This window comes from Pseudomonas sp. NCIMB 10586, assembly GCF_023127895.1.
In the GTDB taxonomy this organism is placed as follows: Bacteria; Pseudomonadota; Gammaproteobacteria; order Pseudomonadales; family Pseudomonadaceae; genus Aquipseudomonas; species Aquipseudomonas synxantha_A.
The window spans coordinates 1-54,748 of record NZ_SPKQ01000003.1; the positions used below are offsets into that span (position 1 = coordinate 1).

47 protein-coding genes and 1 pseudogene are annotated in these 54,748 nt (G+C 59.5%); 17 read left to right on the top strand and 31 right to left on the bottom strand.

What is annotated here, in order from left to right:
- Positions 1-118: 118 nt before the first annotated feature.
- Entirely contained in the window at positions 119-1,225 is a 1,107-nt protein-coding gene (gene zapE / locus E4P01_RS01050; RefSeq protein WP_148853717.1) for a cell division protein ZapE, read from the top strand.
- Positions 1,226-1,390: 165 nt separating this feature from the next.
- Positions 1,391-1,885, top strand: coding sequence for a GNAT family N-acetyltransferase (locus E4P01_RS01055; protein ID WP_032875912.1), 495 nt, complete (start codon positions 1,391-1,393; stop codon positions 1,883-1,885).
- Between the two features lie 98 nt (positions 1,886-1,983).
- Here E4P01_RS01055 and E4P01_RS01060 read toward each other — a convergent pair whose 3' ends face one another.
- The 4 genes from E4P01_RS01060 to E4P01_RS01075 all read right to left on the bottom strand — a co-directional run bounded on the left by E4P01_RS01060 (position 1,984) and on the right by E4P01_RS01075 (position 6,777).
- Positions 1,984-2,196, bottom strand: a complete 213-nt coding sequence (locus E4P01_RS01060; RefSeq protein WP_032875909.1) for a hypothetical protein — start codon at positions 2,194-2,196, stop codon at positions 1,984-1,986.
- A gap of 142 nt (positions 2,197-2,338) precedes the next feature.
- Positions 2,339-4,576, bottom strand: coding sequence for a TonB-dependent siderophore receptor (locus E4P01_RS01065; protein WP_216091533.1), 2,238 nt, complete (start codon positions 4,574-4,576; stop codon positions 2,339-2,341).
- Positions 4,577-4,703: 127 nt separating this feature from the next.
- On the bottom strand, positions 4,704-6,446 hold the full coding sequence (locus E4P01_RS01070; protein ID WP_103734322.1) for a phosphoethanolamine transferase CptA: 1,743 nt from the start codon (positions 6,444-6,446) through the stop codon (positions 4,704-4,706).
- Between the two features lie 154 nt (positions 6,447-6,600).
- Positions 6,601-6,777, bottom strand: a complete 177-nt coding sequence (locus E4P01_RS01075) for a DUF6026 family protein (RefSeq protein ID WP_157243918.1) — start codon at positions 6,775-6,777, stop codon at positions 6,601-6,603.
- Positions 6,778-7,036: 259 nt separating this feature from the next.
- Here E4P01_RS01075 and gnd point away from each other — a divergent pair, with 259 nt between their 5' ends.
- Genes gnd through E4P01_RS01090 form a run of 3 tightly spaced genes read left to right on the top strand, consistent with a single transcriptional unit; the run spans position 7,037 to position 10,361 of the window.
- Positions 7,037-8,020, top strand: coding sequence for a phosphogluconate dehydrogenase (NAD(+)-dependent, decarboxylating) (gene gnd, locus E4P01_RS01080; protein WP_032875901.1), 984 nt, complete (start codon positions 7,037-7,039; stop codon positions 8,018-8,020).
- Positions 8,017-9,540: a glucose-6-phosphate dehydrogenase gene (zwf, locus tag E4P01_RS01085; RefSeq protein ID WP_005788671.1), complete on the top strand. Its 1,524-nt coding sequence runs from the start codon at positions 8,017-8,019 to the stop codon at positions 9,538-9,540. Before gnd ends, zwf begins: the two co-directional genes overlap by 4 nt.
- Positions 9,537-10,361: an HAD family hydrolase gene (locus tag E4P01_RS01090; protein ID WP_216091532.1), complete on the top strand. Its 825-nt coding sequence runs from the start codon at positions 9,537-9,539 to the stop codon at positions 10,359-10,361. Before zwf ends, E4P01_RS01090 begins: the two co-directional genes overlap by 4 nt.
- A gap of 67 nt (positions 10,362-10,428) precedes the next feature.
- Here the strand turns inward: E4P01_RS01090 and E4P01_RS01095 are convergent, their stop codons facing one another.
- Positions 10,429-10,689 carry a hypothetical protein gene (locus E4P01_RS01095; RefSeq protein WP_032875895.1) on the bottom strand — a complete coding sequence of 87 codons (261 nt, stop codon included), beginning with the start codon at positions 10,687-10,689 and terminating at the stop codon, positions 10,429-10,431.
- A gap of 344 nt (positions 10,690-11,033) precedes the next feature.
- On the opposite strand from E4P01_RS01095, the gene E4P01_RS01100 reads away from it, so the two are divergent.
- A complete protein-coding gene (locus tag E4P01_RS01100) occupies positions 11,034-12,356 on the top strand; it encodes a sigma-54 dependent transcriptional regulator (RefSeq protein WP_078821498.1) in 1,323 nt (440 codons plus the stop codon).
- Between the two features lie 543 nt (positions 12,357-12,899).
- On the opposite strand, the gene E4P01_RS01105 is transcribed toward E4P01_RS01100, so the two are convergent.
- From E4P01_RS01105 to E4P01_RS01135, 7 genes are all read right to left on the bottom strand, one after another.
- A complete protein-coding gene (locus E4P01_RS01105) occupies positions 12,900-14,216 on the bottom strand; it encodes an autotransporter outer membrane beta-barrel domain-containing protein (protein ID WP_216091531.1) in 1,317 nt (438 codons plus the stop codon).
- A 49-nt stretch (positions 14,217-14,265) separates the two neighbouring features.
- The gene (locus tag E4P01_RS01110) at positions 14,266-15,009 is read right to left on the bottom strand and encodes a hypothetical protein (protein WP_078821497.1); all 744 of its coding nucleotides are present in this window, start codon (positions 15,007-15,009) and stop codon (positions 14,266-14,268) included.
- A 37-nt stretch (positions 15,010-15,046) separates the two neighbouring features.
- The gene (locus tag E4P01_RS01115) at positions 15,047-15,727 is read right to left on the bottom strand and encodes a C39 family peptidase (RefSeq protein WP_032875883.1); all 681 of its coding nucleotides are present in this window, start codon (positions 15,725-15,727) and stop codon (positions 15,047-15,049) included.
- A gap of 60 nt (positions 15,728-15,787) precedes the next feature.
- Positions 15,788-16,525, bottom strand: a complete 738-nt coding sequence (locus E4P01_RS01120) for a hypothetical protein (RefSeq protein ID WP_005788658.1) — start codon at positions 16,523-16,525, stop codon at positions 15,788-15,790.
- Between the two features lie 69 nt (positions 16,526-16,594).
- Positions 16,595-17,143, bottom strand: a complete 549-nt coding sequence (locus E4P01_RS01125) for an adhesin (protein ID WP_078821496.1) — start codon at positions 17,141-17,143, stop codon at positions 16,595-16,597.
- Positions 17,143-17,583 (bottom strand): hypothetical protein, encoded by a 441-nt coding sequence (locus E4P01_RS01130; protein ID WP_032875874.1) that lies wholly within the window; start codon positions 17,581-17,583, stop codon positions 17,143-17,145. The genes E4P01_RS01125 and E4P01_RS01130 overlap by 1 nt, the downstream gene beginning before the upstream one ends.
- Positions 17,584-17,882: 299 nt before the next feature.
- The gene (locus tag E4P01_RS01135) at positions 17,883-18,878 is read right to left on the bottom strand and encodes a FecR family protein (protein ID WP_032875872.1); all 996 of its coding nucleotides are present in this window, start codon (positions 18,876-18,878) and stop codon (positions 17,883-17,885) included.
- A gap of 148 nt (positions 18,879-19,026) precedes the next feature.
- Here E4P01_RS01135 and E4P01_RS01140 point away from each other — a divergent pair, with 148 nt between their 5' ends.
- Positions 19,027-19,296, top strand: a complete 270-nt coding sequence (locus E4P01_RS01140) for a PepSY domain-containing protein (RefSeq protein WP_032875869.1) — start codon at positions 19,027-19,029, stop codon at positions 19,294-19,296.
- Positions 19,297-19,316: 20 nt separating this feature from the next.
- On the opposite strand, the gene E4P01_RS01145 is transcribed toward E4P01_RS01140, so the two are convergent.
- Positions 19,317-24,455, bottom strand: coding sequence for a DUF6543 domain-containing protein (locus tag E4P01_RS01145; RefSeq protein WP_216091530.1), 5,139 nt, complete (start codon positions 24,453-24,455; stop codon positions 19,317-19,319).
- Positions 24,456-24,625: 170 nt separating this feature from the next.
- Between E4P01_RS01145 and E4P01_RS01150 the strand changes: the two genes are divergently transcribed.
- Entirely contained in the window at positions 24,626-25,657 is a 1,032-nt protein-coding gene (locus E4P01_RS01150; protein WP_078821494.1) for an Ldh family oxidoreductase, read from the top strand.
- Positions 25,658-25,690: 33 nt separating this feature from the next.
- On the opposite strand, the gene E4P01_RS01155 is transcribed toward E4P01_RS01150, so the two are convergent.
- Complete coding sequence (locus E4P01_RS01155) at positions 25,691-26,011, bottom strand: DUF883 family protein (RefSeq protein ID WP_032875861.1); 321 nt, start codon at positions 26,009-26,011, stop codon at positions 25,691-25,693.
- A gap of 162 nt (positions 26,012-26,173) precedes the next feature.
- On the opposite strand from E4P01_RS01155, the gene E4P01_RS01160 reads away from it, so the two are divergent.
- A complete protein-coding gene (locus tag E4P01_RS01160) occupies positions 26,174-26,428 on the top strand; it encodes a hypothetical protein (protein WP_003190904.1) in 255 nt (84 codons plus the stop codon).
- Here E4P01_RS01160 and E4P01_RS01165 read toward each other — a convergent pair.
- Positions 26,400-27,320 (bottom strand): LysR family transcriptional regulator, encoded by a 921-nt coding sequence (locus tag E4P01_RS01165; RefSeq protein WP_216091529.1) that lies wholly within the window; start codon positions 27,318-27,320, stop codon positions 26,400-26,402. The two genes, E4P01_RS01160 and E4P01_RS01165, sit on opposite strands and share 29 nt — an antisense overlap.
- 89 nt (positions 27,321-27,409) lie before the next feature.
- Here E4P01_RS01165 and E4P01_RS01170 point away from each other — a divergent pair, with 89 nt between their 5' ends.
- On the top strand, positions 27,410-28,336 hold the full coding sequence (locus E4P01_RS01170; protein ID WP_216091528.1) for a carbon-nitrogen hydrolase family protein: 927 nt from the start codon (positions 27,410-27,412) through the stop codon (positions 28,334-28,336).
- A gap of 70 nt (positions 28,337-28,406) precedes the next feature.
- Here the strand turns inward: E4P01_RS01170 and E4P01_RS01175 are convergent, their stop codons facing one another.
- The 7 genes from E4P01_RS01175 to E4P01_RS01205 all read right to left on the bottom strand — a co-directional run bounded on the left by E4P01_RS01175 (position 28,407) and on the right by E4P01_RS01205 (position 35,708).
- A complete protein-coding gene (locus E4P01_RS01175) occupies positions 28,407-28,868 on the bottom strand; it encodes an LEA type 2 family protein (RefSeq protein WP_005788636.1) in 462 nt (153 codons plus the stop codon).
- 12 nt (positions 28,869-28,880) lie between these two features.
- Entirely contained in the window at positions 28,881-30,311 is a 1,431-nt protein-coding gene (locus tag E4P01_RS01180; protein WP_078821492.1) for a nucleobase:cation symporter-2 family protein, read from the bottom strand.
- A 220-nt stretch (positions 30,312-30,531) separates the two neighbouring features.
- Entirely contained in the window at positions 30,532-31,509 is a 978-nt protein-coding gene (locus E4P01_RS01185; protein ID WP_216091527.1) for an NAD(P)-dependent oxidoreductase, read from the bottom strand.
- Entirely contained in the window at positions 31,506-32,798 is a 1,293-nt protein-coding gene (locus E4P01_RS01190) for an MFS transporter (protein WP_216091526.1), read from the bottom strand. The genes E4P01_RS01185 and E4P01_RS01190 overlap by 4 nt, the downstream gene beginning before the upstream one ends.
- A gap of 45 nt (positions 32,799-32,843) precedes the next feature.
- A complete protein-coding gene (locus tag E4P01_RS01195; protein WP_078821488.1) occupies positions 32,844-33,785 on the bottom strand; it encodes a sugar kinase in 942 nt (313 codons plus the stop codon).
- Positions 33,778-34,560: an AP endonuclease gene (locus tag E4P01_RS01200; RefSeq protein WP_078821487.1), complete on the bottom strand. Its 783-nt coding sequence runs from the start codon at positions 34,558-34,560 to the stop codon at positions 33,778-33,780. Before E4P01_RS01200 ends, E4P01_RS01195 begins: the two co-directional genes overlap by 8 nt.
- An 86-nt stretch (positions 34,561-34,646) precedes the next feature.
- A complete protein-coding gene (locus tag E4P01_RS01205; protein ID WP_078821486.1) occupies positions 34,647-35,708 on the bottom strand; it encodes a LacI family DNA-binding transcriptional regulator in 1,062 nt (353 codons plus the stop codon).
- A gap of 261 nt (positions 35,709-35,969) precedes the next feature.
- Between E4P01_RS01205 and E4P01_RS01210 the strand changes: the two genes are divergently transcribed.
- The 3 genes from E4P01_RS01210 (at position 35,970) to E4P01_RS01220 (ending at position 41,933) form a co-directional block, all read left to right on the top strand.
- Entirely contained in the window at positions 35,970-37,214 is a 1,245-nt protein-coding gene (locus E4P01_RS01210) for a hypothetical protein (RefSeq protein ID WP_078821485.1), read from the top strand.
- 178 nt (positions 37,215-37,392) lie between these two features.
- Positions 37,393-39,393 (top strand): hypothetical protein, encoded by a 2,001-nt coding sequence (locus tag E4P01_RS01215; RefSeq protein ID WP_216091525.1) that lies wholly within the window; start codon positions 37,393-37,395, stop codon positions 39,391-39,393.
- A gap of 272 nt (positions 39,394-39,665) precedes the next feature.
- A complete protein-coding gene (locus tag E4P01_RS01220) occupies positions 39,666-41,933 on the top strand; it encodes an autotransporter outer membrane beta-barrel domain-containing protein (protein WP_216091524.1) in 2,268 nt (755 codons plus the stop codon).
- Positions 41,934-41,994: 61 nt separating this feature from the next.
- Here the strand turns inward: E4P01_RS01220 and E4P01_RS01225 are convergent, their stop codons facing one another.
- The 6 genes from E4P01_RS01225 to E4P01_RS01250 all read right to left on the bottom strand — a co-directional run bounded on the left by E4P01_RS01225 (position 41,995) and on the right by E4P01_RS01250 (position 49,318).
- Positions 41,995-42,456: a hypothetical protein gene (locus E4P01_RS01225; RefSeq protein ID WP_032875821.1), complete on the bottom strand. Its 462-nt coding sequence runs from the start codon at positions 42,454-42,456 to the stop codon at positions 41,995-41,997.
- 251 nt (positions 42,457-42,707) lie between these two features.
- Positions 42,708-43,307 carry a LysE family translocator gene (locus tag E4P01_RS01230; protein ID WP_148853729.1) on the bottom strand — a complete coding sequence of 200 codons (600 nt, stop codon included), beginning with the start codon at positions 43,305-43,307 and terminating at the stop codon, positions 42,708-42,710.
- Positions 43,308-43,361: 54 nt separating this feature from the next.
- The gene (locus E4P01_RS01235) at positions 43,362-44,201 is read right to left on the bottom strand and encodes an AraC family transcriptional regulator (RefSeq protein WP_032875816.1); all 840 of its coding nucleotides are present in this window, start codon (positions 44,199-44,201) and stop codon (positions 43,362-43,364) included.
- Positions 44,202-44,273: 72 nt separating this feature from the next.
- Complete coding sequence (locus E4P01_RS01240) at positions 44,274-44,915, bottom strand: DUF1345 domain-containing protein (protein WP_216091523.1); 642 nt, start codon at positions 44,913-44,915, stop codon at positions 44,274-44,276.
- A gap of 155 nt (positions 44,916-45,070) precedes the next feature.
- Entirely contained in the window at positions 45,071-48,169 is a 3,099-nt protein-coding gene (locus E4P01_RS01245; protein ID WP_216091522.1) for an efflux RND transporter permease subunit, read from the bottom strand.
- Positions 48,170-48,175: 6 nt separating this feature from the next.
- Positions 48,176-49,318, bottom strand: coding sequence for an efflux RND transporter periplasmic adaptor subunit (locus E4P01_RS01250; RefSeq protein ID WP_216091521.1), 1,143 nt, complete (start codon positions 49,316-49,318; stop codon positions 48,176-48,178).
- 227 nt (positions 49,319-49,545) lie between these two features.
- Here E4P01_RS01250 and E4P01_RS01255 point away from each other — a divergent pair, with 227 nt between their 5' ends.
- Both E4P01_RS01255 and E4P01_RS01260 read left to right on the top strand, forming a co-directional pair.
- Positions 49,546-50,247, top strand: coding sequence for a response regulator transcription factor (locus tag E4P01_RS01255; protein ID WP_005788610.1), 702 nt, complete (start codon positions 49,546-49,548; stop codon positions 50,245-50,247).
- Positions 50,248-50,250: 3 nt separating this feature from the next.
- Positions 50,251-51,552, top strand: a complete 1,302-nt coding sequence (locus E4P01_RS01260; protein ID WP_078821478.1) for an ATP-binding protein — start codon at positions 50,251-50,253, stop codon at positions 51,550-51,552.
- Here the strand turns inward: E4P01_RS01260 and E4P01_RS01265 are convergent, their stop codons facing one another.
- The 3 genes from E4P01_RS01265 to E4P01_RS01275 form a co-directional block, all read right to left on the bottom strand.
- Entirely contained in the window at positions 51,553-52,227 is a 675-nt protein-coding gene (locus E4P01_RS01265; RefSeq protein ID WP_078821477.1) for an anti-sigma factor, read from the bottom strand.
- Positions 52,224-52,751 carry a sigma-70 family RNA polymerase sigma factor gene (locus E4P01_RS01270; RefSeq protein WP_216091520.1) on the bottom strand — a complete coding sequence of 176 codons (528 nt, stop codon included), beginning with the start codon at positions 52,749-52,751 and terminating at the stop codon, positions 52,224-52,226. The genes E4P01_RS01265 and E4P01_RS01270 overlap by 4 nt, the downstream gene beginning before the upstream one ends.
- A 61-nt stretch (positions 52,752-52,812) precedes the next feature.
- Positions 52,813-53,334, bottom strand: coding sequence for a DUF3455 domain-containing protein (locus tag E4P01_RS01275; RefSeq protein WP_103734302.1), 522 nt, complete (start codon positions 53,332-53,334; stop codon positions 52,813-52,815).
- Positions 53,335-53,455: 121 nt separating this feature from the next.
- On the opposite strand from E4P01_RS01275, the pseudogene E4P01_RS01280 reads away from it, so the two are divergent.
- Positions 53,456-53,761: pseudogene (locus tag E4P01_RS01280) on the top strand (SAM-dependent methyltransferase); the annotation flags it as partial.
- An 82-nt stretch (positions 53,762-53,843) separates the two neighbouring features.
- The gene (locus tag E4P01_RS01285) at positions 53,844-54,629 is read left to right on the top strand and encodes a sulfite exporter TauE/SafE family protein (RefSeq protein WP_216091519.1); all 786 of its coding nucleotides are present in this window, start codon (positions 53,844-53,846) and stop codon (positions 54,627-54,629) included.
- Positions 54,630-54,748: the final 119 nt, after the last annotated feature.

Consider the following 54,748-nt stretch of genomic DNA (forward strand, 5'->3'; position numbering starts at 1 on the left):
AAAAGCAGATCAAGATCAAGAGCGGCTCGCTTCGCATCGTGGTTACGGTTGGTGACTACAAACCAGGCTCAACGGGGCGTGCCCCCTCTCATATTTAGTCCGCAGAGCAGCATCTGACATGACGTTCGACTCGCCCCTCATTGCCTACCAGCACGCTATCGCCCAGCAAGGGTTCGTCTCCGACGACGCCCAGCGTCGGGCGGTGCAGGCTTTGCAAACCTGTCACGAGGGGTTGCATCAAGGCCATTCGCCAGTTGCCGGGGTCTATCTGTGGGGGCCGGTGGGGCGTGGCAAGACCTGGCTGATGGACCAGTTCCACCAAAGCCTGCGTGTGCCCGCGCGGCGTCAGCATTTTCATCACTTCATGGGGTGGGTGCATCAGCGCTTGTTCCAGCTCACCGGAACCCAGGATCCTTTGCGGGCGCTGGCTCAGGAGCTGAGCCAGGAAGTGCGCGTGCTGTGCTTCGATGAACTGTTTGTCAATGATATCGGCGACGCGATCATCCTCGGGCGGCTGTTCCAGGTGATGTTCGAGCAAGGCGTGGTAATGGTGTGCACCTCCAACCAGCCGCCTGATCAGTTGTATGCCGATGGCTTCAATCGCGAGCGTTTTCTGCCGGGCATCGACGCGCTCCAGCAGCATATGCAAGTGGTGGCGGTGGACGGTGGCGAAGATCATCGCCTGCATCCGGGGGTGGGGCAGCAACGCTATTGGGTGAATCAACCGAATGCACTGGCTGCGGTGTTCAAGCAATTGAGCCAAGGCCAGGCCGTAAGCAGCGGGGCGGTGAGCGTGGGGTACCGCTCCATTGTGGCGGTGCAGGCCAGTGATACGGTGCTCTGGTGTCGTTACGCCGAACTGTGCGAGCAACCCCTGGCCGCGATGGACTTCATGCTGCTGTGCGATCGCTTCGAGGCCATCCTCCTGGGTGAGGTCCCGAACCTCAGCGCCCAACAGCGCCCGGGGCGGATTGCCCGTGGCACCGAGGACGGCGCCGAGCGTGTGATGGCCGGGGACCGCCAATTGCCGCAACTGTCGGTTCATGATGACAGCGTGCGGCGCTTTATCGCCTTGGTGGACGAATGCTACGACCGCAAGGTGCCACTCTTTATCGAGGCCCGGGTGCCCTTGGAGTGCCTGTACACCGAAGGCTACCTGGAGTTTCCATTTCGTCGCACCCTGAGCCGCTTGCAAGAGATGCAACTGCAGCGCTTTGCTGTCTAGGAAAAATCCCCACTCCAGGGGCTTTTGCGCGATTTGATGCGAGCAACCTTCGCAATTTCTGTCAGATATTTGTAGTTAATCTCCTTCATCTACTGCCGACTCCACGCTTACAATCGAGGCTCTCAAAGGGGAACGAATCCCTGGTTGTCGTTATCGAGGAAGGAAATGGACACCCCAGACATCCTGGTGCTGCAAGCCAGCTATACCAACGAGGTGCACGCCAACGCCATCGGCTTGCTGCTCAACCACTATGCGCAAGACCCGATGGGCGGCGGCCACGCCTTGTCAGCCGATCTGTTGCAGCAACTGCCGGCTGAACTGGCCAAGCGTCCTCATGCGTTCAGCGTGCTGGCATTTGTCGGTGGCGAACCGGCGGGGTTGGTCAATTGTTTTGAGGGCTTCTCGACGTTTGCTTGCCGCCCGCTGGTCAACGTTCACGATGTGATGGTGAGGGAACAGTTTCGTGGCTTGGGCTTGAGCCAGAAAATGCTGCAGAAGGTCGAAGAAATCGCCCGCCAGAGGGGCTGCTGCAAGATTACTCTGGAAGTGCTAGAGGGCAATGAACTGGCGCAATCGGCGTATCGCAAGTTCGGGTTCGATGATTCAGTATTTGATCCGAAGTATGGCCATATGTTGTTTTGGAGCAAGTCGCTGTCATAAATGACTGGCGAAAAAAAGGCGCCATTAGATGGCGCCCAATAAACCTTTGCCAACGGAGCGGGATGGCGCAGGGTATTACGGATTAACTAAGCATTAAATCAACTGTTCGGTTGTTCCTGGCTGACGGTATCGACTTTCAACGTCTTCCCGTCGGCAGAGGCCATTCGTTGCTCTGCTGTGCCGTGAGTTTGCTGTTGAATGAAGCTGAAGTTGTCGTAGAACTCCTTCGAACGCTCTGAACCGCCCTCTGCGAAGGCAGCGGCGGAGGTCAGGGTCATCAGGCTGGCAAGCATCAACGTCGAGATTTTCATCGCGGTATTCCCATTAAGAGTGATAGGTGTCTGGCCGTTCCTTGATCAGAATCATGGAGCGACTATGGCGCTATCTTATTAAGTGGGAATTAACTGACAGGCACTGCGAAGTTAACGATTTTGTTAACTTCGCAGGGAGCGACTACAGCTTCCAGTCCAATGCAAGCGTGATAGATCGCGGGTCACCCCAATACACACCATTATAAAAGCCGACACGTTCGTAATATTTTTTATCAAATAGATTGTTAACGTTAACCGAGGCGGAAACGTGTTCGTCGAACTGGTAGCGTGACATCAGGTTGACCACGGTGTAACCCTGTTGCGTGATCTTCGCCCGCGTGGTTATCGGCCGACCTTCGCTATTGCGTGCCCCTGTGGGCCGGTTACCGAAATCGTAGATTTCGCTTTGCCAGTTCACCGCGCCACCGACGGTGAGGTTGCGCCATGCGCCCGGCAGGCGATAGGCGCTGGAGACCTTCAACAGGTTCAAGGGCTGGCCCGTATTGGTACGTTTGTCTGAGCCATTAAGCGAGTGGGTGTAGGTGTAGCCGGCGGTCAGGTTCCAGTCCGGCCGGATTTCGCCTGCGGCTTCCAATTCGAAGCCGTTGACCTTGTTACCCTTGCCGCCAGACTTGTAGTACTCCTCGCCAGTGACGAGGTTGGGAGGGACCGAGTCATCGCGCTCTGCAACGTTGTCCTGGGTGCTCCAGAAATAGGCGGCCGCCAGGTTCAGACGTTCATTGAGCAGGCTGCCCTTGAGCCCCACCTCATAATTGCTGCCCACCACCGGTTCCAGGTACTTCTTGTTGACGTCACGCCTGTCTTGCGGCTTGAAGATATCGGTGTAGCTTGCGTAAACGGTGTACTGCGGGGTGATGTCATAGAGCAGCCCGGCGTAGGGCGTCCACATGTCGTTGTGGGTCTGGCGTGTTTTGCCGGCAGCCGTCAGTTGATCATTGTCGTTGTATTCAGGCGTGGCGCTTTCCAGCTCCCAGCTGCCGTAGCGGCTACCCAGCACGGCGTGCAAGCGGTCTGTAAGGCTCAGTCGAGTGGCGAGGTAGCCGGCTTTCTGCTGTTTTTTGCTGTGTTCGCCCTTGAGGTCGGTGACCGTGTCGGCGAACTTGCCGATATCGCCCATGTGCTTCCAATCCTCGATGGGGTAGTAGCTGGCAGGCAGGTCGTTACGCATAAAGGGCGAGACGTCCCGTTGGGCGGCCTCGCCATAGCCCATCATCAACCCGTGTTCGCGGCCCAGCAGGGTGTAGCTGCCGGCCAGGTTGAAGTCGATGGCTTCCATCCGCGACGTACCGCGCATATGACTGGCCCAGGCCGTCATGCCGCTGCGGTCCGCATTGGGAAAACCGGTGCCGCCGTAGTAGACCTTGCCGTCGGTGTCACTTTGGCGATGGGTATAGGCAGCCTTCAAATGCCAGTCGCCGCCGAGCCGATGGTCGAGGGTGGCGAAGGTGGTCTTGTCAGTCAGCGGCCAGGAGCTCCAGTGCGCCGCCATATTGGTGGAGCGAGGCAACCTTGCCTTGCCGCCCTGGCTGTTCCAGTAGGGCACAGTGCCCCAGGAGGTGCCTTGTACCTGTTTGTCCTGGTAATCAAAACCTACAGCCAGCACCGTGTCGTCTGAAAGGTCACCTTCGAGAATGCCGTAGCCAACTGCGCGCTGCAGCCCATAGTTATCGCGAAAGGATTTGCTGTCACGGTAGGCCAGGACGCTACGCCCGCGCAGCTTACCGTCGAACGCCAAAGGCCCACCTACGTCGATGTAGCTGTAGTAGTTGTCATGGCTGGCGCCACTCACACCGGTCTGTGCCTGCCATTGGGCAGTAGGGCGCTTGCGCACCATGTTGACGGTGGCCGATGGGTCGCCCGCGCCTGTGGTCAGGCCCGTGGCGCCGCGTACCACTTCGATACGGTCGTAGATGATGGTGTCGGCGTCGGACTTCATGTAGCCGAATGTGTTGAGCATCCCATCAACCTGGAAGTTGTTGATGCCGTAACCGCGGGAGGAGTAGTAGACACGGTCCGAATCGTTATGTTGAACGTTGATGCCGGTGGTCTGGCGCAGCACTTCGGTCAAGGTGTTGAGGTTGAAGTCATCCATCTGCTGGCGTGTGATCACCGAGATCGATTGCGGGGTTTCCTTGATGGAAAGGTTCAGGCGGGTGGCGGTATTCATCGAACCGGTGGTGTAGGCACCGGTGTGCTCGGTGGTGGACCCAAGGCCGTCGGCGCTGATAGTGGTCGCGCCCAGCTCCAGGGCTTTGCTGGAGGCTTGTCCGGGGTCGATTTCAGCCAGCAGATCCGGGCTCAGCGCAAGACTGAACAGACCGAAGGTAATGGTCATGGAACGGGTAAAAGGCGCGAACATTGCGGCAGACTCCTTGTCGTCTTTTAACCCTCCCGGGGTGGGAGGGCATGGTTCAAAGACGAAAGGAGGTGTGGAACTTTAGGCTTAAACGAGAATGATTGTTATCTTTGTGTTGCAGGGCCCCTGATTACTTCGCCACCACTTCGGCGCCATTGGCCTTCTTCGGCTTGATCAGGCTGAAGTCGATCAGGGCCTTCTGCTTGGTTTCGTAAGGGTTGCCGATCAACAAGGGCCGAGGCTTGAAGCTGTCGCTGACCAGGCTCTTGCTGTGGTCCAGTTCGTCAAAACTCAAGCCTGCCATGTCGGCCCAGGTGTGGATCAACTGCGAACTGCTGTAAGGCCGTTGCAGGTCGCCGGCGAAACTCCAGTCGTGGCTTTCGCGCCACTTCGGTGAGGCGTAGGCCATGAACGGGATGGTGTACATCGGTGCAGTCGGCTTGCCTTCGTTGCGGCCCAGGGTGTCGTGGCCGGCGGAGTCGAACACGTCTTCGCCGTGGTCCGAGAGGTACAGCAAAAAGCCGTTGGGGTCGGTCTTGGCGTAGTCCTTGATCAGGCTGGAGACCACGAAGTCGTTGTACAGCACTGCGTTGTCATAGCTGTTGTAAGTCGGCAACTGCGCGTCGCTGACACCGGCCGGCACGCCCTGGCGGTCGGTGAACTTGTCGAACGTCGGCGGGTAACGGTACTGGTAGCTCATGTGAGTACCCAGCAGGTGCACCACGATGAACTTGCGCTCGGCGGTATCGGCCAGGGCCTTGGAAAAAGGCGCCAGCACATCGCCGTCGTACTGGCGGGCGTTCTGGTTGCGGTTGTTGTTCAGGTACACCTGCTCGTCGGCCTGTTCGGAAAAGGTCGTGAGCATGGTGTTGCGCTTGGTCATGGTCTGCTGGTTGGTGATCCAGAAGGTCTTGTAGCCGGCCTGTTTCATCACGCTGACAATCGACGGCGTCTTGAGGTACAGGTCCGGGTTTTCTTCATCGGCAAAGGTCAGCACCTGTTGCAGCGCTTCAATGGTATAGGGGCGAGGGGTGATGACGTTATCGAACACGGCCAGTTGGTCGCGCAGCTTGTCCAGTTCCGGCGTGGTGTTGCGCGGATAACCGTACAGGCTCATGCGCTGGCGGTTGGTGGACTCGCCGATTACCAGTACCAGCGTGGACGGCTGGCCGGCCATGCTGTCCTTGAGGTTCTTCAATGGCGGGATCTGGCTGGCGCTGTTGAGCATGCCCTGCATATTGTCCAGCTGTTCGGTGTAGCGACGGTAGGCGACGATCATCTGCCAAGGCACGGCAGGCTCGATACGGGTTTCGAAACGATCAATGGCCAATTCCATGGTTTCGCTGGTGGCGATTTGCTTGACCAGCGGGTAGCCCACAACCGCCAGGACAATGGCGATGGCCGCCACGATCGACTGGCCGCGAGGCAGGTACACCGGGCGCAGGCGCGTCCAGAGGAAGATAGCGAAGGCGGTGTGGGCTATGAACGCCAGCACGATCCACCAGGCAAAATATTGGGTCGCGTATTCGCCCGCTTCGGAGATGTTCGACTCGAACATGATGAAGATGACGCTCTGGGAGAACTCCTGCTGGTAAATGAAGAAGTAACCCAGGCTGGCCATGGAGCAGGCCCACAACACCACACCGATCAAGGCGGCAAGCAGGCGTGTCTTGCGCGGGAACAGCAACATCGGCGCCAGCCACAGTGCACTCATGAAGAATGCCTGGCGGAAACCACTGAAGCCGGACGTGCCGGTCAGTTGGATAAGAAGCTGGGTAATACCCGAGAAATACCAGAAAAACAGGAATAGCCAACCAAGGCCGGCCCAATCAAAGCCTTTCGCAGTCGTCGTGCTGCGTTTGAACATCGCCATCCAGCGCCCCATCAGTCAATGATCGTCGCGCAGAGTCGCGCGACATCGGGCCGCTCAGAACGTGAGCGGCATCGCGGGCGGGAGTATCAGGATAAGTGTGTGAAAACTTTGTGAGTTTTCCGTAGGTATTGCCTTACAAACTGACCAGGTGCGTTCAGCAGAGCGCCGGCTTGGCCTGGGATGGCAGCTCGAGCTGGGCTTGAAGGTGTGAACGCAGACGCAGGACTTCCTGTTGCAACTGATCGCGCTCGTCCTTCAACTGGCGCAATTCATCGCGACGGATGCTGACGTAGAGGGTCTGTGGCGGGCGGGTCATCTGTGCTGTGCTCATTGCTTACCTCGCAAATAGCCGGTAGATCGCGCTGCTCAAACAGGGTTTGGGCAACAGTCGGAAGCAAGTTTGAATTCTTTTTTGCAGCAAGGGAACTTTTTTATTTTTGGCGGTCGTGTGACTTTTCAGGCGGTGATGGTGAAACGATGGCAACTTTTTTGTCATGAAACTACACGGATCTGCTCTGGACTAACCCTCATTAGCCTCATTGCGCTATAAACTATGTCACACATTTTTTAGAAGTTAGGAGCATCAGCACATGCAACTGGGGATTATCGGACTAGGCCGCATGGGCGGTAACATTGCGCGGCGCCTGATGCTCAATGGGCATACCACCGTTGTATACGACCGTAACGAAGCCTTCGTCAAAGCCTTGAGCGAGGAGGGCGCCACTGGCGTCGCCGACTTGAATGCCCTGGTGGCTGGCCTGCAAAAGCCCCGTGCGGTCTGGGTAATGTTGCCGGCGGGCGCCCCCACCGAAGACACCATCAATGCCTTGAGCGAGCTGCTCGAAGACGGCGATGTGATCATCGACGGCGGCAATACCAACTACAAGGATGATGTACGTCGCGGCAAGGCCCTGGCTGAAAAGGGCCTGCACTACGTTGACGTCGGCACTTCCGGCGGCGTCTGGGGCCTGGAGCGTGGCTATTGCATGATGATCGGCGGCGACGTCGAGACCGTGCAGCGCCTGGACCCGATCTTCAAGAGCCTGGCCCCTGGCCTTGGCAATATCCCGCGCACCAAGGACCGTTCGGCCGCAGCCGACCCACGCGCCGAGCACGGTTATATCCATGCAGGCCCGGCGGGTTCCGGTCACTTCGTCAAGATGATCCACAACGGCATTGAATACGGAATGATGCAGGCGTTCGCCGAAGGTTTTGACATCCTCAAGACCAAGAACTCGGAAAACCTGCCGGAGGATCAGCGCTTTGACCTCAACGTTGCCGATATCGCCGAAGTCTGGCGCCGTGGCAGCGTGGTGTCGTCGTGGCTGCTGGACTTGACCGCCGACGCCCTGGCCACCGACCCGAAACTCGATGGTTACTCCGGTTCGGTAGCGGACAGCGGCGAAGGCCGTTGGACCATCGAAGCGGCCATGGAACAAGCGGTGCCGGTACCGGTGCTGTCGACGTCGCTATTTGCGCGTTTCCGCTCCCGCCAGCAGAGCACCTACGGCGACAAAATGCTGTCTGCCATGCGCTTTGGCTTTGGCGGCCATGTGGAGACCTCCAAAAAATGACCGCCAACGGCAAGAAACCCAAGGCCGAACCTGCTCCACCTACCACGTTGTTTCTGTTTGGCGCCCATGGCGACCTGGTCAAGCGCCTGCTCATGCCGGCGCTGTACAACCTGAGCCGCGACGGGTTGCTGGGCGATGGCCTGCGTATTGTCGGCGTTGATCACAACGCCATCAGCGACGCAGACTTCGCCAAGAAGCTTGAGGATTTCATTCGCACCGAAGCCGCCAGCAAGGTCCGGGGCAATGCTGAACATGCCCTGGACCCTGCGCTGTGGGCGCAACTGGCCAAGGGCATCAGCTATGTCGAGGGCGACTTCCTCGACGACGGCACCTACGCGGATATTGCGCAGAAGATCGCCGACAGCGGCACCGGCAACGCCGTGTTCTACCTCGCCACTGCGCCGCGCTTCTTCAGTGAAGTGGTGCAGCGCCTGGGCAGTGCCGGTTTGTTGAATGAAACGGACGATGGCTTTCGGCGTGTGGTTATCGAGAAGCCGTTCGGCTCCGACCTGGCCACCGCCGAGGCGCTGAACGCGTGCCTGCTCAAGGTGATGAGCGAGAAGCAGATCTACCGCATCGACCATTACCTGGGCAAGGAGACGGTGCAGAATATTCTGGTCAGCCGCTTCTCCAACGTGCTGTTCGAAGCGTTCTGGAACAACCATTACATCGATCACGTGCAAATCACCGCGGCTGAAACCGTCGGCGTTGAAACCCGAGGTAACTTTTTCGAAAAAACCGGCACACTGCGCGACATGGTGCCCAACCATCTGTTCCAGCTGCTGGCGATGGTCGCCATGGAGCCGCCGGCAGCCTTCGGCGCCGATGCGGTGCGCGGTGAGAAAGCCAAGGTGGTCGGTGCAATTCGCCCCTGGTCGCTGGAAGATGCGCGGGCCAACTCCGTGCGTGGTCAGTACACCGCTGGCGAAATCGCTGGCAAGCCATTGCCCGGTTATCGCGAAGAAGCCAACGTCGCACCCGACAGCAGCACCGAGACCTTCGTTGCGCTCAAAGTGATGATTGATAACTGGCGTTGGGTCGGTGTGCCGTTTTACTTGCGAACCGGCAAGCGCATGAGCATCCGCGACACCGAGATCGTGATCTGCTTCAAGCAGGCGCCTTATGCGCAATTTCGCGATACCGAAGTCGATGAGCTCAAGCCCACTTACTTGAAAATCCAGATCCAGCCGAACGAAGGCATGTGGTTCGACCTGCTGGCCAAGAAGCCTGGGCCGACTCTGGAGATGGCCAATATCGAGTTGGGTTTTGACTACAAGGACTTCTTCGAGATGCAGCCCTCGACAGGTTACGAAACCCTGATCTACGACTGTTTGACCGGCGATCAGACGTTGTTCCAGCGTGCCGACAACATCGAGAACGGTTGGCGCGCCGTGCAGCCGTTCCTGGATGCATGGAAGGAAGACGACGGTATCCAGGCCTACAAGGCTGGCGAAGATGGCCCGGTGGCAGCGGATGCGTTACTCGCTCGTGACGGCCGCACCTGGCACAGCCTCGGATGAGTGACGTAACGATTCATCCCATCCGCTTTGTCCTCAGTGATGTAGACGGGACGCTGTTGCACCCCGACCACAGCCTCAGTCAGCGCACCGCCGACGTAATTGCTGCGATGCGTGAAGCCGGGGTGCTGTTCAGCCTCGCCAGCGGGCGTCCGCCCAAGGCGATGCTGCATTTGATCGAGACGTTTGGCATCGATGTGCCGGTGGCCGGCTTCAACGGCGGCACGCTGGTCAACCCGGATGGCAGTATCCTGGTGGCTCACCATTTGCCGGCAGACGCGGCACTGGTCACCCTGGCGCTGTTTTCTGCCGAGCCGGACGTGGAGGTGTGGGTGTTTGCCGACGGCGATTGGCTGCGCCGCGACCCGCCAGGGCCAATGATGCAGCGCGAAGCTGATGGCTTGGGCTATGGCCCGGTGGTCGTGGAGAGTTTCGAGCCCTACCTGGACCGGGTCGACAAGATTGTCGCGGCCAGTAACAACACGCAGTTGCTGGTGGAGTTGGAAGCGCAGTTGCAGCCCAAGGTACAAGGTTTGGCTCAGGTATCGCGTTCGCAGCCGGTGTATCTGGACGTGACCGCAATGCTGGCTAACAAAGGCGAAGCCTTGAAAACCCTGGCCGAGCACCTTGGCGTGCCGCTGAACCAGACCGCCGCCATCGGCGACGGCGGCAACGATCCGGCGATGTTTCACGTGGCTGGGTTGTCGATTGCCATGGGTCAGGCTGAAGAAACCGTCAAGCGCCAGGCCAATGTGGTGACCGGCAGCAACGTCGAGGACGGGGCTGCCGAGGCATTCGAGCGGTTTATTCTCGCGGCACGCTAAGTACTTGAAGTGTTATTGCACAACTTCCAGCCGATGTTTGACGTTGGCTGGAAGTTGCCGCATTGAATTACTTCGGCATTGCCCAGGACTGTAACTGGTAGCCATCTTTGTCGAGCTCGGCGCGAGCCTGCAACAACAGGTCTTCAAGTTGAGCCGGGTCGGTATAGGCAGTCGACGACAGCTGTTTTCTGCCGATACGGGTGTTGGTACGGTCGATGACGCTGAGGCTGAGGGCGCCATTGCCATCGTGCCAGGCCACGCACTGAAAGGGTTGGAAGGCACGGTCTGCAATCAAAAGAGCTTCGTTGATGCGCAGCGGAGCGTTCATTTGGGTCTTCTCTCTGTATGCCCATTCAAGTGAGTACCGGCGGTTGGGCTGACCGTGCGGTGGGTTACTTGTACTGATGCACGATGGTGGGGTGCGGGTCACATGCTAGAGCAAGAAATTTTAACTTTCCCTGACTAACGTCATGTAAGCGGCTGTTTTGAAAGCTGATTGAAAGTTTCGGCAGCAGCAAACTTTTTGCCCCCGATTAAACACACATGGCTTTTTGCCCGCACTTATAGCGAAATAGTACAAGGTGAGCGTCAAGATCTTGCTAGGGTTAGCGCCAGGCGCCCCAAATCCTTGTTTCTAAATAACTTTAATAATCTTGGCGCCAAGGAATCGTCATGATTGTGACACCTGTTCAACGCCGCTTGCTGGTAGTCGAGCCCTGTGATGACTGTCACAGGCTACTACCCGGCTTGCGCACTGCCGGCTGGGAAGTTGACAGCTGTGCATTGCAGGCGGTGGGGGATCGTTCTTGCGATGTGGGCCTGCTCCGCTTGCAGCCCTGCCATCTGGAACGCCCCGAGGCGGTCAAGGAGTTGATTGGCCGCAGCGGTACCGAGTGGATCGCCGTGCTCAGTCCTGAAGTCCTGCGTTTGCAGAATGTCGCAGACTTTGTCTGCGAATGGTTCTTCGATTTTCATACCTTGCCGTTCGATGTGGCTCGGGTCCAGGTGACCATTGGGCGTGCGTTTGGCATGGCGCGACTGCGGGGCAAGGGTGTCGTGCCGGTAGATGAAGCCCACGAGTTGTTAGGCGACAGCCGCCCGATTCGTGAACTGCGCAAACTGTTGTCGAAGTTGGCGCCCACCGAATCGCCGGTACTGATTCGTGGCGACAGCGGCACCGGCAAAGAGCTGGTCGCCAAGACCCTTCATCGACAATCCCAGCGCCACGCCAAGCCGTTTGTGGCGATTAACTGTGGGGCGATCCCTGAACATCTGATCCAGTCGGAACTGTTCGGCCATGAAAAGGGCGCCTTTACCGGCGCACATCAGCGCAAGGTCGGACGGATTGAGGCGGCCCACGGTGGCACGTTGTTTCTGGATGAAATCGGCGATTTGCCGATGGAGCTGCAAGCCAACCTGTTGCGCTTTCTTCAGGAAAAACATATCGAGCGCGTCGGCGGCAGCCAACCCATTTCGGTGGATGTGCGGGTGCTGGCAGCCACCCATGTGGATCTTGAAGCCGCGGTGGAGAAGGGCGCCTTTCGCGAAGACCTGTATTACCGCCTCAATGTCTTGCAAGTAGTCACGGCCCCATTGCGCGAGCGCCATGGTGACGTGGCGATGCTGGCCAATCATTTTTCGCGTTTCTACAGCCAGGAAACCGGCCGACGCCCGCGCAGCTTCAGCGAAGAGGCATTGGTGGCGATGGGGCAACACCCGTGGCCGGGCAATGTGCGTGAGCTGGCCAACCGTGTGCGCCGCGGTCTGGTGCTGGCCGAAGGGCGCCAGATCGAAGCCGTGGACCTGGGGCTGCAAGGCCAGCAGGTACTTTCGCCGCCGATGGCGACACTGGAAGACTACAAGCACCGCGCCGAACGCCAGGCGTTGTGCGATGTGCTCAATCGGCACAGCGATAATTTCAGTGTTGCAGCCCGTGTGCTGGGGATTTCCCGGCCGACGTTCTACCGGCTACTGCACAAGCACCAGATCCGCTAAGGCGGGTTGTGGAGGGTAATGCCGGTCACTTAAGCGCAGATCCGCTGTGGGAGGGAGCTTGCTCCCGATGGCGGCCTCAGGACCGGCCGGGATGTTGGATTAGACCGAGTACATATCCGTTATTTGGGTAACGGCTGCTACTGGTTCCGCTCTTACAGCGGGTCACTTTTGAAAAGAAGAGCCCAAAAGTAACCAAAAGGCTCTTGCCCCACCACTCGGCACCTCGCCTGGGCTCGGTGTGCCCGTAATCCGCGATGGATTTGGGGGGCCGCCGCCACGCGCCATCCATGGCGCGGGGCGGCTAAACCGGCATCCCTGCCGGTTTACCCCCCAAATCCCTGTCGAATTCCGGCCAGCGTGGTTTAACGGGGCGCCTAAGATCAAAAGCAGATCAAGATCAAGAACGGCTCGCTTCGCATCGTGGTTGCCATTGGCGACTGCAAAGTTGTGTAGATACCTATGCCCCGATAGCGGTGGATCAACCAACATCAATGTTTGCTGGGCCGACGTCTTCGCGGGCTTGCCCCTCCCACTTTTTCGCGGTCAGAAGTAGTACGGGAATTTCAGGCTGAACGTAAAGTCCGGCGCATCATCGGTCATCCCGATCGCCAGGTTCGGCACAATGGTCAGGTTATCCGAGGCGGCAATCGTCATGCCTACGTTGAAATAACCCGCGTTGGCATCGCTGGACACCACCGATTGCCAGTCGCCGCCGTCCGGCTTGAGCTTGCTCTTGCGCTGCACCAGATCGGAAACCGAGAACGACATGCTCATCTTCTCGTTCAAGGCGAACGCCACACCGACACCGAACTGGAAGCTGTCGCCCAGGCGTACTTTGCCCCCCACCTTCTGGTTGACTTCACTGCTGATGTCATCGAACGAGTCTTCGAAGTTGTGGGTATACGACAGCGAACCGAACAGCACCGCCGGGTCGAAGGTCTTGACCAGGGAAATGCCCGGTGTAACCGACCAGACCCCGTTGCCCGTAGGCAGGCTTTCCGGCAAGTAGAGGTTGTCGTTATTGGGTTGCCTGACCAGCTTGATGCCGAACGGCTCTTTACCCGTGGGCGCCTTGACGCGCACAGACACTACCGCATCCGGCAAGGTCGGCGTTTCGTCGAGGAACTTGTAGGCCACGCCAAAGTTGACGTCACCGATCGTAGGGTCGCGGGTCACCGAGGCTTCCGAGGTGGCGGTGGCATCGTTGCCGGCGCCGCCGGACTGGTAGGTCGAATCGCGGTACACCACGGGGACGTTCAGATCGAACTGCCAGCGGTTGTCGACGTTGTAGCGCCCGGTAAGGTCCAGGGTCCAACTGTCGGACTTGATCCGGTCCAGGTTGATATTGCCCAGAAAGATCGAGTCCAGCGCCAGGAAGCCATTGAGGGTCAATTGGCGTGCATCGTAACGGGCATAGGTGATGCCGGTTTCCACGCTGAACTTGCCATTGCCGAAAAAGCCGCTGGCCTCGTTGTACAGGTTGCTCACACTTTGCGCAGGGGCCGAGTCGTCCTTGAGGGATTGGCCGTAGGAGCTGCCGCCACCGCCTGCACCGCCTGCACCACCTGACGCTGCGGCTGCACCGGTACCCGTGGCGGCGACAGCGTTAGCGCCTTGCTTGAAGTCGGCAGGTGATTTGGCCAAGCGCTTGGGGGCGGGCGCTGCGGGTTGATCCTCTACCTGACGCACGCGTTGCTCCAGTACGGCCAAGGCTTTTTGCTGCACGTCATAGCGTTGCTTGAGTTCCAGCAGTTCCTTTTTCAGGGTTTCGATATCGGCGTCTGGCGCGGCATACAGCACGGATGCGGGCAAGAGCGTACTTAAACAAATCACCGCGCGTAGCGATAACGATCGATGCATGAAATAAGCCGTCCTGTTCTAATGCGAAAGTGTCGAGGGTCAGCGTAGTTCAATAACCGAGCGTGCGTAGGCCTTTGAGTTGATCCAAATTGCAGTTCAACGCGCCATTGTTCAAGCCGTTATTGTTCATCACGACGTTGAGTTGGGTGATGTTTCTGACAAGGTTGCTGTTGCCGGTCAGCACCGTTCCCTGCAGCACATTGCCGCCGCCGATCTGCTGCAGGCTGTTGCCCTGGTTGTGGTTGGCCTGGATCGCCATCTGTACGCCGCCGTTGTTGGCCGAAACGCTGACGCGGCCCGCCGCGCTGTCGCCGGTCACGGTGCCGCCGGCCATCAGCACTTGCCCCGTTTGCAGGTTACTGGCGGGGGCGACGCCATTCTCGATGCTGATGCCCACATCGTTGTAGGCGGTGTTGCCATCGCCTGCGGTGCGCACGCTTTGGGTTACGCCCTGGCCGCTGCCGAGGCCGGCGCCACCGACCACATTCCCGGTTCCGGTGTTTGGCAGGCTGCCGTTACCCGTGGAGCCGGTGGTTTGCACATAGAATTGCGGAGTAACGGTGGTCTTGTCGATCTGCATGTTGGCCGTGCCGGTAATGCGGTCACCGACGGCGTTGGTCCAGGTGCTGCTCATGACAATGCCGAAGCTGATGATGCGCCCCGGCATTACGTAACGGCCACGCAAGTCGGCCATCTGCGCATCATTGAGTTCGATCGGTTTGAAAGCCGATGAAGCATAGGCGGGTATAGAGGCTGCCAGACACAAGACCGTCAGCCAACGGAAAGTGCTCATCTGCTGCTCCTGGGGCGTCCTGCCCCTTATTGCGCTTCTAGAAGAAGTCGCTCTGGATAAAACCGAAATCCATCAACTCGGCATCGCCCACGGGCCGGAACTCGTTCAACTGGTTCTTGGCCGTCAGCGGAGTGGGCGGGTCAAGCAAGACGTTGGCCTTGTCGTAACCTTCACCCAGCACGGCAAACACAATGCCATTCCAGCCTTTGACGAAGTCGTCACGGGAATAGCGCTTGTGCCCCAGCACGGGATCGCCGATATACACCCAGTCCTTGTCGGCCCGCTGCATCACCACGAAGTGCTTGTAGCCACGAATCTCCAGCAGCACCACCACGGGAATCTTCACCGTCACCAGGGTATCGGGTGCGATCTTGTAGCCGCGGGCACGCATACCGATGCTTTCGAGGTAGCGCTTCATATCCAGCATGGAAAAGCCTTGGGTGCGCACCAGGTCCTGGTCGGCGGTTACCAGCATCCCTTTGATGATGTGGTCTTCGTCGACGTCCAGCCAATAGGCCTGGCGCAGGATGGTCGCGAGTGCCGCGGCACCGCAGCTGAAATCGGTTTTCTGTTCCACCAGGTTGGCGAACCGGCGCTCACGGATGCTCTCGACCTTCTTGAAGATCACCGCACCGCCGGGCATGGCGGAAATCGCCATGGTGCCTGCCCAGGTCGTGCCGGTGAGCAACATCAAGAGGGTGAGGGTCGCGATACGCATGATCGAATGACCTGTTGGACACTGAAATAAAAAGGGCCTTGTTGCCAAGGCCCCGTTGGATCAGAAGCGCACGCCGCTGCTGCACACAGTGCAACCCTGGCCGATCGACAGGCTGTTGCTGCCCTGGTTGCCCGCACCGGATTGCAGGTTGACGCCTACGTTGCCGGAGTTGCGGTTGACCGAGTTGTCGAGGCTGGAATTGTTCGACACGTATTGAGCTTTGCCACCATAGCCGTGGCTGCTGGCGGCGGTGTTGAGGAAGTTGTTGGCAAGCGAGTTTTGTTCGGTATTGGCTGCCGCCGCGATATTTTTCCCGTCAGCGGTCACGATAGCCAGGTTGTTTTTACCTTGGTTGCCTTGACCGGACTGGCCGTTGTAACCGACGTTGCCGGAGTTACCGTTAACAGCATTATCCAGGGAGGAGTTGTTTTGCGTGCCTTTGTTGATGAAGCTGTTCAGCCCGCTGTTTTGATTCACGTCGACCACGCCGAACACGGTCGCTGCATCGCCTTTGGCGCTGGAGATGGCGGCAGAGTTGTCGGCCTGGTTGCCACTGCCAGACTGCACGTTGACGCCGACGTTACCGCTGTTGCCATTGACGGAGTCATCGGCAGACGCGTTGTTTTCGGTTTTGGTGTCGTTGAATTTATTGCCTGCGCTGTTTTGTACATCCGTGACGACAGCAGCAATTACGCCCGTTGGTTGAGGCGCTGGGTGCCAGCCACCCGCTTGAGCAGCTGCTGCCATGAGTGCGGCGAGAGCGAAAACCAGAGGTTTCAGAGCCATTTGAGGTTTCATGGTGTTTCTCCTTGCTTCTAATTAGTTGGGTTAAGTGTTGGTACGGTCTAACTAACGTCTACCAAGCGGTTACTTGATAGTGATGCCCAGGGTGTTAGCCACTCGGTTCCCCACCCCGGCACTCTGGTTCACCTGAATCACTCCTCGGCTGCCGGTGAAGGCCTGGTCGCTGGTCGCGACCTGGCGGCTGCCAGTGGTGGGGGTGAGCCCTGAGTCGGTCAACTGCGTCGTGTTCTGTTGCAACAGGACGCTGTCATCGATGCTTTGCGGGCCAGGGTTGAGGCTGATCCGCACCGCGTTGATTGATTGGTTATTGGCCCCGGCCGACTGGTTAACGCCCAGCACGCCGTTGCCATTGATAAATGAAGCGCCCTGAATCGCCACCTTGGCACTCAAGGACGGGTCGACGTTGCCGTCGAGCCGCTGGATATTCACATTGGTGGCCTGGCCATCGAGCGCGATTGCGCGGCTGTTGGACATCTGTTGCTGGTTGCCGGCGGCCTGGTTGATCGACAGCACACCTTCGTACTGTTGGCCGCTGTTGTTGATAACGGCGGTGTTGTCGGCCATTGCCGAGGCGCTGCCCAGCAGGGCGATGGTCAACAGGATGCGCTTCATCATTTGCCCCCCAGCATGTTGCCCAGATTGTTCAAGGGCGCCATGCCGCGCTGGATCGAACCATTGATCTGTCCAGCCATGCTGCTGCCCGCGCCATGGCCGGCGGCTGCACCGGCGCCCTGGGTCGACAGGCTGTTTTGCGTGGCGCCCAGGCCAGACAGGTTGCCGTTGGGCTGGATGGATCGCGCAAGGCCAGAACCGCTGCGGATGCCGCCAATGTCCCGATCACTGAGTTCGCCAGAGGTGGCACTGATGATTTCTTTGCTGGGGTTGGCGTTGGCAGTGGTGGGGTATGGATCGGGGAGGGAGGTGCGTCCGTACATGTGACCCTGCACGGTTCGCCCTGTCACGATAACGCCATCGCCCGCATGGCTGATGCCGGCGCTGAGCACGCAGCTGATCAGCAGTACGGTTATCGAGGCGTGTGTGAGTGTGATCACGGCGGCAGTCCTTTTTCTGAACGCTGACCCTAAACAGCGTTATCAGGGAAAGAGCAGAACCCGTGCCGCTTTTCGTTTACGTTTGAAACTCAATAGGTTGCGATTTTTCTGCGCGCATCGCCGATAGCAGTGTTTCAAGCATGAAACAGTCGCTGGGCGGCGCGATATGCCCGGCCACACTCTTCAACTGTGTCAGCGATGAAACAGTCTCGATGACAGATGCATGAATCCGCAGCCGCTGGGCGATTCAGCGTACCGAGGTGTTTCAAAAGTGGACACTGAAGTAAAAAAAACGCGCCTCAACCCTTGGGCGTTTTACCCGGGATGGAGTTGAGTACGGGATTGCCATCCTGGTTGCGGGTCAGGTAGACCGGCAGGACCTTGGGCAGGGAAGGGATGAGGTTGTTGACCTCGCTGAGGTTATAGATGCCACCAATGCGAATGCTCCCGGTGCCAGCATCCGCCAGCATCACTGGCTTGTTCAGGTATCGGTTGATCAGCGGTAACGCATCGGCCAATGCAAGGTTATCAAGCACCAGCTTGCCCGTACGCCAGGCAAGCGCAGGGTCATTGGGTTTGATCGCGGCGACTTGCGGCGTGGCGTCGCCGCGGTGGTAGCTGGCCTGCATCCCCGGAGTCAACGGCACGCTGCCATGCACCGCGTCGCTGGTGATCTGCACCGAGCCTTCCAGCAACATTACCCGCACCTGGTCTTCATACTTCCACACATTGAACTGGGTGCCCGTCACCCGAACCTGGCCTTCGCCAGCCTGCACGATAAACGGGTGCTCGCTGTCGTGGGTGACGTTGAAAAACGCTTCGCCCTTGGCCAACTTCACCTGGCGACGATCCTTGTAGTGGCTGTAGACCAGCTCGGTGCCCAGGTTCAACTCCACCTCACTGCCGTCACCGAGGGTAACTTTGCGCAGCCCGTTGGTGGCGTCAAACCGCTCGTATGAGCTTGGCAACCAACCGGCTTCCCAGCCCGTGAAGGCGGCCAGCGGCAGAGCAGCAAGGCAGATAGCGGCTGCCACCGCATAAGAGCGCCAGCGTTTACGAGGCTTGAGCGGCACCACAAGCGGTGCAGGCGCATTGCGGGGCAAATGATCGGCCACGTCCCAGATTTCCAACATCGCGGCATACTCGAAGGCGTGCAGCGGGTGGGCATCGTGCCAATGTTCGAAGGCCTGACGTTCAGCCGCCGTGCAGTCGCTGGCATGCACACGCATACACCAATGCGCAGCGGCGTCGGTGATGGCGTCGTATTCGGCTTCTGAAAGGGACTTTTCGCTCATTTATTCATCCTGATTTCCCACATTCTACCCCCCCGAGCCTTACGGCGAGAACAGCATCATGGCGATTGCATATCAATTGGAACTTATTCTTGTTTAAACGCGCCTAAAAAATCAGGAAACACACTGTCATCCACCAAGGAGTACGAAAATGTTGAAGAAAACCTTAGCCGCCCTGTGTGCAACCACCGCGCTGTTGAGCGCCGGCGCTGCGCTGGCAGACAAGCCGGGTGCGGGCTGGATTCCGATTGAAAAAGCTATTGAAGTGGCGAAGACCAAGGCTGGGTATGTCGAGGTCTACGCCGCCGAAGCCGATAACGACGGCTACTGGGAAGTCAAAGGCCGTAAATCCGACGGCGTGGTGTATGAAGCACGAATCGACGGCGCCTCGGGCAATGTCCTGCGCGACCAGAAAGATTGATTCACGTGTTGGGGGCCTGCTCAGGCCCCCTCATCCAGCATTCTCCCCAGATGTGTAATCAGGTAACTGACTGAGTCGGCGTTGGATAGAATGACGTCAATACGCTTGTCGACATTGCTCATGAAAACCTCTCGGGCCTCATTCAGGGTCTTGGCACCCGTGATATTCAGGACTCTGCGTTTGAGGAAGCTGGTGGCGGTGGAAAAGCCGTAATCCTCCCAGGTATTGGATATGTCATCCCATGCCTTGAATAGCATAGTTGCCGGCGTCAACGTCGACAGCCCGCTCGTTTGCAAATCATCTTGGCGCGTCTTCACCGCCTGAGCACCCGGCTTTGCCGTATCGATCAGGTCTCGGAATGGCTCTAGGCTCCGCAGGTAGGCAATGTCCTCTGTCTTGAACCGCAGATGCGTCAGCTCATGGATCAGGGTAGAGGCTCTGGCATGGGCGAACATGTCGAAAGGTTCACTCAGTATGGTGGCGTATTCAGCCAGGTTTGGATGGAAGAACCTTTCGAACAGGTACACTTTGCGCTCGCTGTCACCGAGAAGCACCATCGCGTAATCAGTGGTGGGGGCTTTCACGCTTTCCCCGCTGACAAAGCGCATTGAGTCAGGCCCGATCAAGGTGGGGTCGCTTAGCTCATCCAGTATTCCATCGATGATGTCCTCGATTTTCTTCACTTGGGCCGGGTTCAGATTGAGAGTGCCGAACAGGTCGCACAAAAACAGGCCTACCCGGCTATCAGGCTTGAGCAGCTCTGCAAAGTGATGGATGTTGCGCTTGCAGTTGACGGCGTAGTAAGTCGATACGTTCAAGGCTTCGTCGATGACTTGGGCTTTCCAGCTTGACACTGCAGCGATCGCCCTTATGCCCTGCGCTTCAATATTGATGTCGCGCCTTTCGGCTCGTCGCACTTTTTGCCGCGTCCAGGCCTGGCCGAAGCGGGGCTTGTGTATGCTCAGGTCCATTACCCATTTGCCATCAGCATTGCGACCAACGTAGGGGCCCTGCTGATCGTCGTTGTCCAGGCGCCAGTGCTCCTTGGTTTTCTTCACCGGATACACCTTGCCTGCCAGCGGCACGTAACTCTTGGCGCTCGCCTTATCCTTGTAGACATGGGTGGAGGTGTCCAGCTCAAGGTCCTCCAGGGCGATGTCGTAGCCCTCCAAGCGCTGCAACCGCGTGCGGGAAGTGGCGGTGACGTCCCGCAGGCCCGGGGCAGTGGCGGTGGGCAGGCCGCCTTCCGGCAGGTCGACCAGGTCAGCGTCATCAGGCGGTGGGGTTTCGCTGCCATCAAGCTCGCTGTACAGGGCGGCCATTTGCACCACGGCCAGGCTGAAGTCCTTCATCGCGGCTTTCCACTGGTGCAGTTGCAGCGCTTCAGCCGAGCGCTTGACTAACTGGTAGCTGCGCCAGACCACAAGTGGATAGGCGAGTTTGCCCGCCATGAAGTGCACTGCCGTGGGTATGCCCTTGCCGAACACGCCCACCACTTTATCCCAAAGCAGCTTGGAGCCTTTTTCGAACTGGCAGGCGAGCATTTTTAGCAGGATCAGCGTGTTCTCACTGAATAAATAGTGCAGCAGGTTGCCGGTCACGGCAGATGAGGCCAGGCTCATATCCGAAGAGCGATGAAGGTTGTTTTGCAGCAAGCTGCGGTAAACGGCCTGGTGCGGATCTTCCAAGTGCTGGATGACCCAGTCCTGCAGTTCCCCTGGTCGCTCCACTTCATCCAGCAGCGCTTGCTCGTTGTCATATTGCTTGAGCACGTGGTTTTCACTGTAGGGCGCATAGAGCACTACCGGACCGGCCTCTTTGCTTCCAGGGCTGATCAGGTACATGCCCAATACCTTGGCGGCAGTAGCGCCTGCAGTCGCCACCAGCTCAACGGGCCGGATCAGCGTCGATACGTCCTTCAACGCCGCACGTGCCAGGCCGTCAGGCATGTCGAACACCTGCTGGACCAAGCCCAAGGCCTTGTTTGACAGGCGTTCTTGCAGATGTTGCTCGTGGGCGTATTGCAACACCTGCCATGGCAGTTGCCGACAGAACAGGCGCCGCCGTTTGCGTGCAGCTTCCGTGCGGGTGTCCATCTCGGTTTGCAATCGCTTTTGGTACACCGATTTCAAGTCCAGTTGCCGCACCAGTTGAACCAGCGCATTGGCATCCAGGGTGTCCGGCAGCGGTGTGGCGGTGCGCGATCGCGGGCCGATAGTCTGGTTGTTCAGGTCCGGCAAATGGCGCAAGGCAAAATCGGTCAGGCTGTAGTCATGGATGTCGAGGGCCTGGTGCACGGGAATCAGCACGTCATCGGGGCTGATTGTGTGTTCGGGGAAGCGTGCCTGGAGCAGCTTGCTCAGGGCGCCAAAGGTGTGCTCGCGCAGGGACAGGACGCCCTGCAGGTAGTCTTCCTCTTCCGGGGCGCTGTTGTGGTATTGCTCAAGCAGTTCTGCATGGTAGATCTGCTCCTTGGCGGGCGCCATTGCCAGCCACACGGGCAGGGCCTGCTGGGTGACCATGGCATCGGCCAGCGCCTTGGCTCGTGCAAGGTTGGTGGGCGCCGGGATCTGCAGGATCTCATCCAGGCGGTCCTGCACGGCGCGCGCCGGCAAGTCCATGGCCAGCAGTCGGTCTACCGAGTCCATGACGTAATCGCCGTAGGTTTTCAGGCGATTGTCCAGCAGGTTATCGTCAATACGTTGCAGCGCAGCCAGGCGATACGCCTGATGAGGCACGCGCTGGGACAATGACAGATTCTCCAGTAGCGACAGTCGTTTGATCGGATGCGCCAGGCGCTGGGTGAGCGCCTCGCGCAGGGCCGAGACCGACGCAAAAACCTCATGACCACGCCGAGGCGTCCATAGGATCGCCTGGCCCGAATTCTTGGGGTCAAGGCCGCCACGTTCGGTCAGTACAAACAGATTGGCCAGCGGCAGCAGCGCGTCGGACGTACCCTTGTGCAATGCCAGCGCATAAGCATCCGGCAGAAACCCGTTGATCCCATGTCGGGTCAGGCGCGCCAGGCTGTCAGTTCGCAGGACCGCATCAAGAATGGCGTTGCTGCGGTGCGTCAGCGTTTTACCCAGCAGTCGCAGTTCAGCCTCGCTGCGCAAGCCCAACAGCATCGAGTGCGCGTGTTTATCGCGGATATTGTTCAGGAACAGGCGCGGGAGTTCACGCATCTCGTGGCCGGCAAACACGTTCAAGACCCGTTCGATCATGTTGTTGAAGGTTTTGAGGGGCATGTTATTGAGCTTCAGGGCGACACCCTGGTTGCGTTCTGCGTAAAACCCAGTTCTGGAAGACACTGGGAGCGGCTTGCTCTTCTGGCCGAGGCGCTCGATGAAATGTTCAACCATGCTCAGCGAAGACACAGGCGCGCGCTCCTCACGCTGCTCGGCGCGGGACGCGTAAGTGTTGACATAAATCTCGTCGGCCTTGAGGTCCAGTCGTTGGGTTTGCAGTTCTGTGTTCAGGGCCAGGGTGGCCATGCTGCGTAGTGTCGGGTGCTTAAGGCGCTCGATCTGCAATCCTTCTTGGGCAGCGCGCAGGCGTTGCAGGTGCAGCTTGGCGCGCTCGGCTTGCACCGTGGAGGGGCGGCCATTGCCGCTGCTGACGGGATGTATCGTCCAGCGCCCATCGGTGTCCAGGTCGGCCAGGCGACTGTCGAGCATGGTGCGGATGTCCAGGGCGTAATCGAGCAATGCTTCCAGGGCCACCTGGCCGGCGCTGCTGCGATAGAGGCTCAGGGCATGGTTCATATTACTGGTCTGCTTGGCGGCGATGTCTTCGATCATGTCGGTGAACACGTGCCCGGTGACGGGGTGTGCGGCAACGTTGATCTGGTCCAGGCCGATAAAGGTGTTGCGCTCGTCCAGAGACAGGAAATTGAGCAGTTCATCTTCGTGCCCGGCGGCGGTGAGCATGGTCAATAGCGTGTCTTTGAGATCATCCAGATCCTTAAGTACCTGCAAGCCACGGGATTGGGTGTAAAGGTAGGCATGGCTGTCATGCAGCATCAGGGTACTGGCCAGTTCCACGTAGTGCTGGTAGGGCGCGTAGATGCGCACTTTTTCCACGCTCAGTTTGGCGGCGTAGGTGCTGCGAGCGCCCTGGTCGCTGAGGAACAGGGCCTGGAGCATATGGCTTTCGTCAGTACTGAGGATGCCGTTCTGGCGCTTGAGCAGCACATCGAGGCGGAACTTGTCAGCCAGGATTTGCGCGAACAGGTCAAGGCGCGAGGTGCCGCTGTCGATGTCTTCGTTCCAGTAGGTCTGTAGCAGGCTCTCGAGCAATTTGGACAGCGTACCGGAGGTTTGTTCGATGAGCGTGTCCCAATACTCGCGGTCTTGTTGCAACTGGGGCTGGGTGAAGTGGCTGGTGACGTGCTTGGGGTTGATGAATTCGCGAGTTTGCCCCAAGGGCCAGGCATGTTTGACATAGAACTGCAATAACGCATCACGTAACGACAGGGAGTCGATCCAGCGTCGATCGGCATCCGTCGGGCTTTGGAGAAAGCAGTTCACTTGCGTTTGCCGCTGATCCAGGCCGGGGAAATGAGGGTGCGCCATGATGCCGAGCAATGTGTCGAGCATGGCGGACAAGGTCGGGGTCTTCTGCAAGTGCTCAAGCATTGCTTGCACGTTGGCCTGTTGGCAGGCCTGCAGGGTTTGTTCCTGGTCTTGCATGACCGCACCCAGGACCGGCGAAGTGGTCAGTGTCAGAGCGCTATCCGCCGGCAGACTGTTGCGCTGTGCAATCGACAGAAAACTCAGCAACTCCACGCGCTGTACCGAATCAGCCAACGCCTGACTGACCTCGGCAAGCAGCGAGGCATGGCTGTCAAACACCTGGATACCGCCATAAGGCGTGTACAGCAGAGCCTTGGCACCGTCGGGCGTGGAACTCATCACAAACGCGCCGGCCAGTGGGATCGCAACCTGCCCCGACACATTGATCATTAGCTTTTCTACACGCATGGGCGGGCTTTGCAGGCGGGTATCCTGACGGCTGGCGTCGCTGGCGTAATACACGCCGTGCAGCCATTCCAGATCCTTGACGGTGAACCCCAGGGCGCGTTCGCGCTCGCTCAATGTCGAGCGATTGACGGGTAGCAGGAACTCGTCGAAAAAATAGGGCGGGGTGACACGGGTCATCGCCTGTCTCCAGCGTGAATAGGAAGACACAGGGTAGGCAGGCACCGATGACTGGCGGGGGTAACTATTGAGTCTCGTTGTAAGTTGACAGTGAGCGCTGCAGGTGGTGTTTAATCGACGGCCTGGATGTCCATTCGTTGCCCCTTCCAATCATAAAAATGGAGCTTCAAATGTCTGCGCAGTCTCCGACAGTTGTCACGGCCTTCATCAGCTTCACTGAGTTGGTGGGGGTGCTCCAACAGATTTTCGTCAGGCACGGCACCTCGCCAGAAGTGGCGGCGATCCTTGCGCACAATTGCGCCAGCGCTGAACGTGATGGCGCTCATAGCCACGGTATTTTTCGTATCCCGGGTTACCTCTCGACCCTGGCCAGCGGTTGGGTCAATGGCGCCGCCGTGCCGATCGTGACCGACGTTGCGTCAGGCTTCGTACGGGTCGACGCCGCCAATGGGTTCGCCCAACCCGCTCTGGCGGCCGCGCGTGCGTTACTGGTGAGCAAGGCCCGCAGCGCCGGCATTGCGTTACTGGCTATCCACAATTCCCATCACTTTGCGGCCTTGTGGCCGGACGTCGAACCTTTCGCCGAAGAAGGGCTGGTTGCACTCAGTGTGGTCAACAGCATGACCTGCGTGGTGCCCCATGGCGCTGATCGCCCGTTGTTCGGCACCAACCCCATCGCGTTTGCTGCGCCGCGGGCCGATGGCGCGCCGATTGTGTTCGACCTGGCCACCAGCGCCATCGCCCATGGCGACGTGCAGATCGCCGCGCGCAAAGGCGAACGGCTCCCACCAGGCATGGGCGTCGATAGCCTGGGCCAGCCGACCCAGGACCCGAAAGCCATTCTGGAGGGGGGCGCGCTGTTGCCATTTGGTGGGCATAAGGGGTCGGCGTTGTCGATGATGGTCGAGTTGCTGGCGGCGGCACTGACAGGCGGCAATTTTTCGTTCGAATTCAATTGGGCCGATCATCCGGGAGCGCGTACGCCCTGGACCGGCCAATTACTGATAGTGATCGATCCGCGCAAAACCGCCGGGCAAAGCTTTGCCGAGCGTAGCCAGGAACTGGTGCGGCAGATGCATGCGGCGGGGTTACGGCGATTACCGGGGGATCGGCGCCATCGCACACGGGCGGAGTCGCAGGAAGCAGGCATAGAGCTTGACGCGCAGGACCTTCGGCAACTGCGAGAACTGGCGGCGGGGTGAAACAGGCTGCGCCATGGGCGCAGCCCGTGCTGATCAGTTACGGCGACCCAGCAGCAGACCCACCACCAGGCCAAAGCCTGCGGAAATGGCCACGGTCTGCCATGGATGACCGCCGATGTAGGTCTCGGTGGCGTCCACGACTGGCTTGCTGCGCTCACGGACGCTGGACACCGAATCCAGGGCTTGCTTGAGTTTGATGGCAACCTGCTCGCGCAGGGTTTCACCTTCCTCGCCTACCAGGGATGCGCTGCTTTTGAGCAGTTTGTCCGATTCTTCGATCAGCGCGGTCAGTTCGCTGAAGGCTTGATCCTTGATTTGTTCTTCGACGGCTTGGGCGGCGGTTTTGCGGGCCATGTGTGACTCCTTGCAAGTGAATGTGACAGTGAACAATGGAGTATCGGGCAGCGGCAAAAGTTGCAGTTATTTTGCGAGCCGTCCATTTGCGGCACAATGGTGATCAGGCCCTTTGGGCCTACAGTGTAAGATGTCAGTCATTTGTGCAGCAGGTAATTCAACATGAGCTTCAATCTCGCCAACAAGACCCTCGCCGAACGCGCCGAGCTGGAAGACGAAAAGTCGCGCCTCTACGACCTTTGGCAAACCAACCTGGGCAAAGCCAAGGGCGAAGCGGCCCGTTTGTTCGGCGAGCGCGCCAAGCGCAAGGGAAAATGGGCCGAGTGGGTGCGCGCCGAACTTGACGGCATGTCGCCGCCGGAGTTTTCCAACATGGTGCGCAGTGAAGTCAACAAGCTGATGGCAGCGGCGAAATAAAGCACGCCACGATCGCCTCGCGAACCTTGAGCAACAGCGGATCAAGCTGGGCCTGGGTACGCCAGCCCAACTCCACCGGGTAGTGCGGCAGCGCCAGCGGGCAGGGCAGCACACGCAAGCCGGTCATCTGCGCAATCGCTTGGGCCGCATGACCGGGGATCGTCGCCACCGCCGCGCTGCCTTTGAGCAGGTACGGCAGCGCCGCAAAGTGGCTGGTGGACGCACATACCTGGCGGCTCAAGCCCTGCGCCGCCAACCCATCATCGGTAATACCGATAAACCCGCCTGACGACACCAGCACATGGTCGCGTGCGATGAATTCTGCAAGCTCGATACCTTGCTGATCGGGCGCCAGGCTACCTGGGTCAACCAGGCAACGGTAGTCACCTTCGCCCAGCACTTGCCGACTCAGCCTGCGCTCGGCAAACCCGCCGGCGGTAATGGCCAGGTCCAGGTTGCGGTCGAGCAGGGCAGCCGCAACGATCTGGCTGTGGGTCTGGCGAAAGATCACCCGCAGTTTCGGCAGGCGCTGTGCAATGGCGTCCATCAGCTGCCGGCCGTAGGCGATTTCGAAATCGTCTGACAGACCTAACACCACCGATCGCCCCTGATAATGCGGGTTATCCGGGTGGATCATCGCCAGGCTTTGTCGGCAGCGGTCCAATGCCTCGCTGATCACCGGTTTCAACTGATTGGCCCGCAGGGTGGGCGCCAGGCCGCGACCGGTGCGTACGAAAAGTGGGTCGCCATATAGTTCGCGTAAACGCCGCAAACCGGCGCTGATTGCCGATTGCGTAACGCCCAGGCGCAAGGCAGCACGGCTGGCGCTGGACTCGTCGTGCAGGGCTTCGAAGGTTTTCAGCAGGTTCAGGTCAACCTGGGCGATATTCATTTGGCTCATATCATTTAGCACTGAGGTGGGCTTTATTCATGATCGAGTCTGGCCGGAGAATGGGCAACCCTTATTACCGGAGTGAGCACATGCCCGTATCGATCGTCGCAGCCCTGCAAATCGGCTCCTTGCCTGGCGGCAAAGCGCAAACCCTGGCGCAGATCCTGGCCTATGAAGATGAAATACAGCGCAGTGGCGCGCAGTTGGTGGTGATGCCTGAGGCGTTGCTGGGGGGGTATCCCAAGGGCGAAAGCTTCGGCACGCAATTGGGCTATCGCCTGCCCGAAGGCCGTGAAGCCTTTGCGCGGTACTTTGCCAATGCCATCGACGTGCCGGGCGTGGAGACCAAGGCGCTGGCCGGGTTATCGGCGCGTACCGGTGCGAGCCTGGTGCTCGGCGTGATCGAGCGCAGTGGCAGCACGCTGTATTGCACCGTGCTGTATTTCGAACCGTCGAGCGGTTTGGTCGCCAAGCACCGCAAACTCATGCCGACCGGCACTGAGCGGCTGATCTGGGGCAAGGGCGACGGCTCAACCTTGCCGGTGATTGACGCGGCTGTCGGGCGTATCGGCGGGGCGGTGTGCTGGGAGAACATGATGCCGCTGTTGCGCACGACGATGTATGCCAAGGGCGTGCAGGTGTGGTGTGCGCCCACAGTGGACGAGCGCGAGATGTGGCAGGTGAGCATGCGCCATATTGCCCATGAAGGCCGTTGCTTTGTGGTCAGCGCCTGCCAGGTGCAGGCATCACCGCAGGCCTTGGGTGTGGAGGTTGCCAACTGGCCGGCGGAGCGCCCGTTGATTGCCGGTGGCAGCGTGATCGTCGGTCCCATGGGCGATATTTTGGCGGGGCCGTTGCTGGGGGAGGCGGGTTTGTTGACGGCGCAGATCGATACAGATGATCTGGTGCGGGCACGCTACGACTACGACGTAGTGGGGCATTACGCTCGGCCGGATATTTTTGAATTGGTGGTGGACGAGCGCGCCAAGTCAGGCGTGCGCTACATCACTGATTGAACCGGGTCAACCCAAGGCTTTTGTAGGCGCGAGCTTGCATTTCGCAGATTTGGATCAGATCACTCGCGCATCACCAGGTGGCGGTATTGGGCAAATCCAGAGTGCCACGCTCTACAAAGCGCATGGTGCCGAACAATCCGCCCGCCAGTTTGCCGCGCAGCACATAGGGCAGGTTATTCAGGCTTTGGGTCTGGCTCAGGCCCAGGGTTTGGCGCAACACCGAGAACGCCGAAACACTCACAGGGACCATCAGCACCGTCTCGGAAAAACGTGGGATGCTGCCGGCCTGGTCACTTACCCCGGACGCCAACGGCCGGCCATTGACTTCCAGATCCAGCGCCACGCCGTTGTAGTCGATTGCCGTTTCATTGGGGTTCTGCACCCGCAGCTTCACGGCAAAGCGCACTTCCAGATCCTGGCTTTGCAGGGGCTCGATGCCCACCACGTTGATATTCACCGGGTCGCGATTGGGGAACAGCGCGCAGGCGCTCAAGCTCAGCAACAACAACGAAAGAACCATGAGCTTGCGCATATAAAAGTGCTCCTACTGTTTCGTGACGTCCGGGTCCTGCATGACCTTGAGGGTAGAGGACTCCGGATCGAATTCATCTTCTTCCAGCTCTATGAACTCTTCGGGCAGGAAAATGTTCAGCAGGATTGCACAGAACGCGCCCACAGTGATCGGCGATTCGAAGATGTTGTGCAGCGCCTTGGGCAAATCGCGCAGCACTTCCGGCACTGCGGCGACGCCCAGGCCCATCCCCAGGGAAATCGCCACGATCAGCACATTGCGCCGGTGCAGGCCGGCTTCGGCGAGGATCTTGATCCCGGCCACGGCCACGGTGCCGAACATGATCAGGGTCGCGCCGCCAAGTACTGGTTTGGGCATCAGTTGCAGCACCGCGCCGATCATCGGGAACAACCCCAGCAGCACCAGCAGCCCGGCGATAAAGTACGCCACGTAGCGGCTGGCCACGCCGGTCAGCTGGATCACCCCGTTGTTCTGGGCGAAGGTCACCATCGGCAGGCTGTTGAAGGTGGCGGCCATCGCCGAGTTGAGGCCGTCGGCCAGCAGGCCGGACTTGATGCGCTTGATATAGAGCGGGCCCTTGACCGGTTGTTGGGAAATCATCGAGTTGGCAGTCAGGTCACCAGCGGCTTCCAGAGGCGAAATCAGGAAGATCACCGCCACCGGGATAAACGCCACCCAGTCGAACGAGAAACCGTACTTGAACGGTACCGGCACGCTGATCAACGGCACCTGGGGCAGGGCGGCCATATCCACACGGCCCAGCAACCACGCCACCACGAAGCCCAACGTCAGGCCGATCACGATCGAACCCAGGCGCAGGAACGGGTTGTTGAAACGGTTGAGCACCACGATGGTCAGCAGCACCAGCGCCGCCAGGCCCATATTGCTGGCGGCGCCCAGGTCGCCAGCGCCATAGCCGCCGGCCATGTCGGTGACCGCCACCTTGATCAGTGACAGGCCCATCAAGGTAATGATGGTGCCAGTCACAACCGGGGTGATCAGCTTGCGCAGTTTGCCGATGAACTGGCTCAGCACTACCTCGATAAACGCGGCGAAAAAGCAGATGCCAAAGATCGTTGAGAGGATCTCATCGGTGCCGCCGCCCCGGGCCTTGACCATAAAGCCCGCACTGAGAATCACGCTGATAAACGAAAAGCTGGTGCCTTGCAGGCACAACAGGCCCGAACCCACTGGCCCGAAGGTGCGTGCCTGCACAAAGGTGCCGAGCCCCGAGACGAATAGCGCCATGCTCACCAGGTACGGCACTTCGCTTTCCAGGCCAAGTACGCCGCCGACGATCAGGGTCGGGGTAATGATGCCGACAAAGCTCGCCAGCACATGCTGCAAGGCGGCAAAAATCGCAGCGGTGAAGTGCGGGCGGTCTTCCAGGCCGTAGATCAGGTCGGATTTATAGCGCGGGCGGGGGGCTTGAGCGTCAGACAAAATGAAGGCTCGGGTCGGAAAATGGAGGCGCAGGATGCCAGAAAGTGTCGGTCGTCAGAAGTGTAAAAGAATATTCATGAAGTCGCTGTATAGGCCGACCACATCAAAATGTGGGAGGGGGCTTGCTCCCGATAGCAGTCTGTCAGTCAACTCATCTGTGGCTGATGTACTGCCATTGGGGGCAAGCCCCCTCCCACATCGGACAGTGTTGTTCCAGGGGTTATTGCTTCCAGGCCCCAGGGTTCACCAGGTTTTGCGGTCGCTCGCCCGACAACGCCTGCAGCAGATTATCCACCGCACACTTGGCCATCGCCTCGCGCGTTTCATGGGTGGCTGAGCCGATATGCGGCGTCGCCACCACGTTGTTCAAGCGCAGCAGCGGTGATGCGTGATCCAGCGGTTCTTTCTCGAATACATCCAACCCCGCCGCGCGGATAGTGCGCTGCTGCAGAGCCTCGACCAGTGCCGCTTCGTCCACTACTTTGCCCCGTGAGATATTGATGAAGATCGTCTCCGCCCCCATCAACGCGAACTCTTGCGCGCCAATCAACTTCTCGGTTTCAGCCGTCAGCGGCAACGTCAGGCAAACAAAATCCGCTTCTTTGAGCAAGTCCTGCAAGCTTCGATACTGCGCGCCAAAACGCGTCTCCACTGCTGGCTTGGGCGAATGGCTGTGGTAGATCACCGGCATGCCAAAACCAAAATGCCCACGCTGGGCCAGCGCTTCACCAATGCGGCCCATGCCGATAATACCCAGGGTCTTGCCATGCACATCGCTACCGAAATGCGCCGGGCCGATGTTCTTGTTCCACTGGCCGGCACGCACCATGTCAGCCAGCTCGACCACACGCCGGGCGGTGGCCAGGACCAGCGCAAAGCCGGTGTCGGCGGTGGTTTCGGTGAGTACGTCCGGGGTGTTACTGAGCAGGATGCCACGTTGGGTCAGGTAGTCGATGTCGTAGTTGTCGACGCCCACCGAAACGCTGGCAATGGCTTGCAGTTCGGGAGCCAGGTCGAGCAGCCTGGCATCCAGGCGCAAGCTCGCGCCCAGCAGGCCATGGGCAGTGGGCAGGGCATCGCGCAGCTTGGCCAGGCCGGTTTCATCCAGTGCGTCAATCAGCGTGACGTCGACCTGCTCATGCAGGCGAGCCATGAGCGGGGCGGAGAGTTTTTTGTACAGCACGACAGACTTTTTCATGAGGTTTTTACCTTCAATTCCAGGGTTGGCGCCGGCGAGCGGTCACTGGCGCCGGGCTTGAGGAAAATCGTCAGCACCACGGAAAGCAGCAGCGCGCCGCTCATCAGCAGGTACGAAGCGCCGGGCGAGCCGGTGCTGCTGTTGAGGTAACCCACCAGGTACGAGCCACCGAACGAGCCCAGGGCGCCCATGCTGTTAATCAGTGCCATGGCGCCACCGGCGACGTTGGCCGGCAGGATTTCCGGGACAATGGCGAAAAACGGACCATAGGGTGCATACATGCACGCCCCGGCGATCACCAGCAGGGTGTAGGACCACCAGAAGTGTTCGGCGCCCAACACGTAGGACGCGTAGAAGGCAATCGACGCAATCAGCAGGGGCGGCCAGACAAAACGCTTACGTTTTTGCAGCTTGTCTGAACCCCAGGACACCACGAGCATGCCAATCACCGCTGCCAGGTAGGGCAGGGCCGAGAGCCAGCCGGCTTCGACCATGTCCATCTGCAAGCCGGCCTTGAGGATCGATGGCAACCACAGCACGAAGCCGTACACGCCAATGCTCCAGCAAAAAAACTGCAGGGCGAGAATGATCACCTTGGGCGAACGGAACGCCTCGGCGTAGTTCTTCACGGCCTTGATTCCCACCTGCTCGGCGGCGAGGGCGGTTTCCAGGCTGTGCTTTTCGGCGTCGCTCAGCCACTTGGCATCCTTGGGGCGCTCATCGGCCAGCTTCCACCAGATAAACGCCCACAACACCGCCGGCAGGCCCTCGATGATGAACATCCAGCGCCAGCTGAAATGCTGCACCAGGTAGCCCGACACCACCGACATCCACAGCATGGTCACCGGGTTGCCGAGGATCAGGAAGGTATTGGCCCGCGAGCGTTCGGCACGGGTGAACCAATGGCACAGGTACACCAGCATGGCCGGCATCACGGCAGCCTCGACCACCCCGAGCATGAAGCGGATGGCGATCAGCATATAGGCGTTGGACACCACGCCGGTCAGCGTCGCCAGGCCGCCCCAGAGGATCAGGCTGACGAAGATCAGTTTCTTGACGCTGCGCTTTTGCGCGTAGATCGCCCCCGGCACCTGGAAGAAAAAGTAGCCAAGGAAAAACAGCGCACCGAGCAGCGAAGACATGCCCGGCGTGATCATCAGGTCTTCGGCCATGCCGGACGCGGCGGCGAAGCCGTAGTTGGCGCGGTCCAGGTAGGCCAGGCTGTAGGTGATAAACACGATAGGCATGATGTACCACCAGCGACGGGTGGCGAGTTTCACGGGTTCCATGGGGTTGCTCCTGAGCTTGTTGTAGTTGTGGCAACAGGTAATGGGTTACGCAACGGATCGAGTGGGCAGTTCGGCGCGGGTCGGCAAACCCTCCATATCGCCACGGCTCTGCACGGCGCGGCTGCCGATCCAGTTAGCGCGCTGCACCGCCTCGGGGAAGCTTGAGTTTTCCAGCAGGGCACTGATCATGCCCACGGCAAAGCCGTCGCCGGCGCCGACGGTGTCCACGACTTTTTCCACCTTGACGGCGGCGACAAAGCCCTGATCCATGTGGGTGCGGTAATAGGCGCCTTCGGGGCCGAGCTTGATCGCCACGGCTTCGGCGCCCTGGTCGAGGTAGAACGCAGCGATATCCGCAGGATCCTCGAAACCGGTGAGCAGGCGGCCTTCACCCAGGCCCGGCAACACCCAGTCCGCCAGAGTGGCCAGGGCATTGATTTCGCGGATCATCTGCGCCTGGCTGGCCCAGAGCGAGGGGCGCAGGTTCGGGTCGAACGACACGCTGCGCCCGGCGTTGCGCATCTGCGTCATCAGTTCGAAGGAGAGTTCACGGGTGGCATCGGACAATGCCGGTGGAATCCCGGTAGCGTGCAGATGGCGGGCTTGCAACAACGCAGGGCTGATATCGGCGATGGACAAATGGCTGGCCGCCGAGCCTTTGCGAAAGTACTCGACCTGGGGATCAGCGCCGGCCTCTTCGCGCGACTTGAGCTGAAACCCGGTGGGATGCAACGGGTCGACGGCCACATGGCGGCAATCAATGCCTTCCTTGCCCAGCGTGTCGACCACAAAGCGCCCGAGGGAGTCGTCACCTACTCGGCTCAGCCATGCCACGTTGAACCCCAGGCGCGACAAGCCGATGGCGACATTGCTGTCGGCGCCGGCAATGCGTTTGTGAAACTGCGCGACCTGGCCCAGATCGCCGGTCTGCTCGGCGACAAACATCGCCATGGTTTCACCAAACGACAGGATATCGATCTCAGACATGGGCGTTCTCCACGCGGGGTTGGCCAAGGCAGGCGAGGGTGGCGACCTGTTGCGCAGTGACCTCGACCAGGTCATCGCCCTGCAACGGAAATTCCACCGCCCGCGTAATACCTTGAGTCATGTGTTTGAGCAGTTGTTCCCACAGATGCAGGTCGGTGGCGCCCGGCGGCAAGGCCACGAGCTTGCCGTCGGCGCGACGGGCCACGGCCTTGCAGTGCAGGTAATCCACATGCCGGCCCAGCAACCGCGCAGCAGTGAGCGCGGACTGGTCTTGCCACTGCCAGTTACCGATATCGAAGGTCATTTTCACCGGAAGGCCCAGGCGTTCGACTTCGGTGAAAAACCTTTGCATCGGTTCAATGCGTCCACCGTGCAGGGTCTGGTCGTTTTCCACCAGCAGCTTGACCGGGTGGCGATTGAGCAGGGCGTGCAGGCTTTCCAGATCGTTGGTATCGGTGAAGTAACCGAGCGAGACCTTCAGCCATCCCGAGCCAAAGGCCTGGGCACGGTCCAGGGTGGCGGCCAGCTCGGCATTGGGCTGGGCACGGCCGGCGACCCACAGCTCCAAGGGCGAAGAAAATACTGATTCCAGGCCTTGTTCTGCAGCGGCCAGGGCCAGCTCGGCCGGTTGCTCGGTGGTGAGCAGTTCTTCACGCCATTCAATGCGCTGGGCACCGGTGGCGCTGAGCAGCGCGACAAAACTCAATTGACCCTGCTGGCGAACCAGGTCGGCGCCGTAGCTGGAAAGGCTGATGGAGACGGGGTATTTATGCATTGTTGTTTACCTCTGAAACCGGTTTCATTTTCATGCGCAGAACAAAAAATGTGGGAGCGGGCTTTCCCGCGAAAGCGGTGTGTCAGTCAGCTTGGAAGTGGCTGACCTATCGCTTTCGCGGGCAAGCCCGCTCCCACAGGGGATTGGGTAGAGCCGCGGATAATCAGCTCCGGTAAAAAATCCAGGGTGCGCGTGGGGGCGGTATCGCCGCGCAGGCGCTTGAGCAAACAGTCAAAAGCGCTGGCGCCAATCGCTTGCGTCGGTTGGGCGAGGGCGGTAATCCCATTACCCACCAGCGGGTACCAGTCCAGGTCATCCAGGGCGATCAAGCCCACCTCGCCGAACAGGTCGCAGCCCAGGGCCTTGAGTACACGGGTGCAGGCCAGTGCTGCCACGCCGTTGGCGCAGAACAGTGCCTTGGGGCCGGATTTGGCGAGAAAGGCTTGCAGACGCTTTTCCAGTTCGCCATCCAGTTCAACCACGGCACCTGTCAAAGCCGGGCGTTTGGCAATCTCGGTGTTGAAACTCTCCAAACGCTCCAAACGTGAACTGGTGCCATCGGTGGCCTCGCTCACCAGCAGCACGTCGCGATAACCCTGTTGCTCAAGATGCTCTACCGCAATACGCACCGCCGCCGGGTTGTCCAGGCCCACCAAGTCACTGTGCAACGGCTCGACCTTGCGGTCCACTAACACCAGGGGCATTTCCCGTTGCAGTTCCAGCAATTGGTCGAGGTGATGGCCCAGGGTGTTCACGATCAGCCCTTCGATGTTGTACGAGCGCAGCGCCGCCAAGTGCTGGCGCTCCTGCTCGTCATCGCGGTCGGTGTTGCACACCACCAGGCTGTAGCCGTGCTGGCGGCAGGCGGTTTCGACGCCGTGCATCACCGCGATGGAGTAGGGGTTGCGGATATCAGCCACCAGCATGCCGATCAGGCGCGTGCGCCCACGCTTGAGGCCACGGGCCATCTGGTTGGGGCGGTAGCCGAGTTCTGCGATGGCGTGTTCGATACGCAGGGCGATGGCATCGGAGAGCAGGGCGCGGTCATCGCCGATAAAGCGCGACACGCTGGCCTTGGACACGCGTGCTCGCTCGGCGACGTCGAGCATGGTCACGCGGCTGCGCTGGGCGGCGGAAAATGGAGTCACGGCAAAGCCTTTCTTATTGGAATGAGTAACGGGATGAAACCGGTTTCAGAAAACACTAGCCCATCGTCTTCGTCAAGAGAATCTTGGTCGTGTGAAGCCACTGGTCAGCGGGGAGATCCGACGAGCGGTGGTCCTACCTGTGAGTTTTGACAGTATCGGCTGGGCCAGAGGAGGTGTTCAATGGCGCCAACAGAACCTCTGGTATTGGCATGCTGAGAGCAGGGGGCGGTTTAGAAAATGCTTGAATGACGGGAGGTTTAAATGACTACTTCCACTACTGGCCAGAGTGCCAATGGGCCTACGGGCTCAGGAGGCATCCTTGTGCTTGAGGCGCCAACAGTCTTCGACGTATTGCCAGATGGATTATTACCCGCTCGATTCAATTTCACTGATCTACGCATCTTGCTTGAGATACCTTGGGCGGTTTTGCCCGGCCCCGGAAGGTTTCAGTACGTGATTTTCGAATGGCATGTCCGAGGTGCCAGGTCCGTTGATACCCCGCCCGTTGAGCTGCGTGGCCCACTGACGGATGCCGACTTCCCTCTGCCCATGACGATTCCTCAGGCGTTCCTGCTGAGCAGTGCCATCGTTGACCTGCGCTACCGGATTCATAACACCCGGCCAGATAGCCCGAGTGTCGATACCTCGTCGCCCGTGACGATCAGAATCGACCGCGACGCTCCAGGCGTCGGCTCGTTACTGGCGCCTGCCATTTTCCCGATCGATCCGATCACCCAACCCTATCTGGATGCAAATCCCATGGTGCGCATGGAGATCCCCGAGGGCTATCTCGGACGTGAAGTCGGGGACAAGGTGCTGATGTACTTTTCGGATATGAATATGCTGCCAACCGGCCTACCCACTTGGGTTTCGCCACCGCTGACCAGTGATAGCGGCCGCATTTTTGTGGACGTGCCCAATGACGTGTTCCGCGCCTACCCTGGCGCGCTATGGCTTTTCTGTTTTTATCGTTTGGAGGATCGCGCCGGTAATGTGAACCCGACCTTTTCATTGTTGGCGCGGGTCGGGTTGGCAACCGATCTTCCACCCATCCAGTTCACTCGGCCTGAATTTCCTCAGGCTTTGCTTCACCCAAACCGGTATTTGACCTGCAGCACCCAACCGCCAATCTGGTACGGAGTCGAGGTGGCAATCCCGGCAGACCCGAACATCCAGCACGGGGATTTGATCACGCTGAGGTTCCAGGGGTATGGCCAATATCCGGACGACGACCCAGATCCGAATGTTGTGGAAACCCTTGAGCATTACTGGGATGCAGTGGCGGATGCATCCGGCTACAACTTCTGGATTCGTGACGTCGAGCGCGTAATCCGGCCATTGAAAATAAATGCCGGTGGAGAGGCTCTTTACCTTGTGTCCAGGAATCGAACGCCCATTGGCCGTTCAGCTTCCAGGTTTGTGCAGTTCGATCGTTTGGTGCCTACATCGCCACCACCGCCCAACCCGGTTTACTGCTGGGAAGGCGGCAATGGTCCCGAGCCCTGAGCCAGGGTGCGGGTTTAGTAGAACATTTTGAACTGAATGTAGTTGGTCGAAGAATCATTCGGCTGAAGAGAGTGTGTCCCGGTTTCAGTCTCCTGGCCGTAACTCAAGTGACTGAACGAGCGTTTGCGGCCCGCCAGTGCGCGCGGTGCCTATTCTAAAGCAGCAAGGAGAGACTGAAATGAGTAGAAAACGTGGTTCGACTACGACGCCAGCGCCTTTGGTTCTCAATGCACCCACGATTGACGAGGCGTTGGATGATGCGACTGGCCTTATCCCGGCGGTCGTCGCCCGTGTTGGCATTAACGTTCAGTTACGGACCGGGACAGCATCAAGGGGCACGGACTGGATGGGCGTTGAAATCCGGGATATCACTGTGAGCCCGCCTACCTGGACCACCTTGGTGGCGCCTTATCAAATCAACCAGACGCCCGTTCCTCCGATAATCAGCAGGTTTATTCCCGCGCGGGTACCTGAATTTCCACATGGCTACTACGAGCTCAGGAATACTCAATACCGTAATCAGGCCGGCATACCAGGCCCCTCCCTTGACTCCTCCAACCCGGGTGCTTTTCGGGTTGATACCATTGCACCCTATGCCGTAGCGACTTCACGCGAGCAGCCGCTTGTTCCAGTCTTCGCAAATGTGCCGCCGGGCACGGTCATTAACGATGCCTTCCTGATCGATCAAGGCGGCGTGGAGATTCAGATCCCCCCGAATGACTTTGGTCCACAGACTGGGCGATTCGAAGCGGGGGATATGATTAACGTGTACTTCAGCCCGGTGATGGACCCGCGCCCCGAGTATCTGGTGAGTGGCTCAGGTGTGCCTATGTTGCCATCCCCTGATGTAAGCACTTTTTTCCTGGCCAGGAACCTGATTATCCTGAGCGGGCTATATTATATTTTCTACACCATCACTGACCGGGCAGGTAACGTCAGCCGTCCCTCGTTCAATGATTTTCGAACAGTCTCGTTGTTGGACGATCCGCAGCCTTTGGAGCCGTTCCTGCCCTTGGCGCCGGCACCACGTGCCGGCAGCACGGATGATCTTCTCGATATTCAGGATTATCGTCAGGGGATTGAAGCCCACGTTGAAGATTATCCTGACCACGCCACTGGCCTGGACAAGTTCGAGATGCAATGGGAAGCACAGCCCTTTGGGCCGCAAACCGCTGAGCTGGTTGAATTTCCGGTGGTCTTCAGCAACATGAATGATGCGATTAAAGACGCATATACCGCAACGCTGGGGCCGCAGACGGTGACCCTGCGCTACCGTATCGAACGAAATGGCGTGTTTTTCCCTTCTCCTGATAAAACGGTGCGGCTTGACCTGTCGGTGGAGGGGCCTGTTCTTCCCGGCACTCTTGAACCCGGCGATGTAAACCCAGCGCTGAACCTGGCGCAGGTGTTCGGCGGGGGGCCCACTCCGGAGCTGAACACCCTGCGCATTGGCGATGCGAATCAACCCGTCACCATTGTGATCCCGCTCTGGACCATTGCAGCGCTGCCCCATGCGAATAACGAGTTTGTCCTGTTGTGGGGGGCTACGAAAGAGCGAGTAGGGCCTTTCCCCCTCAGCACGACAGTGCCCGGAGATGACGCGACGTTCACCATTCCTTGGGAGGTCGTTGCCCGCCACGGCAATGAGCTGCAGCCCGTCAGCTATGTGGTCATTGGCCCCGGCACCACGAATGAAAACCCGTCGGGCGTTACCATGGTCGACGTGATCGATGCAGTGAGGGTCGTACTGCCGCCTGCTGAGTTCTTACACCTTGACGCCAACGACGAGTGGAGTTGCCAATCGCTGCGAACCCGCGCGCCCGGAGCACCACCGACGCTTTACGCCGAGCTCTTCATTCCAGGCGATCCGAGGTTGGAGGTAGGTAATAGCGTGACGGTAACCGTTACGATCTTCAGTGAAGCCTTTGGCTTTCCACCGGGTCCATTCACGCAGACCTTTACCCACCCATCGTTGAGCCAAGGGGATAAGGACAATGGATTTGTCGTTGAAATCCCTTATCGTCCATTCCTGACCCAGTCCGTGCTTGGCCCTTGCGAGGTGACCTACTCAACGATCGTCAACACTGGGGCTACCGGTAACAGTGAATTGGCTGAGGTGTACACGGTATTTTCCAACCCTGAGACATACTGTGATGGGGTAACTATCGTAAGACCTTGAACTCAATGAAAAACGTTAAATACAAAAGGGAAGCACGGCTTCCCTTTTGTGTGTCTGACAGTTATGTATTGCTCCTTGTCGGAAAGACCTTCAGCTTCTTTGTTAAGTATGTTTTTCCAACACTCTAAAATATCAATCGCTACATCCATCTAAGATAAATCCTACAGCCATGGGTATGTTCGCTGCGTAACCTCTGCGCCGCACCGGTAAGGCTTCATTCCCAGGGAACGAGCCAAACCGTTTCGAAGGCTCCCCCCAGAGGATGAACTCACATGCGACTGTTAACTGAATTCGAGCTCAAGCCTTTGAGCAAGATGATGAAAGTTCCAACTATTACTTTTTTGATGTTTGCGGCTGTGCATTCCACCGCCCAGGCAGGCCACCTGATTGGTGAGTCAAAAACCATTGAAAGCAACGAACTCAATAATGACTGGCAGTTGGATTTCAGATCTGAACTGACCGTCAATGGTGCTCGTGCCCAACATATCCTGGTCAACGATTCGGCACTGATTGTCAATGCGAGCAGCCGCATCAATGACATCCGAGCCACCCAAGGCTCTTTAGTGAGCCTCGACGGCGCCACCGTTGATTCAAGCCACGCAGTGTTTGGTGCGGTGCGTCTGGATGACAGCGATGCGCTTATTAACGGCAGCAACATCACCAGCCATACCACCATGGGTCTGCAAGCGTTCCAGAGTCACGACTCTGACAAGGGCGGGGTAGCCGAAGTATTCAATAGCACCATCCGTGGTCACATCGGTGGCGCAGTGGCGACTGGCAACAGCGAGCTGCACTTTAACGACCACACGTTGGTCGAAGGTACCGGCGTCGATAGTTTTGGCGTGTCGCTCGATGGTGCAACGGCAACTGCCAGCCAAAAAAGCAGGATTATCGGTGGCAAGAACGGCGTGGTGTTCACCAATGACCTCAACAGCGCGAATACGGGCAAGTTGGTATTGGATAACTCCAGCGTCGAAGGCCGCAGCGGTGCCGCCATTGCCGTCAATGGTTTTCCCGGCGAGGCCATGGCCGTTGAGATCGATATACGCAACGGCTCGACCTTGATCGGCGGTAACGGCTCATTGCTGGAGGTCAACGGCGGCGCCGTAGCGAGCATGAATGTCGATAACAGCGACCTACGTGGCAACGTTATCGTCGAGGACGGCAGCACGGCGCATTTGAGCTTGCAAAACCGTGCCGGGCTGACGGGCCAACTGCAGAATGTCACCAGTCTAGCTGTCGGTGATCAGTCTTATTGGGCGTTGACAGGCGACAGCCAAGTGGGCGCCTTGAGCCTCGCCGGCGGTACGGTGAAGTTCGGTGATACCGATGCGTTCTACCAGTTGGACGTAGACAGCCTTGAGGGTAATGGCACCTTCGTCATGGGGACCGATTTCGCCCGTGGCATTACGGACTTCTTGAACGTCGAGGGCGAGGCCAAAGGCGACCACAAGCTGTTGCTCGCAGCCAGCGGTGCGGAACCGACCAACCCGCAAGATATCCGCGTCGTTCACACCGGCGGCGGTGATGCACAGTTTTCCCTGGTGGGCGATGTAGTTGATGTCGGCGCTTATTCCTATGGCCTGAAAAAGGAAGGTACCGACTGGTTCCTCGACCCGAACAACCGTGTGATCAGCCCCGGTACCCGCTCGGTATTGGCGCTGTTCAACACCGCACCGACCGTGTGGTACGGCGAGGCGACATCCCTGCGTTCGCGTATGGGCGAGCTGCGTTTCGAGCCTGGACAGGCGGGCGTGTGGATACGCGGTTATGGCAACAAGTACGAAGTGTCCGACAGCACCGGGATTGGCTACAGCCAGAATCAGCGGGGCTTTACCCTCGGTGCAGACACACCCTTGGCCGACAGCCAGTGGCTGGTGGGCGTAATGGCCGGTCACAGCACCTCTGACCTGAACCTCAAGCGCGGTACCTCGGGGAACGTGAAGAGTTACTACCTGGGTGCGTATGCGACCTGGCTGGACGAGGAGAGCGGCCTGTATTTCGATGCGGTGGCCAAGGTTAACCGCTTCCAGAATGAGTCCAAGGTGGGCCTGAGTGACGGCACCTCATCCAAGGGCAAGTACAACAATACCGGTGGCGGCCTGTCGGCTGAGTTCGGTCGTAACATCAAGCTGGACGACGGGTTCTTTATCGAACCTTACGCGCAAATGTCTACGGTGGTGATCCAGGGTGCCAATTACAGCCTGGATAATGGCTTGGAAGCCAAGGGTGAGCGTACGCGGTCGATCATGGCCAAGGCCGGCGCGACCGTCGGGCGGGATATACAACTCGACTCCGGCAGTGTCGTGCAGCCTTATCTGCGCGCAGCGATGGTGCATGAGTTTGCCAACAACAATAAGGTCTCGGTGAACAACAATGTGTTCAACAACGACCTCTCTGGTTCTCGCGCCGAATTCGGGGCGGGTATGGCGGTGAAGCTCTCGCAGAACCTGCAGCTGCATGCCGACCTTGAGCACAGCAGCGGCGGCCGGGTTGAACAGCCTTGGGGCGCTAACGTAGGGGTGCGTTACACCTGGTAAAGACGTAACACACAACAACGCCCGTATCGAAAGATGCGGGCGCTTTTTTTTGCGAATAACATCAACTGGTCAGGTCGAAGTCGACGTCCAGGACGTGCGCATGCCCGTTAACATCATGATCGGTTGTAGCATGCAGCGTACCTCTGATTTTAATGACGCCGGCCGCGAGTCCCCGAATGATCAAAGTACCCTCAATGGCGCTCACTGTATAATGATCCTGGGGTAACTTTACTGAATACCAGACCTTAACATTCGTGAACTCTTGTTTTGCGAGGTCGATCTCCTGGCCTACCCGAACGTTATCGGGTATCTGAATGAATATTTCTTTTATGGTCACTGAGTTATCGGCGTGTCGGCCATTGATTCTATAGACAGCTTGTTCGAAGTCGTGCACCACGGTGGTGGTTTGAAATTCGATGGGGGATAAATCGACCTTCGCCTCGAAGAGGCCAGTCGCAGTAATTCGTTTGGGACGTAATGCCTTTTGTTGCGCCAAGGTTAACGGTTGCGCTAGTACGGTCATGATCGCTTCTCCATCGCTGATGATTGTGCGAGTAACAGAGGTCGGTGGGGCTCTGCCTTGTTCATGTAACAGCAGTGCATCGACGCCGTAAACTGTCAAAACTAACAGTATACAAATCTTGCTGCGTGTGGCTCTCTGGCGCCCGGCTTGCTTGGGCGTACGATGTATTAGATGCTTATTGACGGGCGTGTCTACTGTTAAGAATGACAGTCTGGAAATTTAACTCTGTTTAGATCCCCTACCGAAGAATCTCACATGATCGTACTTATCCAGGTTGAACTCATGAGCAACAACGCCATGCATTGATTGAAACGTCGCTGCGCATGGGGGGACGCCAGCCATCGATTAGAGCCTGCCCCCAAGACTGCCCAGGCGCTGAGGCAAGGCAGCGATATCAAAAAAAATATCAGCGACAAAGACATTACCCGTTTTTGCTGCTCTGCACCGTTGCCGGCAAATACGCTGACCACAGCGAGTGCCATCATCCAGGTCTTGGGGTTTATCAGCTGCAAGCACGCTGAGCCGAACAGGCCGAGTCGCCTGTGCGCAGATTGCTCCCCTATGACATGCGGCGGTGCGCTGAAGATCTGCCAGGCCAGGTAACTTAGCCAGGCCATGCCGACCCACTGCATCGCCGTTTGCACTCTGGGCATCTGCGCCAGCGACTGGCCCACACCGGAACCCACCAGCAGCACAATCCCCGACGCCCCCACACCAGCCCCCAGAATAATGGGCAATGCAGCCTTGAAGCCGTAACGGGCGCTGTTGCTCAGCACCAGGATATTGGTCGGGCCGGGGGTGATGGAGGCGACAAAGGCGAACAGCATGAAAGGCACGAACGTGGACAGCATGACGGGGGACTCCGGCGAGCTCATTTAGAGCGCCCATCTTCACAAGCCCGGGCGTTACCGGTCTGGAAGATTTGTGCAGCGTTTGCGGTACGCGGCCGGTGTCAGCCCATAAGCCCGCATGAACCAGCGGCCCAAATGACTTTGATCGGCGAAACCCAGGGCCATCGCCACGTCTGCCGGTTGATCGCCCTTGGCCAATAGATACCGGGCACGGGCCAGGCGCAGTTGCACCAGATACGCGTGGGGCGGCAGGCCGAAGGCGCTCTTGAACGCGCGGCTCAGGCGAAAGCGGTCGACGCCGCAGGCCAGCCCGAGTTCATCCATGCCGACGTCCTGATGCAGATGGGCGTGCAGGTATTCCCGGGCCTTGTGCGCCACCTGCGGCAAACGTGGGTCATCGCGGTAGCGCATGCGCCAATAGAGCTGGCCGGTGAGGCGTTCCAGCAAGTAGTCCAGCGCGCTCTGCCGCACGATCCGCAGTTCGCCGTGGTGCAAACTCTCAAACGCCTGACTGGTGGCCAGGGCCAGGCGTGGATCGCTGGCCAAGGTGCGGGCGAAACTCAACTGATGATGGGCGGGTGCTTCCTCGAAGACACTGGCGATTTCCCGTTCCAGCCACTGCGGGTCAAGGTAGAGCATGCGGTAAGTGAAGCCGTCGACCGTCGGGGCATTGCCGTCGTGGAGTTCTCCAGGCTCCAGCAGGAATACCTGCCCCGGCACGCTGTCATGGCGCATGCGCCGGCAGTTGAATTGCTGCACGCCTTGTTCGGTGACGCCCACCAGGTAGCTGTCGTGCCAATGGGGGTCATACGCATGGCCTTCGAAATGCGCGCGCAGGGTCTCGATACCGGTGTCGGCGTCCTGGGACAAGTCGATCCAATTGTGCGCAGGCATACAACACCGAGGCGGAAAGTGAAGGGCTATTAGCGGCAACACCGGGGTGGGCGTCTAGAAGGTTTGTGCAGTCTAGCCAAACAACCCGGCGGCGATGTTGATCGAAAAGCCCAGAATAGCAGTGTTGAACAAAAAACCGATCAACGACTGCCCCAGCACCACCTTGCGCAGGCCACGGGTGGCGACGCCCACATCCGAGGTTTGTACCGCTACGCCGATGGTGAAGGAAAAGTACAGGAAGTCCCAATAGTTGGGCGTGAGCAAGCCTTCGGCAAAACGTAGGGCGGGCTCCTTGCCTGGCCAAGTGTAATAGAGCCTGGCGTAGTGCACGCTGAAAATCACCCCGATCAATAGCCACGAGCCGATCACCGTCAGCCCGGTAAAACCGTAGTGCAGCAGGCGCTCGGAAGCAGCCAGGTCCTTGCTGCCCACCAGTTCGAAGGTGATGGTCGCCAGGCTGGCGATGGCGGCAATGCACACCATGAACAGCACCAGGCCGGCGTTCTCGTCTTCGATTTCGGCGATGCGCTTGACGTCTTCGGCCTTGGCGCGAATGGTCAACCACAGCATCAGTATCAGGTAGGTCCAGACCCCGGCGTTCCAGCCGATCAGGGTTTTGCTGGCAAGGGTGTCAGCCGGTACCAGAATGCCCACGGCAAGGCCCAGTACGGCGGCGGACGAGAGGCGAGGGTGGGTGCGGGCGAGGAAGGGCATGGTTGGTCACAGCTGGCGATAGTTGAGCAGACTGTACCTGATCCTGTGGGAGGGGGCTTGCTCCCGATTGCGGTGTATCAGTGCCAAATAGGCTGGCTGACACATTGCAATCGGGAGCAAGCTCCCTCCCACATTTTTTATCGCGTGCGGCTGGATTATTGCGCTTTGTGGCGCTTGCGCACCAGCTTCATCACCACCACAAAGAACACCGGCACAAACACCACCGCCAAGGTCGCCGTGATCATCCCGCCAATCACACCGGTACCAATCGCCTGCTGGCTGGCCGAACTGGCCCCGGTGGCAATTGCCAGCGGCACCACGCCGAGGATAAACGCCAGCGAGGTCATGATGATCGGTCGCAGTCGCAACCGCGCAGCCTTCAAGGTGGCGTCGATCAAGTCCTCGCCCTGGTCATACAGGTCCTTGGCGAACTCGATGATCAGGATCGCGTTTTTCGCCGACAGACCGATGATGGTGATCAGGCCGACCTTGAAGAACACGTCGTTGGGCATCCCGCGCAAGGACACCGCCAGCACCGCTCCCAGTACGCCCAGCGGCACCACCAGCAACACCGAGGTCGGGATCGACCAGCTTTCATACAGCGCGGCCAGGCACAGGAACACGATCAGCAAGGACAGGCCCAACAGCAACGGTGCCTGGGAGCCGGACAAGCGCTCCTGCAAGGACAACCCGGTCCATTCCTGGCCCAGCCCGGCGGGCAACTGGCTGACCAGGCGCTGGATTTCTTCCATGGCCTCGCCGGTGCTGTGCCCCGGCGCCGCTTCACCGCTGATGGCGATGGCTGGGTAGCCGTTGTAGCGGGTCAACTGCGTCGGGCCCTGGGTCCACTTGGCTTCGACAAAGGCCGACAGCGGCACCATCTTGCCCGCGTTGTTGCGCACGTTGATCTTCATCAGGTCGGCCACCTGGCTGCGCTGGTCGCCTTCGGCCTGTACCACCACCCGCTGCATACGGCCCTGATTGGGGAAGTCATTGACATACGCAGAACCGATCGCCGAGGAGAGCACATTGCCGACGTCGGCAAACGACACGCCCAGGGCGTTGGCCTGCTTGCGGTCGACTTCCAGCTGCACTTGCGGTGCTTCGGCCAGGGCGCTTTCACGCACGTTGGCAAGAATCGGGCTTTTCGCCGCAGCGTCCAGGAGTTCGGTACGCGCGGCCATCAACCCGGCATGGCCGACGCCGCCACGGTCCTGCAAGCGGAACTCGAACCCGCTGGAGGTGCCGAGGCCGTCCACCGGCGGTGGCAGAATCGCGTAGGCAATCGCATCCTTGAGGTCGCCAAAGGCCATGTTGGCGCGGTCGGCAATCGACGCTGCCGAATCATCACTGCCGCGCTCCGACCAGTCCTTGAGCGTGGTAAATGCCAGCGCCGCGTTCTGTCCGGAGCCGGAGAAACTGAAGCCCATGATCATGGTGGTGTCACCCACCCCCGGCTCCTCGGCGTTATGCGCCTCGATCTGCTCGGCCACCTGCACCGTACGGTTCTTGCTGGCACCTGGCGGCAGCTGGATATCGGTGATGGTGTAGCCCTGATCTTCCACCGGCAGGAACGAGGAGGGCAGGCGGCTGAACAACAGCCCCATGCCGACCAGCAATACCAGGTAGATCAGCAGGTAGCGGCCGCTGCGCTTGAGGGCATAGGCCACCCAACCTTCATAGCGATTGGTGAGTTGGTCAAAGCGCTTGTTGAACCAGCCGAAGAAACCACCCTTGGCATGGTGCTCGCCCTTGGCAATCGGCTTGAGCAAGGTGGCGCACAGGGCCGGCGTCAAGGTCAGGGCCAGGAATGCCGAGAACAGGATCGAGGTGGCCATCGACAGCGAGAACTGCTGGTAGATCACGCCCACCGAGCCCGGCATGAATGCCATCGGCAAGAACACCGCCACCAGCACCAGGGTAATACCGATGATGGCGCCGGTGATCTGGCCCATGGCTTTCTTGGTCGCGTCCTTGGGCGAGAGGCCCTCGGTGGCCATGATGCGCTCGACGTTTTCCACCACCACAATGGCATCGTCCACCAGGATGCCGATGGCCAATACCATGCCGAACATGGTCAGCACGTTGATCGAGAAACCCAGCAGCAACATGGTGGCAAAGGTGCCCATCAGCGCAATCGGCACCACCAGCGTGGGAATCAGGGTGTAGCGCACGTTCTGCAGGAACAGGAACATCACCGCAAACACCAGCGCCATGGCCTCAAGCAAGGTGTAGACCACCTTGGTGATCGAGACCTTGACGAACGGCGAGGTGTCGTAGGGGATCTTGTATTCCACATTGGCCGGGAAGTAGCGCGACAGTTCGTCCATCTTCGCCCGCACCAGGGTCGCGGTGCTCAGCGCGTTGGCGCCCGGCGACAGCTGCACGCTGACGGCGGTGGAGGGCTTGCCGTTCAGACGGGTTGAGAACTGGTATTCCTGGCTGCCGACTTCCACCCGTGCCACGTCGCCGATGCGCACGGTGGAGCCGTCGGGGTTGGCCTTGAGCACGATGTCGGCGAACTCCGCCGGGGTCGACAATTGCCCCTTGACCAGGATCGCCGCGGTGATTTCCTGGGTGTTGGTGCCCGGCAAGTCACCAATGCTGCCTGCCGAGACCTGGGCGTTCTGCGCACTGATTGCAGCGTTGACGTCCGCCGGCGTGAGGTTGAAACCGATCAGCTTCTGGGGGTCGATCCAGATACGCATCGCCCGCTCGGCGCCATACAACTGGGCCTTGCCGACGCCGTCCAGGCGCTTGAGCTCGTTCATCACGTTGCGCGCCAGGTAGTCGCTGAGCGCAACGTCGTCGAGCTTGCCGTCGTTGGAGGTCAGGGTCACCAGCAGCAGGAAGCCGGCGGAGACCTTTTCCACCTGCAAGCCTTGCTGGGTCACGGCCTGGGGCAGGCGCGGCTCGACGACCTTGAGGCGGTTCTGCACATCCACCTGGGCCATTTCCGGGTCGGTGCCCGGCTGGAAGGTCGCGGTGATCGTCGCCGAGCCCAGGCTGCTCTGGGATTCGAAATACAGCAGGTGATCAGCGCCGTTGAGCTCCTGCTCAATCAGGCTGACCACGCTTTCGTCCAGGGTCTGGGCAGAGGCACCCGGGTACACCGCGTAGATTTCCACCTTCGGTGGCGCGACGTTGGGGTACTGGGCCACCGGCAACTGCGGGATGGCCAGGAAGCCGGCCAGCAGGATAAACAGGGCCACCACCCAGGCGAAAATCGGGCGGTCAATAAAGAACTGCGGCATGACGGGTTATTCCTTTACGAGCGGGCTGTCGTCCACTTCAACTTTTTCGCCGGGGCGTGCATGTTGCAGGCCCTCGACGATAATGCGATCGCCTGGCTTGAGGCCGCTGCTGACAATCCAGCGATCTTCGATCACCGCGCCCAATTCCACCGGCTGCTGGCTGACGGTCTGCTCGGCGTCCAGCAGCAACACCATCGGGATGCCGGCGCTGTCACGGGTGATGGCACGTTGCGGCACGCTGATGCCTTGCTTGTCGACCGCCTGCTCCAGGCGTACCCGTACAAAGCTGCCGGGCAACAGGTCCAGATCCGGGTTGGGGAACTCGCTGCGCAAAATGATCTGCCCGGTGCCCGGGTCAACGCTGATCTCGGCGAACAGCAGTTTGCCCGGCAACGGGTACAGGCTGCCATCGTCCTGGATCAGTGTGGCTTTGGCCTGGTCCTGGCCGACCTGCTTCAGGCTGCCGGCACGAAAAGCGCGGCGCAGGTCGTTCAACTCGCGGGTGGACTGGGTGAGGTCGGCGTGGATCGGGTCCAGTTGCTGGATGATCGCCAGCGGCGTGGCTTCGTTCTGGCCGACCAGCGCGCCTTCGGTCACCAGGGCACGGCCGATGCGCCCGGAAATCGGCGCGGTCACGGTGGCATAACCCAGGTTCAACTTGGCACGCTCGACGGCGGCCTTGTTGGCGGCGATTTCGGCGTTGGCCTGGCGTAGCGCGGCACGGGCGTTGTCGTATTCCTGGCCGCTGATGGCGTTGCCTTCAACCAACTGGCTGTAGCGCTGCTCTTGCAGGCGGGCCTGGAACGCATTGGCTTCGGCCTTGCTCAGGTTGGCCTGGGCGCTGTCCAGGTCAGCCTTGAAGGGCGCCGGGTCGATGCGCAACAGCACGTCGCCCTGTTTCACATCGTGACCTTCCTTGAACACACGCTGCATGACCACACCGGCCACTCGGGCACGCACTTCGGCAATGCGCGGCGCGGCGATACGCCCGCTCAGTTCGCTGGTAATGGACAGGGGCTTGGCCTGCAGGGTTTCGATGCGCACTTTGGCCAGGGGCATTTCCGGCGCCTCGTCTGCAGACTGACCACACGCGCTCAGCGCCAGTGTGAGGGCCAACAGGCAAAACGGCGCAAATAGATTCTTCGACATGCTCTTATCCCAATATTGACTGGCGCATCCTAAAGTCACCTGCGCCGTGGTGCTGTGAAGCTGTGTAGGTCGTGTGTGAAGAAGTGTAAGGTACGGCGCGCGTGGCGTCGGGGGCGTATATCCTTGCACAACCTTGCTTACAATGAAGATCAAATGTGGGAGGGAGCAAGCCCCTTCCCACATGGGATTTGTGTACGACTTATCAGTGTATTTTCTGGAAACACCCTATGCCCAACATCCTTCTGGTCGAAGACGACGCCGCACTCTCCGAGCTGATCGCCAGCTACCTGGAACGCAATGGCTATCACGTCAGTGTGCTCAGCCGCGGCGACCACGTACGCGAACGTGCGCGTCTCAACCCGCCGGACCTGGTGATCCTCGACCTGATGTTGCCGGGCCTCGACGGCCTGCAAGTCTGCCGCCTGCTGCGCGCCGACTCGGCGGGCCTGCCGATCCTGATGCTGACCGCCCGCGACGACAGCCACGACCAGGTGCTGGGCCTGGAAATGGGGGCCGACGATTATGTGACCAAACCCTGCGAGCCGCGCGTGCTGCTGGCCCGGGTGCGCACGCTGTTGCGCCGTAGCAGTCTGTCCGAGCCCCAGGTGGCCAACGACCGGATCATCATGGGCAACCTGTGTATCGACCTGTCGGAACGCACCGTTACCTGGCGCGAGCAGGCGGTGGAGCTGTCCAGCGGCGAATACAACCTGCTGGTGGTACTGGCGCGCCACGCCGGTGAAGTGCTCAGCCGCGACCAGATCCTGCAACGCCTTCGCGGCATCGAGTTCAACGGTACCGATCGCTCGGTGGACGTGGCCATTTCCAAGTTGCGGCGCAAGTTCGACGACCACGCCGGCGAGGCGCGCAAGATCAAGACCGTGTGGGGCAAGGGTTATCTGTTCAGCCGCTCCGAGTGGGAATGCTGAACCATGTTCCGTGTGCTGCTACGCCTCTACCTGATCACTATCGTCACCTACAGTGCAGCCATCTTTCTGATTCCCAAGCTGGTGATCCAACTGTTCGAACACCGCTACATGGACTACAACATCGAACAGTCCCGTGGCCTGCAAAAGCTGATGGTCAAGCAATACCAGCGCGCACCGGTGGAGCACTGGTCCCAGGTGACCGACCAGTTGAGTCGCGATTTTGCGCCATTGAAGGTTGAACTGTTGCTGCGCCAGGACGCTCGCTATACGCCGCAGGAAGAACAACTGCTGGAGCAAGGCAAGTCGGTGATCCGCCTGGGCGAGTGGGGCTGGATGGAAGAAATCAGCTCGCCGATCAATCAGCAGTTCGCGGTCAAGCTGACCATTCCGCCGGACCCGCTGGACATGAACCTGCTGTACTGGTCGATGAACGTGCTGATCGGCGCGGCGCTGCTGGCGTGCCTGCTGGTGTGGCTGCGCCCGCACTGGCGTGACCTGGAGCGCCTCAAAAGCACCGCCGCGCTGTTGGGCAAGGGCCACCTTGGAGAGCGCACGCGCCTTCCGCCCAGCTCCAGCATCGGCAGCCTGGCGACGGTGTTCGACACCATGGCCGACGATATCGAGCACCTGCTGAACCAGCAGCGCGACTTGCTCAATGCGGTCTCCCACGAACTGCGCACACCGCTCACCCGCCTGGATTTCGGCCTGGCGCTGGCGCTCTCCGAAGACTTGCCCCAGGCCAGTCGCGAGCGTCTGCAAAGCCTGGTGGCGCATATTCGCGAGCTGGATGAACTGGTGCTGGAATTGCTGTCCTACAGCCGCCTGCAAAATCCTGCGCAATTGCCCGAACGGGTCGAGGTGGCGCTCGATGAGTTTATCGACAGCGTGCTGGGCAGCGTCGACGACGAGCTGGAAAACCCCGAGATTGTCATCGACGTGGCGCTCGACTGCACCGTGGAGCGCTTCAGCCTCGACCCGCGCCTTACCGCCCGCGCCTTGCAGAACCTGCTGCGCAACGCGACGCGCTATTGCGACAAACGCATTCAGGTGGGGGTCAAGGTGTGTCCCAACGGCTGCGAAATCTGGGTGGACGACGACGGCATCGGCATACCGATGGACCAGCGCGAGCGCATCTTCGAACCGTTCTACCGCCTGGACCGCAGCCGCGACCGTGCCACCGGCGGCTTCGGCCTGGGCCTGGCGATCAGCCGACGTGCCCTGGAGGCCCAGGGCGGCACCTTGACAGCCCTGGCCTCGCCTCTGGGCGGAGCGCGGTTTCGGGTGTGGTTGCCCAGCGCAAGCTGATCAGAGCACTTTGACCGCGCGGCCGATGGCCTGGATCGGCCCGGTCGGTTTACCGGTCGGCGAGCCACGCGGGTCTTCCAGGGTCAGCTCGAACAGCTGGTTGGGCGCAAGCGGCGGCAGCTTGTCCAGCGGTACCGAGAGCGTTTGCCCTGGCTTGACCAGCCCCAACGACACCGGAGCCTGCCAGCCATCGCCTTTGGTCCAGAACTGCAGGGCTTTGTCGTTCGGTACTTCCATTACGCCTAGCGGAATCAGTTGGATCTGTTGGTCATGGCTGGCCTGGATCACCCAACCGGGTGTCTGGCTCTGTGGCGCAACCAACACCACCACAAACGTCGAGTCGGCTACGGGCGGGCGGGTCAGCAACAGTGCGGCCAACACCAGTGTGGTCACCAAACCTGCGCCAGCCAATCCACGCCAGAGCGACAGCAGGTTCCACCAAGGCACGCCGGCATCCTGGTTTGCCGTGCTGTGTTCAATGCGCCGCCACAGCTGTGCGGACGGCGGCACGGGCTCGGCCAAGGCGGTCAGTGGGAGCAGACGCTGTTCCCAGGCATCCACCGCCGCACGCAGCTCGCTGTCATGTTTCAAGCGTTGCTCGACCTCGGCGCGTTGGTTGGCGGGCAGGGTGCCCAGCACGTATTCGCTGGCGAGTTCATCCAGTGGGTTGCTCATGCCATGCACTCGCGCAGCGCGACGAGGCTCCGTTTGATCCAGGCTTTGACGGTGCCCAGGGGCGTGTCCAGTTTCCGGGCGATTTCGCTGTGGGAATAACCGTCGACATAGGCGTGAAGAATGCACGTGCGACGGGTCGGGTCGAGTTGTTCCAGGCAGTTGTACACCTGGCCTTCTCGGGCGCTGAATTCAAAGCTGTCATTGGCGGCGGCGAGCTGCTCGTGTTCATCGCTCAATGCCACTTCCCGGTAGTGATTGCGCACGGCATTGAGCGCCAGGTGCCGGGTGATGCTGAACACCCAGCCCCGTGCCGAACCGCGGCTTGGGTCGAAACTGCCAGCGCCGCGCCAGACCTTGATAAACGCGTCATGCACGACATCTTCGGCCAGGGCTTTGTCACGCACAATGCGCAACGCCACGCCGAGCAAGCGGCTGCTGTCCTCGGCATAGAGTTGGCGCAAGGCGCGTTGGTCGCCACGGGCACATGCCGCCAGGCAGGCTTGATAATCAAACAAACACGGCATCCTTAAAATGGCTGAGTCCTGTGGCGAGCGCACTCGCCACAGACAGCGTAGCCGAGTTTGCTCAGTTGGCCGCCCAGAAGATGTAGTCGGCCTGATACTTCACCACAGCCTGCTGGCCTTTGTTCGCCACCGTGCATTCGCTGCTAGGCGCCACACCGCCTTTGAGGGCGACCCGCTGGATGTAACTCACCCCGCTCATGGCACCTTTACCTTCAGCCGGGTTGGCCTTGACCAGTTGATAGGGCAGGTTGCCTGCACTTGAAGGTGCTACCGCCAGTTGGGTACCGGTGATTTTCGAGCCGTCCTGGGCTTGCCAGGTGGCGGGCGGGCCGAAGTAGCTGCCCACCGGCTTGCCGCTGCGGTCATTCAACACGGCTTTGGGGCCGACAAAGAACCACTCGGTCTGGCCGACGGCGTTGGCTTTGTCACGGCATTCGTAGGTGATTTCGCCGACCCCGGTGGTTTCCATCGTAATCTTGTGCCCGTCGGGCACCTTGATACTTTCAGGCAAGCCGGTCTGGGCGAAAACCGCAGGCGCGGCGGTGAGTGCAGCCGCGAAGCAGAACAGTGTTTTAGCGTTCATGGGTAGTGCTCCATTTGAGTAAAACAGCGGGGTGACTGCAAGGACTACACGCGACACGCCCGATTGGATGCACCGGTTAGAAAATAAACTTCAGAGGGCGCACACTGTGCGCCCGCACCCGCCCTATGAGGCGACACGCCGCGTTTTCATACAGGGCGTTGGCGCGAAGCCTTCACGGGTGAGTACTTTTCCGCAACTGAAATGAGCTGTTTTGCGTATCAGCATGTGGCAACCCCAGGAAGTGATCATGGATCGCTTCCTGTCGGTAAGCTTCATCGCGGCGCTACCAGCCGCGCAAAATGCCACGGCGACCGAGCCATTGTGCGAGTTGATCGACACACACACAGCGCTGCGTGGGCGTGACACTGTAGCGTTCCGGTATCAGATTCAGCCCTATGTCTGCCATCGCCTGGCAGAAAAGGCATAAAGTCAGATCATATTGATATAAGTGGTTATAAGAAAAATCGCTATCCTGCGCCCAGAAATTTATAAGGCCGCAGGTAGCTGTAATGGATGTGGGTAATATTGGTTTCGTGGTTGCCGGCCTGATCGTTGGTTTTATCGTCGGCATGACCGGTGTCGGTGGAGGCTCCCTGATGACGCCGATCCTGTTGTGGTTCGGCATCAACCCGGCCACCGCGGTGGGGACTGACTTGCTGTATGCCGCCATCACCAAGTCCGGTGGTGTGCTGGTGCACAGCAAGAACCGCAACATCGACTGGACCATCACTGGCTGGCTGACCTTGGGCAGTGTGCCGGCGGTGCTTTTGACGTTATGGTTCCTGGCCAGCCTGCACACCGACCCCAGCGCGATGAATGCGGTGATCAAGCAGGCGCTGGGCTTTGTGCTGTTGCTGACCGCATTGGCGATCCTGTTCAAGAAAAGCCTGTTGGCCTTTGCTCAGCGACATGCCGGTGATGACTACCACATGCGCCCGCGCAACCTGAACGCCCTGACCGTGTTGACCGGCGCGGTCCTCGGCACCATGGTAGCCCTGACGTCCATTGGCGCCGGGGCCCTCGGCACGGTGGCGCTGTTTATCCTGTATCCGTTCCTGGCCACGCGCCGTCTGGTGGGCACCGAAATTGCCCATGCCGTGCCCCTGACCCTGGTGGCGGGCCTGGGCCACGCGAGCATGGGCAATATGGACTGGCATCTGCTGGGCTTCTTGCTGATGGGCTCGTTGCCGGGGATCTACTTCGGCAGCCATATGACCGGCAAGATCTCCGACAGCGTCTTACGCCCGTGCCTGGCGGTCATGTTGATGGCGGTGGGGTACAAGCTGGCGTTCTGAGCCGCATGTGCTCCACATGTGGGAGGGGGCTTGCTCCCGATGGCTGCCTCAGGGCCGACCAGGATGTTGGATCAGACCGAGTACATATCCGTTATTTGGGTAACGGCTGATATTGGTTC

Excerpts from the sequence above, each read along its gene's own strand:
- zapE (WP_148853717.1), top strand. The coding sequence starts at position 119 with ATGACGTTCGACTCGCCCCTCATTGCCTACCAGCACGCTATCGCCCAG.
- E4P01_RS01055 (WP_032875912.1), top strand. The coding sequence starts at position 1,391 with ATGGACACCCCAGACATCCTGGTGCTGCAAGCCAGCTATACCAACGAG.
- E4P01_RS01060 (WP_032875909.1), bottom strand. The coding sequence starts at position 2,196 with ATGAAAATCTCGACGTTGATGCTTGCCAGCCTGATGACCCTGACCTCC.
- E4P01_RS01065 (WP_216091533.1), bottom strand. The coding sequence starts at position 4,576 with ATGTTCGCGCCTTTTACCCGTTCCATGACCATTACCTTCGGTCTGTTC.
- E4P01_RS01070 (WP_103734322.1), bottom strand. The coding sequence starts at position 6,446 with ATGGCGATGTTCAAACGCAGCACGACGACTGCGAAAGGCTTTGATTGG.
- E4P01_RS01075 (WP_157243918.1), bottom strand. The coding sequence starts at position 6,777 with ATGAGCACAGCACAGATGACCCGCCCGCCACAGACCCTCTACGTCAGC.
- gnd (WP_032875901.1), top strand. The coding sequence starts at position 7,037 with ATGCAACTGGGGATTATCGGACTAGGCCGCATGGGCGGTAACATTGCG.
- zwf (WP_005788671.1), top strand. The coding sequence starts at position 8,017 with ATGACCGCCAACGGCAAGAAACCCAAGGCCGAACCTGCTCCACCTACC.
- E4P01_RS01090 (WP_216091532.1), top strand. The coding sequence starts at position 9,537 with ATGAGTGACGTAACGATTCATCCCATCCGCTTTGTCCTCAGTGATGTA.
- E4P01_RS01095 (WP_032875895.1), bottom strand. The coding sequence starts at position 10,689 with ATGAACGCTCCGCTGCGCATCAACGAAGCTCTTTTGATTGCAGACCGT.
- E4P01_RS01100 (WP_078821498.1), top strand. The coding sequence starts at position 11,034 with ATGATTGTGACACCTGTTCAACGCCGCTTGCTGGTAGTCGAGCCCTGT.
- E4P01_RS01105 (WP_216091531.1), bottom strand. The coding sequence starts at position 14,216 with ATGCATCGATCGTTATCGCTACGCGCGGTGATTTGTTTAAGTACGCTC.
- E4P01_RS01110 (WP_078821497.1), bottom strand. The coding sequence starts at position 15,009 with ATGAGCACTTTCCGTTGGCTGACGGTCTTGTGTCTGGCAGCCTCTATA.
- E4P01_RS01115 (WP_032875883.1), bottom strand. The coding sequence starts at position 15,727 with ATGCGTATCGCGACCCTCACCCTCTTGATGTTGCTCACCGGCACGACC.
- E4P01_RS01120 (WP_005788658.1), bottom strand. The coding sequence starts at position 16,525 with ATGAAACCTCAAATGGCTCTGAAACCTCTGGTTTTCGCTCTCGCCGCA.
- E4P01_RS01125 (WP_078821496.1), bottom strand. The coding sequence starts at position 17,143 with ATGAAGCGCATCCTGTTGACCATCGCCCTGCTGGGCAGCGCCTCGGCA.
- E4P01_RS01135 (WP_032875872.1), bottom strand. The coding sequence starts at position 18,878 with ATGAGCGAAAAGTCCCTTTCAGAAGCCGAATACGACGCCATCACCGAC.
- E4P01_RS01140 (WP_032875869.1), top strand. The coding sequence starts at position 19,027 with ATGTTGAAGAAAACCTTAGCCGCCCTGTGTGCAACCACCGCGCTGTTG.
- E4P01_RS01145 (WP_216091530.1), bottom strand. The coding sequence starts at position 24,455 with ATGACCCGTGTCACCCCGCCCTATTTTTTCGACGAGTTCCTGCTACCC.
- E4P01_RS01150 (WP_078821494.1), top strand. The coding sequence starts at position 24,626 with ATGTCTGCGCAGTCTCCGACAGTTGTCACGGCCTTCATCAGCTTCACT.
- E4P01_RS01155 (WP_032875861.1), bottom strand. The coding sequence starts at position 26,011 with ATGGCCCGCAAAACCGCCGCCCAAGCCGTCGAAGAACAAATCAAGGAT.
- E4P01_RS01160 (WP_003190904.1), top strand. The coding sequence starts at position 26,174 with ATGAGCTTCAATCTCGCCAACAAGACCCTCGCCGAACGCGCCGAGCTG.
- E4P01_RS01165 (WP_216091529.1), bottom strand. The coding sequence starts at position 27,320 with ATGAATATCGCCCAGGTTGACCTGAACCTGCTGAAAACCTTCGAAGCC.
- E4P01_RS01170 (WP_216091528.1), top strand. The coding sequence starts at position 27,410 with ATGCCCGTATCGATCGTCGCAGCCCTGCAAATCGGCTCCTTGCCTGGC.
- E4P01_RS01175 (WP_005788636.1), bottom strand. The coding sequence starts at position 28,868 with ATGCGCAAGCTCATGGTTCTTTCGTTGTTGTTGCTGAGCTTGAGCGCC.
- E4P01_RS01185 (WP_216091527.1), bottom strand. The coding sequence starts at position 31,509 with ATGAAAAAGTCTGTCGTGCTGTACAAAAAACTCTCCGCCCCGCTCATG.
- E4P01_RS01190 (WP_216091526.1), bottom strand. The coding sequence starts at position 32,798 with ATGGAACCCGTGAAACTCGCCACCCGTCGCTGGTGGTACATCATGCCT.
- E4P01_RS01195 (WP_078821488.1), bottom strand. The coding sequence starts at position 33,785 with ATGTCTGAGATCGATATCCTGTCGTTTGGTGAAACCATGGCGATGTTT.
- E4P01_RS01200 (WP_078821487.1), bottom strand. The coding sequence starts at position 34,560 with ATGCATAAATACCCCGTCTCCATCAGCCTTTCCAGCTACGGCGCCGAC.
- E4P01_RS01210 (WP_078821485.1), top strand. The coding sequence starts at position 35,970 with ATGACTACTTCCACTACTGGCCAGAGTGCCAATGGGCCTACGGGCTCA.
- E4P01_RS01215 (WP_216091525.1), top strand. The coding sequence starts at position 37,393 with ATGAGTAGAAAACGTGGTTCGACTACGACGCCAGCGCCTTTGGTTCTC.
- E4P01_RS01220 (WP_216091524.1), top strand. The coding sequence starts at position 39,666 with ATGCGACTGTTAACTGAATTCGAGCTCAAGCCTTTGAGCAAGATGATG.
- E4P01_RS01225 (WP_032875821.1), bottom strand. The coding sequence starts at position 42,456 with ATGACCGTACTAGCGCAACCGTTAACCTTGGCGCAACAAAAGGCATTA.
- E4P01_RS01230 (WP_148853729.1), bottom strand. The coding sequence starts at position 43,307 with ATGCTGTCCACGTTCGTGCCTTTCATGCTGTTCGCCTTTGTCGCCTCC.
- E4P01_RS01235 (WP_032875816.1), bottom strand. The coding sequence starts at position 44,201 with ATGCCTGCGCACAATTGGATCGACTTGTCCCAGGACGCCGACACCGGT.
- E4P01_RS01240 (WP_216091523.1), bottom strand. The coding sequence starts at position 44,915 with ATGCCCTTCCTCGCCCGCACCCACCCTCGCCTCTCGTCCGCCGCCGTA.
- E4P01_RS01245 (WP_216091522.1), bottom strand. The coding sequence starts at position 48,169 with ATGCCGCAGTTCTTTATTGACCGCCCGATTTTCGCCTGGGTGGTGGCC.
- E4P01_RS01250 (WP_216091521.1), bottom strand. The coding sequence starts at position 49,318 with ATGTCGAAGAATCTATTTGCGCCGTTTTGCCTGTTGGCCCTCACACTG.
- E4P01_RS01255 (WP_005788610.1), top strand. The coding sequence starts at position 49,546 with ATGCCCAACATCCTTCTGGTCGAAGACGACGCCGCACTCTCCGAGCTG.
- E4P01_RS01260 (WP_078821478.1), top strand. The coding sequence starts at position 50,251 with ATGTTCCGTGTGCTGCTACGCCTCTACCTGATCACTATCGTCACCTAC.
- E4P01_RS01265 (WP_078821477.1), bottom strand. The coding sequence starts at position 52,227 with ATGAGCAACCCACTGGATGAACTCGCCAGCGAATACGTGCTGGGCACC.
- E4P01_RS01270 (WP_216091520.1), bottom strand. The coding sequence starts at position 52,751 with ATGCCGTGTTTGTTTGATTATCAAGCCTGCCTGGCGGCATGTGCCCGT.
- E4P01_RS01275 (WP_103734302.1), bottom strand. The coding sequence starts at position 53,334 with ATGAACGCTAAAACACTGTTCTGCTTCGCGGCTGCACTCACCGCCGCG.
- E4P01_RS01285 (WP_216091519.1), top strand. The coding sequence starts at position 53,844 with ATGGATGTGGGTAATATTGGTTTCGTGGTTGCCGGCCTGATCGTTGGT.